30 protein-coding genes and 1 pseudogene are annotated in these 40,741 nt (G+C 43.6%); 27 read left to right on the top strand and 4 right to left on the bottom strand.

From position 1 onward, the window contains the following. From V7M78_RS19995 to V7M78_RS20020, 6 genes are all read left to right on the top strand, one after another. Positions 1-1,042: AI-2E family transporter (locus tag V7M78_RS19995; protein WP_333652354.1), on the top strand; the 1,042-nt coding region annotated here is incomplete at its 5' end. A gap of 204 nt (positions 1,043-1,246) precedes the next feature. After that, complete coding sequence (gene ygiD, locus V7M78_RS20000; RefSeq protein ID WP_333652424.1) at positions 1,247-2,008, top strand: 4,5-DOPA dioxygenase extradiol; 762 nt, start codon at positions 1,247-1,249, stop codon at positions 2,006-2,008. A gap of 58 nt (positions 2,009-2,066) precedes the next feature. Then, complete coding sequence (locus V7M78_RS20005; protein WP_333652357.1) at positions 2,067-2,984, top strand: GNAT family N-acetyltransferase; 918 nt, start codon at positions 2,067-2,069, stop codon at positions 2,982-2,984. A 118-nt stretch (positions 2,985-3,102) separates the two neighbouring features. After that, positions 3,103-4,779, top strand: coding sequence for a flavin monoamine oxidase family protein (locus tag V7M78_RS20010; RefSeq protein ID WP_333652360.1), 1,677 nt, complete (start codon positions 3,103-3,105; stop codon positions 4,777-4,779). Between the two features lie 339 nt (positions 4,780-5,118). Further along, a complete protein-coding gene (locus V7M78_RS20015) occupies positions 5,119-5,733 on the top strand; it encodes a helix-turn-helix domain-containing protein (RefSeq protein ID WP_333652362.1) in 615 nt (204 codons plus the stop codon). A 199-nt stretch (positions 5,734-5,932) separates the two neighbouring features. Beyond that, positions 5,933-6,769: an undecaprenyl-diphosphate phosphatase gene (locus V7M78_RS20020; protein ID WP_333652364.1), complete on the top strand. Its 837-nt coding sequence runs from the start codon at positions 5,933-5,935 to the stop codon at positions 6,767-6,769. A 145-nt stretch (positions 6,770-6,914) separates the two neighbouring features. On the opposite strand, the gene V7M78_RS20025 is transcribed toward V7M78_RS20020, so the two are convergent. Both V7M78_RS20025 and V7M78_RS20030 read right to left on the bottom strand, forming a co-directional pair. Beyond that, positions 6,915-8,426, bottom strand: coding sequence for a catalase (locus V7M78_RS20025; RefSeq protein WP_333652366.1), 1,512 nt, complete (start codon positions 8,424-8,426; stop codon positions 6,915-6,917). A gap of 404 nt (positions 8,427-8,830) precedes the next feature. Next, positions 8,831-9,685 carry an arginase family protein gene (locus V7M78_RS20030; RefSeq protein ID WP_333652369.1) on the bottom strand — a complete coding sequence of 285 codons (855 nt, stop codon included), beginning with the start codon at positions 9,683-9,685 and terminating at the stop codon, positions 8,831-8,833. 103 nt (positions 9,686-9,788) lie between these two features. Here V7M78_RS20030 and V7M78_RS20035 point away from each other — a divergent pair, with 103 nt between their 5' ends. Then, on the top strand, positions 9,789-10,154 hold the full coding sequence (locus V7M78_RS20035; RefSeq protein WP_333652371.1) for a winged helix-turn-helix transcriptional regulator: 366 nt from the start codon (positions 9,789-9,791) through the stop codon (positions 10,152-10,154). Here the strand turns inward: V7M78_RS20035 and V7M78_RS20040 are convergent. Together V7M78_RS20040 and V7M78_RS20045 are read right to left on the bottom strand one after the other, a co-directional pair. Next, positions 10,135-12,036, bottom strand: a complete 1,902-nt coding sequence (locus tag V7M78_RS20040; protein ID WP_333652373.1) for an AAA family ATPase — start codon at positions 12,034-12,036, stop codon at positions 10,135-10,137. The two genes, V7M78_RS20035 and V7M78_RS20040, sit on opposite strands and share 20 nt — an antisense overlap. A gap of 148 nt (positions 12,037-12,184) precedes the next feature. After that, positions 12,185-12,649, bottom strand: coding sequence for a DUF6530 family protein (locus V7M78_RS20045; protein ID WP_333652375.1), 465 nt, complete (start codon positions 12,647-12,649; stop codon positions 12,185-12,187). 524 nt (positions 12,650-13,173) lie between these two features. Here V7M78_RS20045 and V7M78_RS20050 point away from each other — a divergent pair. The 20 genes and pseudogenes from V7M78_RS20050 to V7M78_RS20145 all read left to right on the top strand — a co-directional run. Then, complete coding sequence (locus V7M78_RS20050) at positions 13,174-13,431, top strand: HPr family phosphocarrier protein (RefSeq protein WP_333652377.1); 258 nt, start codon at positions 13,174-13,176, stop codon at positions 13,429-13,431. Positions 13,432-13,473: 42 nt separating this feature from the next. Further along, positions 13,474-15,381 (top strand): BglG family transcription antiterminator, encoded by a 1,908-nt coding sequence (locus tag V7M78_RS20055; protein WP_333652379.1) that lies wholly within the window; start codon positions 13,474-13,476, stop codon positions 15,379-15,381. Between the two features lie 241 nt (positions 15,382-15,622). After that, positions 15,623-15,946: a PTS sugar transporter subunit IIB gene (locus V7M78_RS20060; RefSeq protein WP_333652381.1), complete on the top strand. Its 324-nt coding sequence runs from the start codon at positions 15,623-15,625 to the stop codon at positions 15,944-15,946. A 31-nt stretch (positions 15,947-15,977) separates the two neighbouring features. Continuing rightward, positions 15,978-17,243: a PTS sugar transporter subunit IIC gene (locus V7M78_RS20065; RefSeq protein ID WP_333652383.1), complete on the top strand. Its 1,266-nt coding sequence runs from the start codon at positions 15,978-15,980 to the stop codon at positions 17,241-17,243. 32 nt (positions 17,244-17,275) lie between these two features. Further along, entirely contained in the window at positions 17,276-17,659 is a 384-nt protein-coding gene (locus V7M78_RS20070; protein WP_333652385.1) for a PTS lactose/cellobiose transporter subunit IIA, read from the top strand. 18 nt (positions 17,660-17,677) lie between these two features. After that, complete coding sequence (locus V7M78_RS20075) at positions 17,678-19,174, top strand: glycoside hydrolase family 1 protein (protein ID WP_333652387.1); 1,497 nt, start codon at positions 17,678-17,680, stop codon at positions 19,172-19,174. A gap of 380 nt (positions 19,175-19,554) precedes the next feature. Further along, the gene (locus tag V7M78_RS20080) at positions 19,555-19,923 is read left to right on the top strand and encodes a DUF488 domain-containing protein (RefSeq protein WP_333652389.1); all 369 of its coding nucleotides are present in this window, start codon (positions 19,555-19,557) and stop codon (positions 19,921-19,923) included. Positions 19,924-20,031: 108 nt separating this feature from the next. Beyond that, positions 20,032-20,514, top strand: a complete 483-nt coding sequence (locus V7M78_RS20085; RefSeq protein WP_333652391.1) for an N-acetyltransferase — start codon at positions 20,032-20,034, stop codon at positions 20,512-20,514. 272 nt (positions 20,515-20,786) lie between these two features. Continuing rightward, positions 20,787-22,019 (top strand): annotated as a pseudogene (locus tag V7M78_RS20090) (endonuclease Q family protein); the annotation flags it as partial. Between the two features lie 29 nt (positions 22,020-22,048). Beyond that, the gene (gene nth, locus V7M78_RS20095) at positions 22,049-22,678 is read left to right on the top strand and encodes an endonuclease III (protein WP_333652394.1); all 630 of its coding nucleotides are present in this window, start codon (positions 22,049-22,051) and stop codon (positions 22,676-22,678) included. A 196-nt stretch (positions 22,679-22,874) separates the two neighbouring features. Continuing rightward, positions 22,875-24,947: a putative bifunctional diguanylate cyclase/phosphodiesterase gene (locus V7M78_RS20100; RefSeq protein ID WP_333652398.1), complete on the top strand. Its 2,073-nt coding sequence runs from the start codon at positions 22,875-22,877 to the stop codon at positions 24,945-24,947. 50 nt (positions 24,948-24,997) lie between these two features. Beyond that, positions 24,998-26,512, top strand: a complete 1,515-nt coding sequence (locus V7M78_RS20105; RefSeq protein ID WP_333652401.1) for a histidine kinase N-terminal 7TM domain-containing diguanylate cyclase — start codon at positions 24,998-25,000, stop codon at positions 26,510-26,512. Positions 26,513-26,775: 263 nt separating this feature from the next. Then, the gene (locus V7M78_RS20110; RefSeq protein WP_333652404.1) at positions 26,776-29,316 is read left to right on the top strand and encodes a bifunctional diguanylate cyclase/phosphodiesterase; all 2,541 of its coding nucleotides are present in this window, start codon (positions 26,776-26,778) and stop codon (positions 29,314-29,316) included. 29 nt (positions 29,317-29,345) lie between these two features. Further along, positions 29,346-31,319: a methyl-accepting chemotaxis protein gene (locus V7M78_RS20115; RefSeq protein WP_333652406.1), complete on the top strand. Its 1,974-nt coding sequence runs from the start codon at positions 29,346-29,348 to the stop codon at positions 31,317-31,319. A gap of 17 nt (positions 31,320-31,336) precedes the next feature. After that, positions 31,337-32,227 (top strand): GGDEF domain-containing protein, encoded by an 891-nt coding sequence (locus V7M78_RS20120; RefSeq protein ID WP_333652408.1) that lies wholly within the window; start codon positions 31,337-31,339, stop codon positions 32,225-32,227. 118 nt (positions 32,228-32,345) lie between these two features. Next, positions 32,346-34,079 carry a methyl-accepting chemotaxis protein gene (locus tag V7M78_RS20125; RefSeq protein WP_333652410.1) on the top strand — a complete coding sequence of 578 codons (1,734 nt, stop codon included), beginning with the start codon at positions 32,346-32,348 and terminating at the stop codon, positions 34,077-34,079. 208 nt (positions 34,080-34,287) lie between these two features. Further along, positions 34,288-36,123: a DNA helicase RecQ gene (recQ, locus tag V7M78_RS20130; RefSeq protein ID WP_333652413.1), complete on the top strand. Its 1,836-nt coding sequence runs from the start codon at positions 34,288-34,290 to the stop codon at positions 36,121-36,123. A 212-nt stretch (positions 36,124-36,335) separates the two neighbouring features. Next, on the top strand, positions 36,336-37,439 hold the full coding sequence (locus tag V7M78_RS20135; RefSeq protein WP_333652416.1) for a TRAP transporter substrate-binding protein: 1,104 nt from the start codon (positions 36,336-36,338) through the stop codon (positions 37,437-37,439). A gap of 107 nt (positions 37,440-37,546) precedes the next feature. Next, positions 37,547-38,716, top strand: coding sequence for an exonuclease SbcCD subunit D (locus V7M78_RS20140; RefSeq protein ID WP_333652418.1), 1,170 nt, complete (start codon positions 37,547-37,549; stop codon positions 38,714-38,716). Next, positions 38,713-40,741, top strand: a 2,029-nt coding sequence (locus tag V7M78_RS20145; protein WP_333652421.1) for an SMC family ATPase, incomplete at its 3' end; no start/stop codon positions are given. The genes V7M78_RS20140 and V7M78_RS20145, both read left to right, overlap by 4 nt.

Raw genomic sequence — 40,741 nt, forward strand, 5'->3', positions numbered from 1 at the left:
ATTCGCGAAGATATTCTCTCCTTTTTTCTATGGATTTCTATTGGCCTATATACTAAACATTCCCTGCAACGGAATACAGAGTCTGCTGACCCGTACCAAAATCAACTTCTTGCAAAAAAATAAGAAAGGGATTTCCATCGGTATCGTATATATCCTGTTGTTCTTTTTGGTTTACGTTGTGCTTCGCATGATTATTCCTGCGGCGTATGAGAGTATCCTTTTATTTATTAAAAACTTTGACAGGTATTATCAAACAGCGGAGGAATTGTTGGACAGGCTTAACGATATTTCGCCCGTCAATCTTGAACTAAGTATGAAAAGCCTGCTGCCTGACATGCACAATTTCAGTCTTAATAAGCTCCTTACCTCCTTTAATGCCATTGTAGGTGTGTCTGCCGGTATATTCAAAATAGTTCTTATCCTGATATCATCCATATATACGCTGATGGAAAAGGACAGATTCAAAGCATTTCTGCACCGTGTTTTAAAGGCATTTACTCCTAATTCCGTATATGAAAGGACTATTTGCTATACCAGCAAACTGAATTTAAGCTGTAAGCAATATATTTACGCACAAACAATCGACGGCTGTATTCTCGGAACTCTTGTGGGGATTGAGCTTGCTCTATTAGGCTCCCAATACGCATTGATTTTGGGCATCATGCTGGGACTTGTAAACTACATTCCTTACTTTGGTTCTATTTTCGGGACAGTGGTGGCATTTTTTGTTGTGATGATTTCTCAAAGCGTTCCGGTTAGCCTTCTGGCCTTATTGATTCTGCTCATTACCCAGCAGATTGACGGAAATATCATACAGCCTAAGCTTATGAGCAACTCCTTTTCCATCAGTCCGCTGCTTGTCATCATCAGTGTAAGCATTGGTGGTGCGGCTGCCGGTGTACTTGGTATGCTCGCTGCGATTCCAATAATGGCCACGCTGCTTAGCATCCTGGAGGATATTATTACTCACTTTGAAGAGCAAAAAGAAAAGCAATCAAGCCAAGCTGAAAGTACTGAAGGAAAACAAGAGCAGAGCCAATAGCCCTTGCAGCAAACGGATATCTATGTGGTATGCTTCCATATATATTTGTCAGATAAAGCTTCTCTGTTAGAACTAAACTATACCCTCCCAGAATCTCAATTGCAGCCTCTATACATGCGGAGATTATTGCATCGATACCAAAGTCCAACGTATAATTAAGTGTATAAAAATCCCAATAGATAAGGAGTTGATAATATGTCTAAAATGCCGATGATGTTTGTAGGCCACGGTTCGCCTATGAACGCAATAGAAGATAACCCCTATACGAGAAGCTGGAAGGAAATGGTGAAAAAAGTACCTAAACCTACATCAATCGTATCAATCTCAGCGCATTGGTATACAAAAGGTACAAAGATTATGAATGAGGAAAATCCAAAAACTATTTACGATATGTACGGATTTCCCAATGAGCTATATGAAGTTCTATATCATGCCCCCGGCAATCCCAAACTTGCGGAGAATGCAAAAAATTTAATCAGTAAACAAAGTGTATTCGATAATTCCTGGGGCATTGACCACGGCACCTGGTCTGTTCTGGTCCATATGTATCCCGAAAGGGATATCCCTGTCTTTCAGATCAGTATAGATGCCTCCGCACCGCCGGAGGTTCATTATCAGATCGGTAAGGATTTAAAATCTTTAAGGCAGCAAGGTGTTCTTTTGTTTGGCACCGGAAATATTGTGCACAACCTGCGAATGATTGATTGGGGAATGAAGGATAGAGGTTTTGATTGGGCGTATCAGTTTGATGATTTTGTGAAAGAAAATATTGAAAATAGAAACCATGAAAATGTCATTAATTATCTGAGCTTGGGAGAGGCAGCAAAATTAGCCGTGCCTATGCCGGATCATTTTAACCCAATTTTATACATCCTTGGTGCCTCCGATGAAGAGGATCAAGTAGCTACATATAATAACAGTTGCATGATGGGCTCCTTATCTATGACAAGTTATTTATTTACGTAGTTGTATCATTATGATATGCCGAAGAAAAGTATCAGTATGATTAAAACAAGGAGTTCCTATGAATAAAACAATAAATGACCCATGGATCAAATTGAGCGGATGCCTTTGCCAGGAAGAGTATGATTTGATTCATTTGCTTCAATTGCACTGTTCCAAGGAAGACCAAATCATCTTAAAGCTGGAGCTGGACTATAAGCTTAGTGATGCTGCAAATGGGGCTGACAAGGCCCACATTCATAACATCAATGAATTCATGTACTTTTCCGGAGCTCAGCTGGCAGGGTATCTCGGGATATCCGCTTTCGGAGGCACATCGGCACCTCTGGAGATTACCGGGATGGTACATCCGGATTATCGGCGGCAGGGGATTTTTTCAAAACTGTTTGAATTAGCGCTTGCAGAGGGCAGAAGGAGAAATACAGACAGTATGCTCCTATTGTGTGACAGAAACTCTGCTTCGGGTCAGACGTTTTTAGAAAAATCCGGCGCTTCATACAGTGTCTCAGAATTTGAGATGTATCTGCAAGATGACACCGCTGAGGTAAACAAGAGGCGGATGTGTGACATCAGCTTTAGCAAGGCCACTAATGCAGATGCCTTTGAAATAGCCCGTCAAAATGTGATTTATTTTGGTAGTAGTTTTGATGAAGAGAATGAGAATATTCCACTCCCCGAAGATGAGGAAAAACGTGGCATGACCATTTATCTTGCAAAAAAGGATGACCAGATCGTTGGAAAAGTCCATCTGCAGTTGACGAATGGGCTTGGAGGAATCTACGGGCTGGGCGTATTGCAGGAGCACCGCGGAAAGGGCTTTGGGCGGGCAATTTTACTGGGGGCCGTAGAAAAATTGAAGGCCGCCAATGCGACTGAGATCATGCTTCAAGTTGCCGCTGAGAATGCGACGGCACTCAACTTATATAAGTCCTGCGGATTCCGTGAAACGTCCATAATGGACTATTTTGAGTTGGAATGATTACAATTATTTTTGACTCTAAATAGCTTAATTACCGCCGAATTGATTTTCCTTAAGTATATTTTCAAAATTCAGATAATACATTTACAACAAGAGAGTTGATGAAAGGCATCCTTATATGTCTGATCAAACCGTTAATTATCTGACAAACCCAAGCGATTCGACAAGATATGAAATATTAAGAAATGCTTTTACAAACGCCGGCCGGCCAGAAGATTTTGAAAATGTAGTTGAACTATTAAATCCCCCGCCTGATATTACCTCCTATGCTGCTCCCGGAGCACATAAAAATCTTAAAGTAGGCATAATAGGTGCAGGTCTGGCAGGTTTATCCGCCGCCTTTGAATTAAGAAAAATTGGAGCAGAAGTTACGCTGTATGATGCCATGGAAGACCGCATAGGTGGAAGGGTGTATACATATTATTTTGATCAGGACAGGCGGTATTATGGAGAATTTGGTGCTATGAGAATTCCTTTATCCCATGGTACAACCTGGCATTATATAAATTTGTTACATCTGAATACCATTCCGCTTACTTCACCTTTTCCTAACAACTTTATATACGTTCATAATACCAGAATACGGAGAGAGCGGGACGGAAGTAATATAACGAAATATTTATATCCCTTATTTAATCTTGCTGACTATGAAGAATCTTTGCCATGGCCAGCGTTAAGTGATTATGCCTTTGATTCTGTCTTACTAAGCCTGTCTCCAGATATCCGGAGAGAACTGCTGCAAATTCTGCCGGCGTATTCGCCAGAGTATTCCTTCTATATAAACTCCAGCATCAGGCAGATACTGGAGATGCGCGGTTTAAGCCAGGATGCTATAAATTTAATAGCCAGTGTGGACCCTCTGACCGGAGGACTGCTTAACACTAGTTACGGTGAATCCCTGCAGGAATTATATTCCATGGATTATCTGAATACTTACCGAATAGCCGGAGGTATGATTAATCTTCCTTTTGCTTTTTATAATTCGCTTATGTCCCCCAATCCCAGCGAGTATGATATTGCACCGGATTTGCTTGGAAATGTTGATATCAAATTTGGTCATAATATAACCGGCATTTATCAGAATTCCTCTGAAAGTAAAGTTATTCTAAGGTATAATAGCACTTACATGACAAATGCATATGAAGAATTTGATTACGTTATCTGCACCATCCCATTCTCCACATTACGGGAAGTAGATATAAAACCATTTTTCAGTAATCAAAAAATGCAGGCTATCCGGGAATTATTTTACTCCGATTCCCTTAAGGCTGCCTTTTTCTGTAACCGGCGTTTTTGGGAAGAAAATACCGCCTATGGAAACATGAACGGAGGTATCTCTTTTACTGATTTGCCGATTCAGTCCATTATATATCCCCCTGACCATATCCAATGTACGGAGCCCTTATCCTGCTCACCATTAGAACCGGGTGTATTAATTGCATCTTATAATGTAAATCAGGATTCTATACGGGTCGCGAATCAAAACGAAAGCAGGCGGTTTTCGCTGATTGAGAGAAATGTGGAAGAGGTACATGGACTGCCGGAGAATTTCTTAGATTCTATTGTGGAATATTATAAAGTTGTAGATTGGAACCAGCAGCAGTGGTTTCGAGGAGCATTTGCTGTAAATCTTCCCGGTCAAAAGATAAATTTTGCCAATGCTATTCTTGAACCGGAATATAATAACCGTGTATTTTTTGCTGGAGAACATACTTCTGTAAAGCATGGCTGGATGCAGGGGTCCTTATACAGCGGTATGCTGGCGGCTAATACACTGGCGATGAATCTGAGATAATATTAGTATAGGATAATATAGAAATGGAATATCAAAATTTTAAACCAACTATAGATTATTTGATCGGTAATGATCAATAATAATAAAACCAGAGAAGGTATTTTTAACTAAAAAATATGAATAATAAAGCCCTCATCAGTACGCTGAGGGTTTTATTGCTGGCAGCTTTTATCTTTATTAATATATATCCATAAATAAGATTTGTCGTGTTATAATCAGTATAATTAACGATAACGCATAATTAAAGACCTGCTGATACTTTCGTTATTTATATCTCTTCCACTAAGGACATAACATGGAAACAGCGATTAAAGCTGGTAAGCAGAACAGGAGGCTTCCGTGGATTTCAACGAAAAATTACAACAGCTTAGAAAACAAAACAATCTCACACAGGAGCAGCTTGCGGAGCAATTATATGTATCAAGAACGGCTATATCGAAATGGGAAAGCGGCAAGGGCTATCCCAATATTGAGTCCCTAAAGTGTATTTCTAAATTTTTCTCGGTATCCATTGATGAATTGCTGTCAGGAGGGGAACTAATAAACCTTGCAGAAATAGAGAATCGCTCCAACCTTAATAAGATCTACAATTTTATCAGTGGGCTGCTGGACGTGATGACGATTGCGTTTGTGTTTCTGCCCTTATATGGAGAAATAAAAGGGGATTATATTTACTCTGTCAATTTACTGTCATTCACTCAAATAGAAACCATAAATCTCATCATCTATTGGTGTATTTTCATCACTATAATTGGGCTTGGTATTGCCAGACTTACATTCACTCATTTGGATAAAGAGTCATGGAACAACCTGGCGGCGAAATACTCCATTGCCTTGAGTGTTGCAGCGGTCTGCTCTTTTGCCGCAGCCAGGGAACCCTATGTAACAGTGCTTCTGTTTTTGCTTTTTGTAATAAAGATATTTTTATTGATGAAGCAAAATAGAACCAGATAAAAGCTACCATAAACCCTTGAAAATAAGGCTCTGACACGGAACGTGTCGGAGATTTTTTCTGCTGTGAAGATAAGTTTCTTGTTTCTTTTTATGTCCGGGCCGATAATAAACCTGCTGGTTAGAGCAACCGGCAAACTAATTAGAAAGGACTGATATGTATGGAGTATATGATTGAAACTAAAAAGGAGGATTTGAAATAATGGTATTAGATTTTGTGGAATTTCTGAAAGTGATTTTTCTTGGGATTGTAGAGGGTGTTACAGAATGGCTGCCAATTAGCAGCACAGGACATATGCTTCTCGTTGACGAATTTATTACACTTGATATGAGCGGAGCATTTAAAGAAATGTTTTTTGTTGTCATTCAGCTGGGAGCAATTCTTGCAGTTGTCCTCTTGTTCTGGAATAAAATGCTCCCATTTCAATTTAGCGATAAAACCCAGCCTATTATTAAAAAGGACACTTTTTCGCTTTGGTTTAAGGTAGTGGTTGCCTGTATTCCGGGAGCTGTCATAACAATTTTATTTGACGATTATATTGAAGCTCATTTGCAAACCCCAATGGTAATTGCAGCGGCCCTTATTTTCTATGGAATCGCTTTTATTGTCATCGAAATATGGAATAAAAGGCGGCTGCCAACTACTTCAAAAGTAGAAGACATTACTTATTACACTGCTTTTCTGATTGGACTATTTCAAGTGCTTTCCATTATCCCCGGAACTTCACGTTCAGGAGCTACCATTATAGGTGCATTGCTTATAGGTGTGTCAAGAGTTGCGGCAGCGGAATTTACATTTTTTCTTGCGGTCCCTGTTATGTTTGGCTTAAGTGCAATTAAAGTATTGAAATTTGGTTTTGCTTTTACAAGCGCAGAACTGTTTGTTTTGGTACTGGGTATGACGACAGCTTTTGCAGTGTCTATTCTGGTGATACAGTTCCTCATGGGATACATTAAAAAGCATGATTTCAAAGTGTTTGGATATTATAGAATTATTTTAGGAGTTATTGTTTGCTTGTATTTTACGCTTGGCCGGTAGATTTAAATTGGCAGAATGGTATGATTATTAGTGCAATAAAGATAAAAAAACTGCTAAGACTAAACCCCTCAGTACTCGGTTTAGTCTTAGCAGTTTTTAGCTTTATTAAATCAGGCAGGTATACATCATTCCTATCCCCAGCCGTCTATCTTCCCATTGTACTTTCATATGAACACATTTGATTTCTGACCATCTCTGCAAGTGCAGGAGAAACTTGTTCTAAATGCCATAATACGATACACTGCGTATTAGGCTGGGCTTCTACAAGTCCTGATGCAATATTATTCACAAGGTTCCTTTTCTCTGTTGCAGAAAAAGATTCATATCTCTGAGTTGCTTGTGAGTAATCATCTGGATTGGGGATTTCAGAACGCATAATTTCACCGGCGACATATCTGCCGTTTCCGCTGGATACCATAGATGCAGGAGTCCAGTTCGGCTGTTTGTTGACGGGGATATTACGGAAATCAGGACCCAATCTGTGACGCTGTGCATCCGAGTAAATAAAGGTACGTCCCTGCAGTACCTTATCATCTGAAAATTCCAGACCAGGAACTAAATTCGCCGGGTTAAAAGCTAATTTATCTACCTGCTCATTAAAATTATCCGGATTGCAGTTTAAAACCATACGCCCGACCGGTAAAAGGGGATACTGATCTTCATCCCATAACTTGGTATCATCTAAAGGATCAAATGGAAGTATTCTTTCATCTTCAGGGTTCATCAACTGTACCCGCAGTTCGTATTCGACAGTCTCTCCTCTTGCTATGGTGTCATACAGGTCACGTCCGGCAATGTCAGGGTCTTGGCATGCCAACCACTGAGCTTCCTGTTGGTCAATATACTGCGCTCCTGCTACCGGGAGCCAGTGGTATTTCACATAGCGGCGAACGCCCTGTGCATTTTTCCAGACATAGGTACTTACGCTGTATCCTGGAATATGGCGAAGGCTTTTGACCGTTCCATAATCTGAAAAAAGCCATATCAGCATATTCGTTGCTTCTGGATACTCAGCGAACAGACTCCAAAGCCGTTCCGGGTCAGTAAGGTTATTCACGGGTGAAGGTGACATGTGGCCGATTACCTCTGGTATACGAATTGCGTCACGTACAAAAAAGACAGGGAGATGATTGCAGAGCAGGTCAAAGAATCCCTCATCGGTATAAAATCTGGTGCTGAATCCCCGCACATTTCTGGAAGTGTCCGGTGTTCCTTGATTGCTTGAAGCGAGAGAGAAACGCACTGCTACCGGAACCTGTTGATTAGGTGCTTGCAGGAATCCGGCTTTGGTATATTCCCTCATTGAGTGAGTGGTGTAAAAATACCCAAAAGCGCCGTATCCTTTTGCATGGATACGTCTTGGCGGTTTCGTGGAGGATACAAAGGTTTCCAGGGTTTCATGCAGAACAGTGTCTTGCACGAGCACAGGGCCCCGCACACCTACCGTCTGGGAATGGGAAACATCTGAGTTCTCTGCTTTGGCAGCCATTACGTTTGAACGGGGTGCTGGGGCAGCCATTGGATTATTGTTCTTACAGGCACCTGAGAAAGAGGATTGAGATTTATTACGATTCATCTGCTCGTTTTGGTTTTGTCTTCCTGGCGCACAGTGTGGATTTCCTTCATTTGATTGAAACCATCCGTTATTATTATACATATATTGGCCTCCAAAGCTTTTAAAATTCAAAATAGCATAATACACTGTATTCTTTATTTTTATAAATAATACCATTGCATCTGCATGAGTTGATTTCCTATAAACCGGTATGTCAGATGGTTAATGTTTACCGCATGAAAGCAAGGCTTGATCGGGATGTCCTCGCTATCCTGAGGTTTGTGTAAACGCCCTAAATTGGGATTTACAGGCCTTTTCTCTTTGCGTCTTGATGCAGAGAGGGAGAAAAAATGACTATGTAAATGATATGTGACTTTATTTGCTGCAAAAAAGTATTTATCCCAAAAGAATCAAAAAACCAGATTTTTTCGCCTGCCACATTATTTGTATGCATCGAATCCATCTGGTTTTTTGATTTTTTATTTTCACATCAATCCTGTTGAGCTTTACTTGAATATAGGCAAAGAGGCAATAAAATTATGAAGGTTCAGAGCATCCCAAGGCAAGTACTCGGCAATAGATAATCCTACAACCTCGGTCTGCTGGGAAACATCGCCAATCAGTTTTAATATTTGTGATAGGGTCATTTTACCGCTGGGAGCATCAATCTGGGTGCCGTCGGGGTTGGAGAAAAGCAGGGAACGGAAGAGTGTCGGGTCAAGCACATCCATATCAAAATGGATTGCCAGGTGTTCAATTTCTTTCTCCTGAATCCATTGCAAAACAGGTCCGCTGTCATCAGCCAGGTCCTCGGGCCCGGCTTTTCTCAGCTTCAACCGGCTGACAATCTCTGTTTCTTCCGGTGATGTCTCCCGTAAACCTCCGTACATGATCAATTCAGGATTGAGCGGCATTTTCACTTCTTTGGAAAAAACAGGATCTCCCTCGCCTAACAAGTTACCCAAAACCATGGCATGTTCATTTATATACATTTCAGGTGTGGACACATCAGGATGTGAATCCAGCCATAATACGCCCAGCTTACCATGGTATTTTTCATTCAGATAAGCAAATGGCGCCTGTGAAACCAGACAATCTCCGCCAAACACAATGATTCGTTCCGGCTGATGGGCTTCTATGATCTTTCGGGCTGAACGCTGCTGCTGCAATAGGAATGTTTGGGCAAATACACCATTTTCCGTTGGTAGTTCTGAGCCGTCATATGGTATGACAGGAACTTCTACTTGTGGGATATTTCCAGCTTCCGGCGCAAGCCATGCAAGCAGCTTAGCTCCGAAGCTGTAAGGGGGATTGTTTCCACCCTGCCATTGAGGCATTATTAAACGTAATGTATCTGACATAGAAAATCTCCTTTACCTGATAGTGTATTTATTGTACAATAAACGTATTACTTAAAACAAGTACTGTCTTTTTAAACATATACTATCCTGGAGGATATCACTAATGAGCATGAAGCAATATGAAGGAAAAATCAAATTACTGACAGATACGCCGTTTGGCTATACGCTTACCATGATTGGCGGAAAGTGGAGATTGGTGATTCTATACTGGCTGGTAGAATATGAGGCAGTGAGGTATAATGAGCTGCAGCGTTTGATTGGAACAATCACCCCCCGGACTTTGAGCACACAGCTTAAGGAGATGGAAGAGGATGGTCTGATCATCCGGACAGAGTATCCTCAAATTCCTCCCAAGGTAGAATATAGTCTTTCGGAAAAAGGACGTTCGTTATATCCGATTATGGAGGCCATGTGTGAGTGGGGAGAGCAATATATTGCTGCAATACATACTACAGATACCTTGCAATAATTTGAACCAGCCGTGCAGGAAGCTGTTTCAGGTCGGTAATATCCAGTGTATTCTCATTTCCATAAATATCACTGATGATTTCTTTATCCTGCCCAATAGCAGCGGCAAGAAAGAGAACACCTTTGCGCCTGTATTCCTGCAAAGTCTTTTTCATATCTGCAACGGCCAAATCACCCGTATAATCCGGCATTGCTTTAGGCTGTCCGTCACTGATGCTGATGAACAACTTTGTTTTCTGGGGAGCCGCCAATAAACGGTCTGCAATAATTCTGACGGCCATGCCGTCGCGGTTGTTGCTTCTGCCCTGAATGTTGATTAAAGAATATTTTTCATCAGGGTCTTTGCTGTCGAAATCTACATAGGAGTAAAGTGACATTTGTTCCATAGGGGAACGGTCGGCAGTATCGCCGTAAATCATAACAGGAATATTGCAGCCATGGCAAAATTCATATAAGGCAATGGCTGCCTGCTTTGCGGCATCCAACCGGCCAAAGGCCGACATGGATGCCGATTCGTCTATGCGCAGTGCCACGGCAAGGGAAGGATCTTCCTCAGGAGGGCGTTTTCTTGCAAAGTACCGGAAGTCCTGTGCGGCAATACGATTTGCACAAAAGTTTGTGCCGTATAATTGTACTGCGGCAAATTCGCTTGCTGTTTCGTGCTCCAAAAGAGGCATTGTTTTTTGAATCAGTTCCCTGATCACAGGCATCAGACCAGAGACCTGCTTCCTGTATTCAATCTCGTTTTCCTCAGCAGCTTCAGGCCGGTGGACAATCAGTTTTACATGCTGGTGAATACTTCCTTTTACACTTTCGCGGGCTTGCTGATTAAGTCTTTTTCGGAAGTCCGTTTTTTGCTGTTTTGTAGGGCGCTCCGGCTCCATTTCGTGATAAATGGCAGCACCGTCTTCGCCGTTATCACTGCTTTGTGTTTTCTCCGCTGTGTTACGGGAAGTTTGATCGGAATGCCCCTCGCTGTCCCTGGATTTGCGCAGACGCATTGCATTGGGATCGGCAGGCGTTTCCTCTTTACTTTCGAAATGTTGTCCGTCTTCGGATAAAAGCAATTCCATTACCTCAGAATTTTGAATATCCTGGCTAAGTGTCTGCACCTGTTCCATTTGCTCCAACTGTTCCAATAGTCCTTTTACAGATAAAGCCTGTTCCAAAATAGAAATCTCTCCCGGATCAGTTGTAATTTTATAAATCACTTTGTGGTACATGGATGCACGAAGCGCAGCTCCGCCTGCAACAGCATCAATCCAAAACAGGTAGGAACGCATACCCGCTACGCCTTTGATGGCATTGGCTTTGGCTGTTTCGTCCAGCGTGATAATTGTATCGGCTAAAAGAGATAATATTGTTTCATTGGAATATCCTGTTTTAGCGGCGGCTCTCTCCATCATAACTGCTTTTGGCGGTAAATCCATTTTTTCCGTATGCTGAATCCTGTCCCGCAGGGCCTCATTCAATGGGCGGCACCCATTATATCCTCTGTTGGTTGTAATCACAGCAATGAAATCCGGATGCCGGTGGACGATGCGGGTAGGAAGGTTGATACTGCCATCCGGCTCCAACGCAGAGTTCAGCGCCATCAGTACTGCTGCATCCCGTATTACAGTAGGCTCCTGTATTTCCAGCAGCCATCCGTTTTCATAAGCACGGACAATTTCAGAGGGATAGAATTGATAGCTTACTTCTCCTGCGCTATGGCCATCCTCCGGCAAAACCGGCAGGATGGAACCAAGGATATCGGACTTATCCATATCTGCAAAGCAGGTTACTTTTGTATAGGGCAGCCCGAAGTCAGCGGAGAGTGCCTTTGCAAGCTGGGTCTTTCCCGAACCTGCATCTCCCTCCAACAGAATATTTGTGATTTTCATTTCTTCCCTGTGCCAATTTCGTTTTATTTCAGCACAGATTCGGCGTTCCGCCTCACTTTCAATATATGATTGCGGCTTTTTCCAAACAAGTTTTTTTTCGTCCTCCGTCAGTTGTCTGAGGGGAGACAGAAGCATTTGATTCTCCATTTTAATAATACTCCATTTCTTCTAAAATCTGTGTGAGCACACGCAGGCGCTCTCCATTTATTTCTCCCAAATCATTAAGCGCCTGTGAAAATGCCTGAATGTCTTCATTAATATTTAGATTTTCCGTGCAAACGGCAATGGGCATTACGCCGCCTTGTATGCCCACACGTTCCACAGTAGGTTTTTCAGGGTCATATAGCAGAGGAAGCCGGTAAGCTTCTTTAAAGTATAAAAGTGTGCGGCTTAAAAAAATCATCAAGTCAAGTATCTGATGGATTGGCAGCTCTGTATCCATTTTCAACTGACCATCACTGTTTTCCTTCCAGATTTGGGCCGCAATCTGCATCTTCTTATTTTCTTCTAATACAGGAGCCCCCAAAGTCAGCCTTTTTATTTCTGATTGATAAGCATTTCTGCCATCTATGCGGTCGTATCCGTCCGCAGTCATTACAATGTTTTTGTTCATTTTCGTATTCTCCTTGCATCATTATTTAAATCTAAATACTGTTTCAGCAATTTTTTGATTTTTTGTATCCCCTTGTTTACATCGATTATATTCTAACGGTTATATGCCCGATAAACAATCTACGCTTCGTAGACATTCCTGTTATCCGATCTATCTATGAATCTCTTTCACGGCTTTTATTTTTAATTTTTCTAAACCAGACATGGAAAAATGTAAGCTGCCGTGTTATAACCCGAGTTTGCCACCCGTCAAATGAAAATAATCCCCCTTTAGGAATAAATACCTCCTTTAGAGGATTTACCTATTTCCCGAAAATCTCCTCGCCATTGGCTGCTAAGAAATGATTTTACTGATATACTTAAAGGAAGGGTGCAATATTTATAAAATTTGCACGTGGTGAGTGCAAATATATATTTGTAATGAATTTTAAGTACCATTATAATAATTACAGGTCTGATAACGGAAAAGAATTTTGAAATTTACAAAAAAGACTTTACTATTTATAAGAAAGAAGGAAAAATTATATGAGGGAATTTGAATATGTCATAAAAGATGCCGTAGGCATTCATGCAAGGCCTGCAAGCCTGCTGGCCAAGGAAGCCTCCGGCTGTAAAAGCAGCATCATGCTTTGCAGAAATGGGGATAAGGCAGATGCAAAAAAGTTATTGTCCATTATGGCATTAGGAGTAAAGTGTTCGGAAACGGTGAGATTCGTCATTGAGGGGGAAGATGAGGAAGCGGCAGCCCATAAGCTGGAGGCATTTTGCCGGCAGAACCTATAGTAAGGAAAAATAGGTTATAATGTTCTTAAACGGGGTGATTATATGCAGAGCAAGCAGATAGAACTGATTAACTATATGATGGAAAACAAGGCCAGGGTACTTACATCCCAGCAGCTGGCTGATGTTTTAAACATCTCCATCCGTTCCGTAAAAACATATATTTCCCAGATCAATGAAATCGGAAAAGGGAAAGCCATCCTATCCAATAAAAACGGATACACCTTAAATGTTCCGGTTGCCAAAAAACTGTTGGCCCAGGAGAATATCGTCATCCCTCAGACCTACGAAGAAAGGTCCACCTATCTGATCAAAGCTTTTTTCCTGCAGCACACCAACAGCCTGGACCTTTATGTCATGGCGGATGAATTATACGTCAGTGATTCCACGCTGAAGGCTGATATTAAAAAAATGAATGTGAGATTCAAAAGCTTTAATATCCAGTTTGCAATAGAGAGGGACCAGATCAAGCTGCAGGGGCCGGAAAAAAACATCAGAAAGCTGTTCAGCTACATCTTATATGAAGAAGTGGATAACCATTACGTGGATTTACAGATTTTAAAGAGCAATTTTAAGAACATTGATATTGATTCCATGCTTCCCATTGTAAAGCACATATTTTCAAAAAACGATTATTACATCAATGATCTGGCTCTCAGAAATATGCTGCTTCACCTGGTCATCATCATTGAACGGATACAGGAAGGAAAGACCATTCCTTCTGTGGCAAGGGGAGTCCAGGATAAGGACGGAGAAAACAGCTGCGTTTTGGAGCTGTGCAGAAGGCTGGAGCAGCAGTTTTCTATTGTCATTAATGAGGAAGAAAGACGGGAAATCTACATTTTATTTAAGTCCAGCACAAATTTTGTTGTCACCGGAGGCATGCAGGAGGTGCAGGCCCTGGTGGGAAATGAGATTATGGAGGAGACAAAGGAGCTGATCTATCTGATCCAGCAGGCGTATGACGTTAATCTGGACACGGAAAATTTTATCATTCCCTTTGCGCTGCACTTAAAAAACCTTATGCTGAGGGCAAACAACAGTACCAATATAAAAAATCCCATGCTGGAATCCATCCAATCCCAGCATTTGATACTATTTGATATGGCCTTATACGTATCCCTGCAGCTGAAAAAAAAGCATAAGATATATATCAGCCAGGATGAAGTGGCATTTATAGCCCTGCACATAGGCGGTGAAATAGAAAGGCAGAAAAATAATAACCCAAAGGTGCGGGTGGTCCTGCTGTGCCCCAGCTACATGAACATAGAATCCAGACTGTATAATGAGCTTTTGATCAATTTCAGCAGCGATATCAACATTGTCGCATCGGTGCGGGATTCCCACCAGCTGGAGGAATTGAGTTTTGACCTGCTCATTTCCACAGTGCGGGTAAAAATGTCTGCGGCCTGGGAGACCGCCGTCATATCCCCGTTCATGACCTCAGGCGATAAGCTGGAAATACAGAAAAAAATAGAAAATTCCCTGAACAACAAGAAAAACAAAATGCTGACAAGGCATTTTAATGATTACTTTGAAAAGGAATTGTTTTTTTTATCCGATAGTCCATTGGATAAAATGGAAGCAATCGATGTGCTGACAAATAATTTATATAAGAAGGAATACGTTCGCAGGGATTACAGGGAAAGCGTGCTGATGAGGGAAAAGGCCGCCTGCACTGCATTTGGTAAGATTGCCATCCCCCATTCCGTTGAAATGAACGCATATAAGACCTGCGCTTCCGTAATGATCTGCAGCAGAGGCATACGGTGGGAAAACCAGCTGGTATACGTGGTTTTAATGATCGCCATTAATAAATTGGACAATCATGTTTTTAAGGAATTGTATGAGTCATTGGTAATCATATTTTCCGAGGAAACAAATATTGAGCTGTTTCGGGAATGCAGATCCTATGAAGAGTTTGAAAGCACGTTAAAATCAATCATTGGATGAAAACGGTTCCTTCGTACTAAGGCAGCTGGTGGAAAAGAGAAAAATCAGTGACGGATTGCATGGAGGGGTGCAAATCGCAATTTGATTTTTCTCTTCTTTTTTATGATAATTGATATTGTAAATAAGAGGTATCTTACCATAAACCAGTGAGGAGTTGTTTTATTTTTGCAAAGAAAAAACACCGCAATGATGCGGGTTTTGGCGTTTCGCAGACGCCTATAATGAGAAAGGAGCTACCAGGATGGAGAACTTAAAAGTATTATTATGTTGTGGAAATGGGCTGTCAAGCGGTTTTTTAGCACAGCAGGGAAGAAAGGCAGCAAAGAAGAAGGGAGTGGATATAAAGATAGAAGCGAAAAGTGAAGCCGAGGCAGTTGCACATATGCCTAAGATCCATGTTTTGTTACTGGCACCTCACTATGAAACATTCAAAGAAAAATTTGCAGAACTGGCAAAGCCTTATAATGTGGCAGTCGGTGTTATTCCTCAAAAAGTATATGGAGCATTGGATGGAGAAAAATTAGTAGAATATGCTATTGAGCTCCATCAGAGCAACAAGCTGTAAAAGGATAGAATGAAATGGAGAAGAGAAAACTATGAAAAATATTATGAATGGTTTTATGGATTGGTTGAGTAATTCATTCGCTCCAACGATGAATAGATTTGCGCAAAAGCCTTGGATCGCTACATTGTCCAGTGCCATGCAGAAGATCATCCCGTTTATTTTAACAGGATCGATCATCCACTTATATAATGTAGTTCGTTCATATGTACCAGCCTTACCAGATTTATCATGGATCATCAAATTCTCTTTTGGAATGTTAGGATTATTAACGGCGTTCATGGTAGCCAATCAGGCAATGGAAAAATTAGGACATACAAAATATACGATCAATGCCGGTCTGACTGCAGTATCCGTATTCATCATGTACATTAAACCAGTGATTGATCAAGATGGCATATTCAGTGTTGGTTTTAACCGTTTTGGTCCGACAGGGATCATCGTGGGAATCGTTGCCGGGTACATAGTTTCGGTGATCTTTAATTTTGTTGGGAAGCGGGAATTGTTGAGTGAGTCAAATCTTCCTGACTTTGTCATTGGATGGGTTCAGAATATCGTTCCTATTTTTACTTGTATCGGATTATCAGTGTTCATGGTGTTCAAACTGGATATAGACTTATTTGCATTGATTCTACAGTTATTCTCACCCATCCAAGGATTTGGACAGACCCTGCCGGGATTTGTACTGCTTATCTTCTTAATGACATTTTTCTATACATTGGGAATTTCTCACTGGCTGTGGAATGGTGTAAAAACACCGATCTTCATGGCTGGTATTGCGGCAAATATTGCGGCTGTGGAAGCCGGTCTGCCAGCTGTAAACATCGCTACCAATGAAGCTGTATTTACGGCTGGACTCATTACAATGGGTGGTATGGGTGCAACGCTGACATTGAACATTCTGATGTGCTTCTCAAAATCAAAGGATTTAAAGACATTGGGCAGAATGACGCTGGTACCATCTATTTTCAATATCAATGAACCAATCATGTACAGTGCGCCAGTCGTTATGAATCCGCTGCTGATGGTTCCCACATGGATCAATTCGATTGTTGGGCCGGTTGTTATCTGGATCTCTATGCGCGGAGGTTTCTTAAATATTCCGTCAAAAATGATCCAAGTCGGTCAGATCCCTGCGCCTATATCCAGTATTATGATTACAGAGGACTTTAGAGCAGTATTTGTCTACATCTTCTTATTCCTGTTGTATCTTGCGATCTGGTATCCATTTTTCAAAATATATGAAAAACAGAAGATTCAGGAAGAAGTGCTGGAAATGAAGGAAGCGATAAATGAGTAGATTATAAAAATATTAAGTGAAAGAGGAGGTTCATGATGAAAGCTATAGATGAAGAAGTATTGGATCAAGAACAAGATGATCAGGAACAAGATGATGAATTGAGTGCTGTGGCGATGCAGATCATTCTGCATGCTGGAAATGCAAAAACAGCGGCAGATGAAGCTTTTCGATTGGCCAAGGAGGAAAAGTTCAAAGAGGCTTATGAAAAAATAGAAGAAGCCGAGTCCAATGGCATTTTAAACGCACATCAAGCACAATTTGAAATCATTCAGAATGAAGCCAGAGGAATCCCGCATAAACCATCTTTTTTATTCATACATGCACAAGATCATCTGATGACTATTAAGTCTGAGGTAAGTACGACTAAAAAAATGATTGAATTGTATGAGCTGATCGTGAATAAAAGAAATGATTAAGAAGTAGAGGTAGAAGAAATGGAAAATAAACAGTTTTCTTTCCCTGAAAATTTTCTGTGGGGTGGAGCTACTGCGGCTTGCCAGATAGAAGGTGCCTATGATGTAGATGGAAGAGGGCTTTCGACTTCGGACATCCATAGATATAATTCAAAATTAGATAGAAAAAAGTATAGAAGTAAATTAGTAGAGAATGAACATACAAGTGCGACTTTAGCAGCCTGCGTAGCCGATCAGGATGGGTATTATCCTAAACGATATGGAAATGAATTTTATTATCGGTATAAAGAAGACATCGCATTGATGAAAGAAATGGGATTCAACAGTTTCCGATTCTCTATTTCATGGCCGAGGATATTCCCAAAGGGGGATGAAACAAAACCCAATGAAAAAGGATTGGAATTCTATGATAAAGTGATCGAAGAAGTCGTGAAGGCAGGTATGGAACCTATCGTAACAATGTTCCACTATGATATCCCACTTCATTTGCTGACAGAATATGGTGGCTTTAAAAACCCCAAATTGATTGGCTTTATGACACGGTATGCGAAAGTATTATTGGACAGATATGCTGACAAGGTAAAATGTTGGATCCCATTTAATCAGACGAATCTGATCCAATATTGTTCCTTCAAATCTTTGGGGATTTTGAGAGATAAGACAGATAATCTTGTGGAAGATCAATACCAGGCAATCCATAATCAGTTTGTCATCAATGCCGAAATCAAAAAATATGCGAAGGCACTGAATCCGGAGATCAAGATTGGGATCATGTTGGCAGATTGTACATATTATCCCAATACTTGCAGACCGGAAGATATCGTATTTACTATGCGTAGGATCCGTCGTCAATACTTCTATGCAGATGTTCCTTTGCGTGGAGAATATCCGGGACATATGCTGCGCTATTTTAAGGAAAATGATATTCATGTCAATATTACAGAAGAGGATAGAGAACTCCTCAAAAATAATACATTGGATTTCTTAGCGTTCTCCTACTACTACTCCAGAACCTTAGATTCCCAAAATAATACGATGGATCCAAGAACTATTAGTGAAAATCCTTATCTAAAAGGAAATGCCTGGGGCTGGACGATTGATCCATTAGGAATGTATAATGCCATCAGCCAATATTGGGATCGATATCAGAAACCGATCATGATTGCCGAAAATGGTTTTGGTTATGAAGATGTATTCGAAGATGGTACGGTCCATGATGATTATAGGATTAATTATTTAAAACAGCATATTCAGGCTGTTGGGGAAGCGATCAAAGATGGTGTCGATGTATTTGCATACTTACCATGGGGACCTATCGACTTAGTAAGTTCGGGAACCGCTGAAATGAGCAAGCGATATGGCTTTGTCTATGTGGACCTGGATGACTTTGGAAAAGGCAGCGGAGATCGGTTTAAGAAAGATTCGTTCTACTGGTATCAAAAAGTTATTGCGACTCATGGTGAAGGACTGTGTTTTGATAATCCTGAAAACCCAATCATGATTGCCAAAGAAAAATAAAAGTGATCGATATAAAAACTTATGTTGACCAGGAGGACGAAGGAAGGATTCGTTTTACTGGTATAAAAAAGTAATTGCTTCCAATGGGGAGGATTTGGAATAGGAATCACTGCATCATACAAATACCGGTGGAATGCTCTTATAAGAGGGCATTCCACCGGTATTTGTATGATGGGCACATTTTTGCTTTTATTTTTATTAAACTCCATATCGAAAAAAATAAGCTGTCATGTTATAATTAATACATCTTAGCGGAAGTATTGAAAAATCAATTCTGATAACGTAATCAGTACGGCAAAAAGAGATTAAGGTATACTTGAAAGCTCTGAAAAGGATACACTGGAATATAGAAATAAAGGATAGAGAGGTGACCGCCTGACATGCCATTGCAAATAAAACGAATCTATGACCCCTTTCAAGAAACTGACGGAATCCGCCTGTTGGTGGATCGTTTATGGCCCCGGGGTGTTTCCAAAGAAAATGCACACTTAGACGGTTGGATGAAACAACTTGCTCCCAGCAGCCAGCTTCGGACATGGTTTGGGCATAAAGCAGAAAACTTTGAAAGATTCGCCATGGTTTACCGCACCGAACTGGACACAAATGCTGAAGCACAAGCTGCCGCCCGCCAGATTATTCTTCAAAGCAAAGAAAATATGGTTACCTTGCTCTATGGGGCAAAAGACCCACAGGTTAACCATGCGATTATCCTAAAGGAATATCTGGAATCCCAATCCTTCTTTTTATAACTCAAAACGGACCGTAATCATGAAAAACCACAGTAAATAAAGCCCCCAATTAACACCCAGGATTTTTTACCATAAACCCCATTGCCCCACAAAAGAAAGGACACAAACATGATAAGACACGCCTCCCCCCAAGATTTGCCCTCAATTTTAAGAGTATACGAAATTGCCAGAAAGTTTATGGCTGAAAACGGAAACCCATCCCAATGGGGGAATACCTTCCCTCCTGAAGAAATGCTCAAAGAAGATATTGAAAAGCAACAGCTCTACGTCTATACAAATGAAAACTTAATCCATGGAGTATTTGCCTTTATGCCAGGAAATGACCCTACTTATGATTACATAGAAAACGGTTCCTGGAGGTCTGCTGCACCCTATAGCACAATCCACAGAATCGCCAGTGATGGGACGGAACGGGGCGTATTTACAACATGCATCAATTACTGCAAGGAACAAAGCCCCCACCTTAGAATCGATACTCACGAAAATAATGAAGTGATGAAATACCTGATTCAAAAAAACGGGTTTATAAAGTGCGGAACCATATATGTAGAAGACGGAAGCTCAAGAATCGCCTTTGACTATCTGAAATAGGCAAACACACAGATCCTAAGTGGAAAAATTACCATTTGGGAGTCCAAACAGCAAGCAAGGATATGGATATCATTGATTAATTTGCCGAGCAGTAATAAAAATAAAATTTGAAAGGCACAGGAGCTGTATGGCTTATGTGCTTTTTTCATGTGCTCCATATCAATGTAATTTCATCAGGCACAGTTTATAAAATAAAGGAAATGTTTGCGCCTTGCACGCCATTCCTGAAAACGCTATAATAAAACATAAAATGACAAAAGCAGGTGGTATTTATGTATATAGCAGATTTACACATCCATTCCCACTATTCCAGGGCGACCAGCAAGGACTGCACCCCGGAGTATTTAGATTTGTGGGCAAGGCGAAAAGGAATTGACATTCTAGGAACCGGTGATTTTACCCACCGGGGCTGGCGGGAGGAATTAAAGGAAAAGATGGTTCCCGCAGAAGAGGGGCTTTATAGATTAAAAGAAGAATTTCTCAGAGACAGTGACTACGGGACGGAATTTCCTGCTCCCAGGTTTGTGGTTTCCGGAGAAATAAGTTCTATTTACAAGAAAAATGGGAAGGTGAGAAAGGTTCACAGCATCATCCTTCTTCCAGGTCTGGAAGAGGCTGAATTACTGGCAAAGAAACTGGAAGCCATAGGAAACCTTCATTCAGACGGCAGGCCCATTCTGGGACTGGACTGCCGTGACCTTTTGGAAATTGTCCTGGAAACGTGTTCCCAGGCCATTTATATTCCGGCTCATATCTGGACGCCGCATTTTTCCCTGTTCGGAGCATTTTCCGGCTTTGATTCCATTGAGGAGTGCTTTGAGGATTTAACGCCTTACGTTCATGCTCTGGAAACAGGCCTTTCTTCGGACCCGTCCATGATAAGTAAATGGTCTGCTCTGGACCGTTTTCAGCTTATATCCAATTCCGATGCCCATTCTCCGGCCAAATTGGGGAGAGAGGGGAATCTTATGGATATCGATTTGTCTTATACCGGCCTTTGGAACGCAGTTCAAAAGGGGGAAGGGTTAAAAGGAACCATTGAATTCTTCCCGGAAGAGGGAAAATACCACTATGACGGCCATAGAAAATGCAATCTTTGTCTTTCTCCTGAGGAGGCAGAACAATATGAGGGCAAGTGCCCCGTATGCGGGCGGAAGCTGACTACCGGGGTATTTCACCGGATTGAGCAGTTGGCTGACCGAAAGGAAGGAGAAGGGCCCGGGGAGGGAAAATACTTTGAAAAACTGATTCCTCTGCCTGAGGTTATTGCGGCCTGTATGGGATATTCTACTGCAAGCAAAAAGGTTCAGAGCCAGTATGAATCCATGGTGAAGAAATTAGGGTCAGAATTTCATATATTAAGAAATCTTCCCCTTGAGGAAATCAGTTGGGCTGCAGGCGGTTTAATTTCTGAGGGAATCAGCCGGCTGAGAGAGGGAAAAGTGGAGTGGAGTCCCGGATATGACGGAGAATACGGAACCTTCCGCCTGTTTGAACCGGGTGAGACAGGAAGATAAAACAGGAGATGATACCAATGAAAAAAGAACAGGTTAAAAACATACTGGAAACCTTAGACCGTATTTACGGCGTAACAAAGGATGGATTTTACCATCAGCAGCCCTGGCAGCTTCTGGCGGCAATTATGCTCAGCGCCCAAAGTACGGATAAGCAGGTAGAAGAGGCTCTTCCTTCGCTGTACCAGCGTTTTCAGACAGTGGAGCAGATGGCGGAAGCGCCTTTGGAGGAAATTGAAGACGCCATACGTTCCATTGGACTTTATAAGAACAAGGCCAGGAATTTGAAGAAATGCTGCACCCAGATTGCAGAGGAATACGGCGGTGAAGTGCCTCAGGATCTTGACAAGCTTCTGACACTGGCCGGCGTGGGGAGGAAGACCGCCACTTTATTTTTAGCAGATGCTTATGGAATTCCCGGAGTCACGGTGGATACCCATGTATTCCGGATTTCCCGGCGCCTGGGCTGGGCATCAGGGAAAAATCCGGTGGAAGTGGAATTGGAGCTGCAGAAGGTTTTGCCGGAAGAATACTGGAACCGGATTAATTTTCAGCTGATTTATCATGGCAGGTCGGTATGCACGGCCAGAAAGGCTATGTGCGGAGAATGTGTGCTGACGGAATGGTGTGAAAAGAAACTGGAAAAATAGCTGACAACTTTTTACATATTTTGTAAAGCAGGAATATCTTTCTTGCCGAATTATTGGTATAATTAGGATGACCTTGCGTACTATTACAATTTAACCGAAAAGAGCCGATATAATAATAAGTGTAAGTGCAGGGGGAAGGATCGGCGCAGGCTTTGTCAGAAAGTCTCATGCCCGTGGTATGGAAAGGCGGTATGGTATGGACAAAAGAGAAAAAAATAAAAAAAGTATAGTAAGATTTTACTTCCCCGGTGCCTTTGTGCGCACCGCAGATTGTCCCGACGAGATACAGCCTGAGAAAATAGCTTTAAAAATCACTTCTTTATACTTAATTATAGGGATTTTGTGGATACTGTTTTCCGACAGGCTTCTTCTTAATTTTGTTGCCAATAAGGATCTGGTATCCGTTTTCAGCATGGCAAAGGGGTGGTTTTATGTGATGATCACCGCCGTTATGCTGTATTTTTTGATTAAAGCATCGTTTTTGAAGATACAATCCATTAACCTTGAGTTATTGAATTACTACAAAGAGATGAGGGATTTCCACGAAAAGCTGACATCATCGGAGCGGAATCTGCAGAAGCAAATTGAGATGCTGAAGGAAAGCGAAGAGAGATACAGGCTGATTTCAGAGACTGCAAATGATGGAATATGGAATGAAAAACAAGGAGAAAGAAATTTTTCTGAACGGTGGTTTGAGATCACCGGCTACAGCAAGCAGGATTTGCTGCAATATGAAAGCTGGACGTCTCTGATCCATCCGGAGGATGCTCCAAAAGTTTTTCAGAAACTGGAGGAAAACCGGATCAACAGGGATCCCAATTATCTCTGTGAATACCGGCTGCGTTACAAGGATGGCGGTTACCGTTGGATTTTGTCAAAAGCCAGACTGATTTTTAATGATACCGGTGAAGTTATACGAAGTGCCGGTTCCCATACGGATATATCCGAGCTGAAAAAGTACGAAGATGAGCTGATGCGCCTTGCCTACGAGGACTATTTGACACACCTTCCCAACAGAACTGCATTTTATGAGAAGGTGAAGCGGGAACTGGCCGGATGTCCGGAAGAGAAAAAGGCTTTGATGTTTATTGATATAGATAATTTTAAATACATAAATGATACCTTAGGGCATGTATGCGGAGATAAGCTGATATCGGAAATCGGCAAACGGATGATGGAATTGTCAAGCAGCAGCCGGTCTGTTTACCGAATCGGCGGGGATGAATTTATTGTATTCGTTCACCAGTATGAATTCATTGATGAAATCACTTCCATTGCAGAATCGGTGATTCAATCCTTCAGCGATTCTTTTAAGCTGCCTGAATGTACGTTAAATATCACTGTATCTTTAGGCATTGCATTGTACCCGATTCATGGAAATGATGTGGATACTCTCTTAAAATGTGCGGATATGGCTATGTATAAAGCAAAATCAATTGCCCATGGACGATATATTTTCTATACCCGGGATATGGATATGAAGTTTCAGGAGCGGATGATCCTGGAAAACGAACTGAGAAGGGCATTGGAGCGCAATGAATTCAGCCTCTCCTATCAGCCCCAGGTAGACCTGGAGACAGGCAGGATTCACGCTATGGAAGCGCTGCTGAGGTGGAACAATGAAAATCTGGGTTCTGTTTCTCCCTTAAAATTTATCAGCATAGCAGAGGAGACGAATTTAATCAATCCCATTGGCGACTGGGTTTTATTAAATGCATGCAAATTTTTAAAAGAGCTTCATGACCAGGGATACTCTGAACTGTCCGTTTCCGTAAACGTTTCTATTATTCAGTTAATGCAGCAGGATTTTACGGAAAAGGTTATAAAAATAGTTTCGCAGACAGGTGTGGAACCGGAACATGTGGAACTGGAAATTACAGAATCGGTGCTCATTGAGTCCTATGAGGGGATTAAGGACAAGCTGATGGAACTGAGGGAAAAGGGAATCAAGATCGCCCTTGATGATTTTGGAACAGGGTATTCCTCTCTCAGCTATTTAACCCACATTCCCATTAATACACTGAAAATTGATAAAATTTTTGTAGACACCATTTTAAATGACAGTGACGGAACCTCCCTCACCAGCATGATTATTATGATCGGACGCAAGCTGGGCCTCTCCATTGTGGCAGAAGGTGTGGAGACAGAAAACCAGTTGATGTATTTAAAAAAGCATAATTGCCATATGATTCAGGGATATTATTTCAGCAAACCTCTGCCTCGGGAGGAAATGGTGAATCTGCTGAATAAGGGCAGGGAACTTACATAAGTCTTTGCTCCCATGATTTATGTGACTGCCAAAAAGGAGGTTTAAAATTTATGGATATGTATTTTTGGTTCATGCTTATTGCAGTCATAGCTTCCGTCGTTTTGATGGTATATGCTGTTGCGAATTATAATTCTGAACGGGCCTTTTTTTTGATCTTTTCATCTTTTTGTACGTTTTTGTATACGGCGGGATATCTTCTGGAAATCATTTCGCCCACACTGGAGGCGGCTTTCATGGGTGTCCGGGTGCAGAAGATGGGGACTCCCTTTATTGTAATACTGAATTATCTCTTTTTACGGGATGTCTATGGAGAAAAGCGGTTCAGCCACCGTGTGCACATCCTTCTCTTTGCCCTCCCGGTGTTTAACGTGTTTACGATTCAGGCATTTCCTTTGGTAAAGCTGCACTACACTCATATTGAATACTTCCGTGACGGCTTCATTGCAAACTGTCACGGATATGCCGGCCCCATGAGTTATATCGCCACTGGATATAATTTTGTGCTGGTTTCTTTGACATTGCACCGTATTTTTAAAAATTTAAAAGGGGGAGGCAAACTGCAAAGGCATCAGAACCTTTGCCTTCTGGTATCGATTCTGATTCCGCTTGTGGTCAATATTTACCACACTTTTTCCTACAATTATCTCAGGCTTGACTTAAATCCCTTTGCGGTTTCCGTTTCCACGGCCCTGCTTCTTTATTCCGTCCGGATTCAGAATCTGCTGAATGTGGTGCCTTTAGCCCGGGCCCAGGTAATTGAATCCATGACCGATGCCTTTATCGTCTGCGGCAGGGACTTCACCTTTCTGGATGCAAACCAGGCGGCCAAGCAGCTCTTTCCTGAACTGAACACACTCCATCCCGGTGAAACCATGGAGCAGGTGAAGCGGTTTGAACGGGAGAGCGAATTATCCCTTCAGATAGACGGGGAAATGCGGTTTTATAAAATAACCCAGACCCAGATCCTGCAGAACAGCAAAAACAGCGGTATCTGCATTGTGTTCCACGATATTACGGATAAGGAAAACCAGTTGAAGCAGCTGTACGGCAAGGCCACCTTTGATCCTTTGATGCATATTTACAACAGGGCCACCTTTTTTGATCATGCCAATTTCAGGCTGGGTGAGGACAACTCAGAAAACAATTCTTACGGACTGCTGATGATTGACCTGGATCACTTTAAGCTGGTAAATGACACTTACGGACATTCCTGCGGTGACATTGTGCTGGAAACCATCGCCGTTATTGTGAAGGGCCATTTCCGCAAGAATGACCTTGCAGGCCGTTATGGAGGTGAGGAAATCGTTGTTCTCCTGGAAAATATTTCATCGGGGAAAATGGTTCTTCTGGTGGAAAAACTCCGCAAGATCATTGAAAGTACCTCAATTCCCTGTCAGGATCATAATTTAAAGGTCACTGTCAGCATTGGAATGGCACATTCGCCAGCCGGAAGCGCTCACAGTCTGGAGGATATGCTGATCCAGGCGGACTCCGCTCTGTACAAAGCGAAGAACAGCGGGCGCAACCGCACCTGCCTGTATAAAGAAACAGAACGGCCCTCATGATATATTAAGGATAAGGTTCCGGTGTTATAATGTGTTGAAATATATCGCAATTTATGGTAAATTATAGGTGACAGATGGGTTGTGATAATATTTTAACAGGGAAAATCGGAACCAATACAATAAAACATTTATGCAGCAAAAGTATACTGCATTATTGAGTATAAGAAAAAGGCAATCTGCTGTATTTTTGTATAGTGGATTGCCTTTTGTGCATATCCGGAGAGGTGCGGTGCTGTTTAAGCACTGGGGGGGGGAGAGATGTGATGAAAAGTAAATATTTCAGGTATATTGCTTTACAGGCAGTGACAATGTCCGTGATTTTTGTGACCATTGTGTTCCTCCTTTTGCGTTATCAGCAGACAAAGAATAATTATCTTATTTCAAGCATCGGCCAATCCGTTTCCTATTCTGTGCAGCAGCACGTCTCCATAACAGAGGGCATTCTGGCCTCATTATCTTATAACTACGAAATTGATCACAATATTGACAAGGAGAAGTTCAATCTTCTGGCGTCTCAATATATAAAAGAGAATCCTGATATCCTCTATATTCAGCATAAAGATAAGAATACCATTACAGACATGGTATTTCCCGATGCTTATGCTTATACCCTGGGGGCCTCCTTAAAAGGGCGTCCGGAGGTGGAGGAGGCCATTGACAAGGCCATTAAGCAAAGGATCACAACAGTCAATGACCCGTTTATCCTTCAGGGTACGGAGGATATTCTTGGGCTGGTTATCCGGTATCCTCTTTATAAGGAAGAGCAGTTTGACGGCTTTTTCGTAGTTGTCTTTGATTTGAAATCCTACATAAACACCATGATTGACGGAGTGATTCCTTCTTCCTATCATATCAACATTTACGACAGAAAGGGCGGGGTGATCCGGCAGGACTCCAGTGCAAAAGGCAGACCGGTACACACCATACGGGTTCCGGTCATGGATAATTACTGGCTGGTGAGCCTGTGGAAGGAACCAATACCGGAGGGGGGAGAAGCAGTCATCTGGTTCGTACCCTTGGTGGTCCTTCTTCTGGTGGGAGTCCTCGTCTTTTTGCAGGCGGACCTTTTCAAAAAGGATGAGGATATTCAGCATCTGGCCAGTCTTCATAAGGAACTGGAAAAGCTGAAAGAAAGCTATACCCTGGCTCTTGCCAGCGCCAATGATGCGCTTTGGGAGTGGAATCTCTTTACAAATGAAGTCATTACCTCAGACAAATGGCTTGACATTACGGGAAATGAGCTGAAAGGGCAGGGCTTTGGTGCCATTATCCAGGAGGAGAACATTCACCGGGAAGATTACCAGGAACTGATGGAAACCTTTGAAATGTGTTTAAAAGGCCAGGTTCGGGACTTTCAGAAGGAATACCGCATAAAAAACAAGGACGGCAGCTATACCTGGGTTTTAAACCGGGGAAAGGTTTATTTTGACGAATCCGGTATTCCCAATAAAATTGCCGGGGCAGTGTCCAATATTGAGGAGCGCAAGCAAAGGGAATCAAAGATAGAATACATGGCATTTTACGATATGCTGACGGGACTGCCCAACAAGGTCCGGTTTATGAGGATTCTTGAGGATACGCTGAAAGGCATGGAGGAGCAGGGCGGATATTCTATTCTAATGATTGACCTGGATAACTTCAAGAACCACAATGATCTTCTGGGCCTGGAAGTCTGTGACCAGCTTCTGAATCTGGCAGCCAGCAGACTGACACAGATCGCAGGGCCGGAAAATCTGGTAGCCAGGTTCGGCGGAGATGAGTTCCTGATCCTGATCCGAAACTACGATGATTTAAAAGAGGTGAAAGCCCTCTGCCAGAGTATTCTCCGCATCTTTAATAATCCCTTTTCCCTGATGAAAAAAATGGTTTATTTATCTGTCAGCATAGGCGTGGTTCACTGCTTTGAATCGGGACAAACAGCAAGTGATGTGCTGCGCAATGCTGATACAGCCCTTAATAAGGCTAAGGAAAGCGGAAAAAACCAATACTGTATTTACGATGACCAGATGCACGATGACATCATCAGAAAGTCCAATGTGGAGGCATGCATCAGAGAGGCCCTGGACAGGGACAGCCTGATTATTTATTACCAGCTCCAGCAGGATCTGCGGCAAAACCAGATCAGAGGCGTGGAGGCCCTGGCAAGACTTCATTCTGAGGAGTTGGGCATGATTTCTCCCCTTGAATTTATTGCAGTGGCAGAATACACGGGACTGATCATCCCCCTGGGGAACTGGATACTGAAAAATGCCTGTATTCAGGGAAAATCCTGGCTTGACAAGGACTATCAGTTTGGAAAAATGTCTGTCAATATTTCTGCATACCAGCTTCATAATGAAAGCTTTTATGACTTTGTAAAGGATGTTTTAAATGAAACCGGTTTTCCGGTGGACAGGCTGGAGCTTGAGATCACAGAAAGCGTTCTTTTGGAATTTTCAAAGGACAACATTGAAACCCTTAAAAAATTCAGGGCCCTTGGAATCAGCATTGCCCTGGATGATTTCGGAACAGGGTATTCGTCTCTTAACTACCTGACGGCTCTGCCCATTGATGTTTTGAAAATTGACAAGTCATTTTTAGGAAAGGCCATGGAAAGGGAAACAGAGAATCAGGTAATACGCAGCATCACAGAGCTGGCTCACGGGCTGAATCTGAAGGTGGTGTCTGAGGGAGTGGAGACAGCGGAGCAGAAACAGCTTCTTGAGGAAATGGGGTGTGACTATATTCAGGGCTATTATTTTGCCCGGCCAAATGATGCGGATAAGGTTGAAGAATGGTTTACAAGAGAAAAATTGAAGCGGTAACCGCTTTAGGAAAGCGTTGAGGGTTTACGATGGAAAGAAAAGGGAAAGAGAAAAAGAGGATTTCTATTAAATTGAAGCTGATCCTTTTTACAGGACTTTTGGTGTTAGCGTTAACGGCTGTTAATATGGTCACAGGCCTGCTCACCAGCTATCAGGGGATTTTGAAAAATGTGGAGGCTGACCTGGCGTCTCTGGGCGCTGTCGCAGATCTGGCTATTTCGGGGAAAATAGAGGATGTGACAGGTGATTTGGAACGTGAGGCGGAATCTGATCTTTCATCAGCTTCTGTAGCGGAGTTACAGGGCATTGCAGAGAAGAACGGCTGGCTGTATCTGGCTGTTGCCGGCCAGAACGGCACGATTGCAAAGGGGCCTGACGGATATACAGGAACCGGTGTGGTTTCCCAGGAGCTTTTTAACAAGGCTTTGGAAGGAGAAACTGTAATCACTTCCCCTTCCGCTGACAGCAACGGAGTTTTTGTCAGCCAGATCTATACTCCCATGGGCGGAAATGTTCTGGTTGCGGGAATTGACGGAATGTATTTAAGCAGCCTGATTGCAGATTTGCGGGTTGGAAAGTCAGGAAATGTTTTCATGATAGACAGTACCGGAACCATGATCGCCAATATGAGGCCGGAACTTGTCCAGAACCAGCAGAATTTTATCCAGATGTCAAAAACAGATAATAATTATGTGTCGGCAGCAAAGGTGTATTCTAAGATGATCACAGGGGCTGTCGGTGTGGATACTTATACCTATGCAGGTGTTGAACGGATCTGTTACCACTCTCCGGTGGCCGGAAGCAATGGCTGGTATCTGGGGGCAGTGGCTCCTATTAAAGAGATGACCTCCTCCATCCGCACAGTCGGCTTTTCTCTGACGGCGGTTTCCATTGTTATGCTGATTTGCGGCATTGGGATTGCGGTTTTATTCGCAGGAAGGATTGCAGATCCTCTTATCCGGATTACAAACCGGATGAAGCTGCTTGCAGAAGGCAATCTGACCGAGGAAACGCCCCTTATTAATAGCAGGGATGAGATCGGAGAGCTTTCCGGCAGCATTGACAGCTCCATCAGAACTCTTTCTCTCTACGTGGAGGATATTACCAGAAATATGGAGCGGATTGCTGCAGGCGATCTCACTACCGGTCCTGCCCAGCCTTATATCGGTGATTTTAAGCGGATTGAAACAGCTATCGGTGATTCCGTCAGCAATCTTTCAGCCACTCTTTCTCTCATCCATACGGCTGCACAGCAGGTGAGTACCGGTTCCGATCAGGTTTCATGCGGAGCCCAGGACCTTGCGGCAGGAGCCACAGAGCAGGCTGCTTCGGCCCAGGAACTGAGTGCTTCGGTAGAAAAAATAGCCGGGCAGGCTCTGGAGAATTCCTCTAATGTCAAATTATCAGCAAAATACGTGGAAGAGGCGGGAGCAGGAGTCAGCGAAAGCGACAGCCTCATGAAAAAGCTTACAGAGGCCATGGCAGTGATCAGTGATTCCTCCGGGCAGATTACAAGCATCACCAAGGTAATTGAAGATATTGCATTTCAGACCAATATTCTGGCCTTAAATGCGGCTATTGAGGCTGCCCGGGCCGGCGAGGCGGGGAAGGGCTTTGCAGTTGTGGCCGATGAGGTCCGGAATCTGGCATCAAAATCTTCAGAAGCGGCAAAACAGACGGCAGGTCTGATCCGGCATTCGGCTGAAGCAGTGGAGGAAGGAGCCGGAATCGCTCTCCATGCCGCACAGGTTCTGCACAATGTCAGAGAAAGTGCTCAAAAGGTGGAACAGAGCATTGCAAAGATCGAACAGTCCTCTGTGGAACAGGCAGAGGCCATTGAACAGATCAAGCTGGGCCTTTCCCAGGTATCTGCCGTAGTCCAGACCAACGCAGCTACAGCCGAGGAAAATTCTGCAACCAGCGAGGAGATGTCCGCTCAGGCTTTGGCGCTGCAGGCTGAAGTTGAGAAATTTAAGCTGAGCAGAGGGGACAGAAGAGGCTGATGAGCAAGGGGATGAATATGAGTTTGAAAGAGTATAAACCGCTGATTGATAAAATGCAGATTTTTGAAAAGACCTATGATATTATGCGGATTGTCGACCCGGTAGAAAAAGCAGTGATAGAATCGGAAGAAAACAGATTTGTTAAGGCAGAGTCTGCATGCTTTGATTTCTGGGAAAGAGGCCAGATGTGTCAAAATTGTATTTCCATGAGGGCATACAATGAGAACGATATTTTTTATAAAGTGGAATACAAAAACAATCAGGTTTTTATGATCACAGCAGTTCCTATTATGATGAATGGAAGGCGGCTGATCATAGAGCTTATTAAAGATGCTTCAAAAAACATGATTTTCGGGAAAAAGAGCAGTGAAGGGGAAGTAAATACCTTATCCATGATTGAATTTATGAGCCAGGCAGCAGTAAGGGATTCCCTGACAGGGTTATATAACCGCAGATATATTGACGAAAGGCTTCCGGCAGACCTGCGGAATGCTTCCTTGAAGAATGAACCGTTGTCCGTTGTTTTTGCTGACATTGACTTCTTTAAGGAGGTAAACGACACATACGGCCATCCGGCCGGAGATACTGTGCTTAAAGAATTTTCCAGGGAGGTGGAACGGTACGTCCGCAGGGACAGAGACTGGGTAGCCAGATTCGGCGGAGAGGAATTTTTCATCTGTCTGCCTAAAGCAGACCTTGAAACTGCCAGAAAGGTGGCGGAACGGATGCGGGCGGAGATAGAAAAGAAGGAATTTCTGATCGATGGAAATGCCATTAAGGTGACCTGCAGCTTCGGAGTGTATGGGGTCTGCGGAGACGACGGATGCCTTACGGCCGAGGGCGTGATCAGGCTGGTGGACAGGAATTTATACCAGGCAAAAACCCTTGGCAGAAACCGGGTGGAATAGAACCCCTTTTTTCTTGCGGGGATAAGGGATATGTTGAAAAATGTCGTTTTTTGTGGTAAATTATAGGAAAGGATAAAAGGCATTGAGAATACTATAATTCTATTTTGGAGGTACCTTTATGAAGAGTGCGCTTGGAACCGGGACCCGAAAAGACAGCTTTATGAAAAACCTGACAGTGGGCAGGAAATTGACTGCAGGATTTGGAATTGTACTGGTATTGATGGTGCTGTCTGCTGCCATCTCCCTGTACAGCATCAGCAGCATTGGACGGCAGATCGGCCTGTACAGAACGTATACAGTGCCTAATGCAGAGCATGTAAGGAGTATGCAGGTGAGTATGCAGGCAATTCTTTACAATCTGCTGGAAGGAATTGATACAGACAATGCCCAGGTGTCCAAGGAGCATTTTGACCTGGCCGCCGATTATGGAAAGACTGTTGCATCAGAACTGGATGCCTACCAAAATAATCAGAGAAACCGTGACCGTGACAAAGATATTGAAAACCTGCGCACCGTAATAAAGGAAGCCGCCGCCAAGAGGGGGGAGATCAGCGCGCTGGTTTCAAACCCTTCAGGAACCAATAAGACGAAGGCTATGGAGTTGTTCCGTGAGGAATACAAACCGAAAATTGATCAGGCAATGGACATCCTGCTGGGTTTTTCCGCAACGGCAGCAGTCAGGGCCGTACAGCAGAATGCCGATTCCCAGGCCTCCATCGGAGCAGCATGGATCCTGGTCATTTCCTGCATGGCAGTATCCCTTGCGCTGGCAGCAATCATCATCGCAGCCATCCGAAAATCCATTCTGACTCCGGTCAGGGAGATCGTGGAAGTCTATAAGGAGATTTCCAAAGGCAACAAACAAGTCAACATCTCCTATGAAAGCCGGGATGAAATGGGGCAGATGGCAGAGCTTATCCGAAGATCTAATAATCAGGAGGGCATTATCATTGAAGATGTCATAAAGAAGTTCACCCAGATATCCCAGGGAGATTTACAGTTTCATGTAGATATCGATTATCCAGGTGATTTCGCCCTTATTAAACGAACCATTGAACATACGGTTGCAGTCTTAAACCGGACCATGCATACCATCAATAATGCCACCGAACAAGTCAGTATCGGATCCTCCCAGGTTTCAAGCGGCGCTCAGGCTCTGGCAGCAGGTTCCACAGAGCAGGCGGCTTCCGTGGAAGAGCTGGCAGCCTCCATAGGCAGAATTGCAGAACAGGCTGCGGAAAATTCGTCCAACGTCAAAATGGCTGCCCAGTATTCTGAGAAAGCAGGCGAGGGAGTCAGCGCAGGCAACCGGCACATGGAACAGCTTACCGCCGCCATGGAGGACATAGGCTCTTCTTCCAGCCAGATCACCAACATCACAAAAGTAATTGAAGATATCGCATTCCAGACCAATATCCTGGCTTTAAACGCTGCCATTGAGGCTGCCCGTGCAGGAGAAGCTGGAAAAGGCTTTTCTGTTGTGGCAGATGAGGTCCGCAGCCTTGCGGCCAAATCAGCAGAGGCGGCCAGACAGACGACAGAGCTGATTCAGGGATCTGTTGAAACCGTATCCAGGGGAGCACAGCTTACAGGAGAAACTGCCCGGATTTTACAGGAACTGGGGATCAATGCCAGACAGGTCACCGATCTTATGGCTAAAATCGAGGATGCATCTGCGGAGCAGGCCACTGCCATCGTAGAGATCAACCAGGGACTCAGTCAGGTTTCCGCCGTGGTTCAGACCAATGCAGCCACTGCTGAGGAAAACTCCGCTACCAGCGAGGAAATGTCCGCACAGGCGGAAGCTTTGCGTGAAGAAGTGAGAAAATTCAGACTTAGATCCCGGGGCTGACAGGACCTTTTGGCAATTATGCAATAACAGGATGAGCGGATGGCTCCATCTCTTTGCAGGTGGAGCCGGACAGCTTTTTCTGATCAATTGTTTTTTATGTAATTCAAGAATCATTTCCAACCCTTTTCTGGGGATTACGAAAACCATTTCTATTTTTTAAGCCTTTTCGGGCAAACATTTATCACAAATTTAAGGAGAAAACAGCTTCATGAACAAAAATCAAATACTAAAACAATATTTTGGCTACGACAGTTTCCGGGAAGGCCAGGAAACTTTAATTGACAGCATTTTGTCGGGACGGGATGCTTTTGGAATCATGCCCACTGGTTCGGGTAAATCCTTATGCTTCCAGATACCGGCATTGATGATGGAAGGGATCACTCTGGTCATATCCCCTCTCATTGCATTGATGAAGGACCAGGTGGCAGCCTTGAACCAGGTGGGGGTCTTTGCGGCCTTTTTAAATAGCTCTCTGACAGCCAGCCAGTATCATAAGGCTCTTTCATTTGCAAAAGAAGGAAAATATCCCATCATTTACGTGGCTCCGGAGCGTCTGGTGACAGAAGAATTCCTGGATTTTGCCCGGAATGCCAGGATTGCCATGGTGGCGGTGGATGAAGCCCACTGCGTATCCCAATGGGGCCAGGATTTTCGTCCAAGCTATTTAAAAATCGTGGACTTTATCAATCAGCTTCCCGTGCGCCCGGTGGTAAGTGCATTTACAGCCACTGCTACCAGGGAGGTCCGGGAGGATATCATTGATATTCTTATGCTCCGGGAGCCTGAGGTAGTGACTACCGGCTATGACCGGCCCAATCTATATCTGGGTGTGCAGGCCCCAAAGGATAAGTATGGTGCGGTGAAGAATTTCATTGACACTCATCCAAACCAGTCGGGGATCATTTACTGTCAGACCAGAAAGCTGGTGGAAGAGGTATGTGACCGGCTGGGGAGAGATGGAATTTCCGTAACACGGTATCACGCAGGCTTAAGTGATAAAGAGCGGCATCAGAACCAGGATGACTTTATCTTTGACCGGTACCAGGTCATGGTTGCAACCAATGCATTTGGTATGGGAATTGATAAGTCCAACGTCAGATTTGTCCTTCATTATAATATGCCTAAGAGCATTGAAGAGCTGTACCAGGAAATCGGACGGACCAGCCGGGATCAGGAGCCGGGAGAATGCATCCTGTTTTACAGCGGGCAGGATGTGGTGATGAATCAGTTTTTTATTGACAATAACCAGGACAATCAGGAGCTGGATGATCTCACCAGAAGGATTGTGACGGAACGTGACCGGGAGAGGCTTAAGAAGATGACCTATTACTGCTTTACCAATGAGTGTCTGCGGGATTATATTCTGCGGTATTTTGGGGAGTATGGGTCTAATTACTGCGGAAATTGTGTAAATTGCCTGACTCAATTTGAAACTGTTGATGTGACGGAGATTGCAAAGGCTTTGATTGGATGTGTATCTTCCAGCAGGCAAAGGTATGGGGTAAATGTGATCATTGATACGGTTCATGGAGCCAATACGGCTAAAATCCGGCAGTACCGGATGGACACCAATCCTTATTACGCTGCCCTGGCTAAGACACCTTCTTATAAATTGCGGCAGGTTGTGAATCATCTGATGCTGAAGGAGTATTTAACAGTGACCAATGATGAATACTCCATTGTAAAGCTGACGGCTGATTCGGAGAAGCTTATGGAAAGCCATGAGCCCGTTATGATGAAAATGGCAAAGGAACAGGAGCCTGCATTAAGGGAGAAAACAGTTAAAAAAGCGAAGAAACCAAAGCTGGCCGGGGTGGAGCTGACAGAGCAGGATGAGGCATTGTTTGAAAAGCTGAGAAGGCTGCGGGCAGAGATTGCAAAAGAGGAAAAGGTTCCGCCTTATATCGTATTTTCTGACAAGACTCTGGTACATATGTGTGCTGTAAAGCCGAAGACAAAGACGGAGATGCTGACAGTATCAGGAGTCGGAGAGTTTAAGTATGACAAGTATGGGGAACGGTTTATGCAGTGCATGGAACAGTGACCTTTCTATATAAAACATTTCTAATTACAATAAAAGACTCCATTCTGGTTATAATATGGCTTATGAGAAGTTGATTTTTAACTTCTTATAAAAGGTGCCGCTATTAGCACCGTCCATCCGATTATGAAAACTTGTTTTCATAATATCAGTTGTGAGAGACTGCTTTTGGCAGCATCCAACGATTAATCAGACTGGGAGGAATGAATATCATTATGAAAAAATCAATGATTTTACCTGTTATTATTGCTGTAGCATTGAGTTTGACCGGCTGCGGCCCGGATTCTGCCGGAAAGAAGAGGGCAGAAACCACCCTTGCAGAAAGCAGTGAGGACGCGGCCCAGGCAGCGGCAGACGCTACGCAATCCGGTTCCAGGGAGCCGGAACTGGTTTTTAAATATGGAGAAGTTAACCCGGAAGAAAATATCATTGCCAGAGTGGGTCTTAAATTTGCCGAATACGTGGATCAACTGTCTGACGGCCGCATTAAGATTGAAGTATATCCCAATGATGCCCTGGGCGATGAAAAATATTCCCTTCATGTACTTCAGCGGGGAGGGGGACAGGTTGATATGTACAGGGGAAATACCAGTCAGTTGACCGGATATGGTTTTAGAAATCTAAACCTGTTTGGTCTTCCTTACATTTTTGAAAGCCGTGAAGGAATGTGGAGGGTTTTGGAGGATGAAGAACTGGGCAGGGCTTTTTTATCAGAGGGAAGTGAGATCGGCGCAGGGATGGTAGGGCTGTTCTATACTGATGAAGGTCCCCGTAATCTGTTTACATCAAGGGAGATCAAGGGACTGGAGGATATTAGAAATAAGAAAATCCGTGTTCAGGAATCTGTTTTGATGATGGATACCATATCTGCCCTGGGAGCACAGCCTGTTCCCATGCCCTACAGCGAGGTTTATGAGGCGATTGAGACAGGGGTCGTAGATGGTGCGGAAAACCCTTTGCCTGCTTATATTTCCAGCAGATTTTATGAGGTGGCCCCTTACTATCTGCTGAGCCAGCATGTTTTCAGCCCTGGAATCGTTTTGATGGCAGAAGAAAAATGGAATGCCTTAAGTGAGGAAGATAAGAACATTTTGCTGGAAGCCGGGCGGATGGCTTCCCAGTGGAATAAAGAGCAGATTGAAGCCGAGGAAGAGGCACTGCGCAGGCAGTTGGATGAATTGGGAGTCGTTGTCATTGAAATGTCACCGGAAGAAATGGAGAAGGCGAAAGAGGAAGAAGAAATCGTCAGAACCAGCTTCACTCCGGGGCTTGAAGATGTGCTGGACAGAATCATTGAGGTTCAAAATGCTCAGGAATAAACCGGCAAAGCCCTGACTTGCCAGGAAAATTATGCCTGTTCACAGGGCCTGTATTATGGTATGATTGGAATACTTTATGATACAGTCCTAAAAGGAGTGAGCAGTGCATGAAACTATTTCATTTATCTGATTTACACATTGGAAAACAATTAAACGGCTACAGCTTAAGAGCCAATCAGGAGGCAGTTCTTGGACAGATCGTGGATTATGCGTCTGAAGAACAGCCGGATGCAATCTTAATCTGCGGCGATATTTATGATAAAACAGCGCCTTCCGGAGAGGCATATACCATATTCAGCAATTTTCTGGAATCTATTTCTCAAATAAAGCCGCGGATTCCGGTTCTGATCATTGCAGGAAATCACGATTCTCCGGAACGGCTTTCTTATGCAAGTCCTTTTTTGGAGAAACATTCTATCCATTTATCCGCATTTCTGCCTGAAAGTCCTGAGGAATATTTGAAAAAGATAGTTCTGGAGGATGAATACGGCCCGGTGAATTTCTATTTTCTTCCTTTTTTAAAGCCCGGATATGTAAGGCCCCTTTTTGAAGAAAACCAGCCTTCCGGGTATGAAAGTGCTGTGAAGGCTGTTTTGGAACGGGAGCATATCGATTTAAAACAGCGGAATGTCCTGCTGTCCCATCAGTTTTATGGATCAGGGGGCAGGGACCCGGAAACCTGTGAATCCGAGCAGGCAGTTATCATGGCTGGAGGGCTGGACCGGGTGGATGTGTCGGTTCTGCCTGAATTTGATTACGTTGCCCTGGGCCATATTCATGGAAGCCAGAAGGTGGGCAGCAGCCGGGTGCGGTACTGCGGAACACCTTATAAATATTCAGTCAGCGAAGAATTTCATAAAAAATCTGTGACAGTGGTAACGCTGGGAAGAAAGGGAGAGGAGCCGGAACTGGAATTTCTCCCTTTAAAAGGGCTTCAGGATGTGAGAAAAGAACGGGGAAGTCTGGCGGAGCTGTTAGAGAGGGCGGTGGAAGAGACACGCCGCGATTTTGTCAGCATTACTCTTACGGATGAAGAAGAGCCTTATCGTGTCAGGGAACGGCTGGAGGAAGTGTACAGCCATATTCTGGAAATCCGGGTGGACAACCGGCGGACAAGACAAAAACTGATGGAACAGGCTGAGGAGGTTCCGGTCTTAAAGCCTTTGGAGGCGTTCCGCCAGTTTTATAAGGCAGTGAGGGGCGGAGAAATGACAAAGGAAGAGGAAGAAGCCATGGAACGGATCGTGCAGGAAGCAAAGGAGGATGAGGGCATATGAAACCGCTTTACCTTACTATGTCTGCCTTTGGTTCCTACGGTGGAACGGAAACGGTGGATTTTGAAAAAATAGGTCATGGAATATTTCTGATTACAGGGGATACAGGAGCAGGAAAGACTACGATCTTTGATGCCATATCCTTTGCATTGTTCGGCGAGTCCAGCGGACAAAGGCGGGAGCCTTCTATGATGCGCAGCCAGTATGGGGAAGATGAGGAGACTTATGTCACCTTAAGGTTTTCTCAGAGGGGGCAGGTCTATGAGGTCACAAGAAGCCCTGCCTATACCCGGATCAGCAAGAGAAGGAATAAGAACGGAGAATATTCTGCCGTTCCGGTTCCTGCAAAGGTAAGCCTCCTCCTTCCTGACGGAAGTGAATATCCGGGCAGCATCCGGGACATCAACCAGAAGATACAGGAAATCCTTGGTGTGGATCAGAATCAGTTTTTCCAGATCGCCATGATTGCCCAGGGAGATTATTTAAAGCTTCTTCACGCATCTTCCAGAGAGCGGAAGGAGATATTTTCCAGAATTTTCAACACGGGAATATACAGCCGGATTCAGGCGAAGCTGAAGGAGAAGAACAGCCAGATATATGGAAGGCTGGAGGAAAAACGGCTTCTTTGTTTCCATGAGCTTAAAAACATACAGCTTTTAGAGGGAAGTACTTATGAAGACAGATGGCAGGAGCTTTTGGGATTTAAGGAAACAAAGGCTGAGGAAATCAGGGACTTTTTAAAAGAAATTATAAACGAGATAAAGGAGAGAGAGGACCGGATTGGGGAAGAAAAAGAGGCGGGCGGAAAGCTTCTTTCCCAGGCAGAAAGCCAGCTGAGCCGGGCAGAAGAGATTAACCGGCTTTTTACCGGTCTGGAGCAGGCCGCCGCCGCTTTAAAGACTTTGGAGGCTCAAAAAAGCCAGTGGCAGGAACTGGAAAAGCGGTTAAATGCCGCCAGACAGGCAGACCGGGCAGGAGTGCCGGAACATGCTTATGTTGAAAAAAAGAAAGAATATCAAATCTCTCTGGAAAAGCTGGCTGGTCTGGAAAAAGAGCTGGAACGGTTAAGCCAGACTTTTATAAACGCCAGAAAAGAGGCGGAGGAAAGCAAAGAGCGTTCAGCCAGAGAAATTCCGGAGCTTTCTGCTCTCATTGCCAGGCTGGAGGAATCCATGCCCCTGTATGAACAGTGGAGGGCTGGCTGGGAAGCTTACGAGAGAAAGCGGCTGGAGGGAGAGAAAGCCGGAATTCATCTGAAGCAACTGGAGGAGGAACTGGTAAAAGTAAAGGATCGCCTTTTATCTGCTGAGATGACTCAGGAGATGCTGGAAGAAAAGTCCCGCCATCTGCCGGAAATCAGACAGAAGAAGATTCGTGCAGCGGAGGGGCAGCAGGCTTTAGAGGGGCTTGCCCTGGCTTTGGAACACTTAAAAAAGGATACTGTAAGAAAAGAAGAAATTCAAAAACTGATTGTCATTGAATTGGAAAAATATGAACGGGCGGAAGCTGCATACAATGAGAAGTACCGGGACTTTTTGGCCCAGCAGGCCGGAATTATGGCGGAGAAGCTGGGAGAAGGACAGGCCTGTCCGGTTTGCGGCTCTATTCACCATCCTCATAAGGCAGAATTGACCAAGGGGGCGGTCACCCAGGATGAGGTGGAACAGGCAAAGGAAGAGAGAAACCAGGCAGAGGAACGGCGGGCTAAAGCAGCAGAGACGGGCGTCCTGGCGGTGGAGAGCTGCCGTCACCAGGAAGAACAGATTAAAAAAGAGGCTCTGAAATGGTTTGGAAATGCTCTTTCTCAGGAACAGTTAAATACGAAACTTGGGTCGGAACTGGAGACATTCCGAAAGCTGTTAAACTCCGTGGAGCAGGAAGAACGGGAAGCCTTAGAAGCGGAAGTTCAGCTAAAGAAAATCATGGAAGCCCGCATTGTGGATCGGAAAAGGCTGGAGGAGCTGGAGCCTGCCAGAGAGCATGCCATGAATCTTTGGCAGGAGAAAAAGGTGGAAGCTGCATCTCTTT

This window comes from Lacrimispora sp. (genome assembly GCF_036758025.1).
Taxonomy (GTDB): domain Bacteria; phylum Bacillota; class Clostridia; order Lachnospirales; family Lachnospiraceae; genus Lacrimispora.

Bases quoted from the DNA above. Each gene is read 5' to 3' on its own strand.
- ygiD (WP_333652424.1), top strand. From the start codon at position 1,247: ATGCCGATGATGTTTGTAGGCCACGGTTCGCCTATGAACGCAATAGAA.
- V7M78_RS20005 (WP_333652357.1), top strand. From the start codon at position 2,067: ATGAATAAAACAATAAATGACCCATGGATCAAATTGAGCGGATGCCTT.
- V7M78_RS20010 (WP_333652360.1), top strand. From the start codon at position 3,103: ATGTCTGATCAAACCGTTAATTATCTGACAAACCCAAGCGATTCGACA.
- V7M78_RS20020 (WP_333652364.1), top strand. From the start codon at position 5,933: ATGGTATTAGATTTTGTGGAATTTCTGAAAGTGATTTTTCTTGGGATT.
- V7M78_RS20025 (WP_333652366.1), bottom strand. From the start codon at position 8,426: ATGTATAATAATAACGGATGGTTTCAATCAAATGAAGGAAATCCACAC.
- V7M78_RS20030 (WP_333652369.1), bottom strand. From the start codon at position 9,685: ATGTCAGATACATTACGTTTAATAATGCCTCAATGGCAGGGTGGAAAC.
- V7M78_RS20035 (WP_333652371.1), top strand. From the start codon at position 9,789: ATGAGCATGAAGCAATATGAAGGAAAAATCAAATTACTGACAGATACG.
- V7M78_RS20040 (WP_333652373.1), bottom strand. From the start codon at position 12,036: ATGAAAATCACAAATATTCTGTTGGAGGGAGATGCAGGTTCGGGAAAG.
- V7M78_RS20045 (WP_333652375.1), bottom strand. From the start codon at position 12,649: ATGAACAAAAACATTGTAATGACTGCGGACGGATACGACCGCATAGAT.
- V7M78_RS20050 (WP_333652377.1), top strand. From the start codon at position 13,174: ATGAGGGAATTTGAATATGTCATAAAAGATGCCGTAGGCATTCATGCA.
- V7M78_RS20055 (WP_333652379.1), top strand. From the start codon at position 13,474: ATGCAGAGCAAGCAGATAGAACTGATTAACTATATGATGGAAAACAAG.
- V7M78_RS20060 (WP_333652381.1), top strand. From the start codon at position 15,623: ATGGAGAACTTAAAAGTATTATTATGTTGTGGAAATGGGCTGTCAAGC.
- V7M78_RS20065 (WP_333652383.1), top strand. From the start codon at position 15,978: ATGAAAAATATTATGAATGGTTTTATGGATTGGTTGAGTAATTCATTC.
- V7M78_RS20070 (WP_333652385.1), top strand. From the start codon at position 17,276: ATGATGAAAGCTATAGATGAAGAAGTATTGGATCAAGAACAAGATGAT.
- V7M78_RS20075 (WP_333652387.1), top strand. From the start codon at position 17,678: ATGGAAAATAAACAGTTTTCTTTCCCTGAAAATTTTCTGTGGGGTGGA.
- V7M78_RS20080 (WP_333652389.1), top strand. From the start codon at position 19,555: ATGCCATTGCAAATAAAACGAATCTATGACCCCTTTCAAGAAACTGAC.
- V7M78_RS20085 (WP_333652391.1), top strand. From the start codon at position 20,032: ATGATAAGACACGCCTCCCCCCAAGATTTGCCCTCAATTTTAAGAGTA.
- nth (WP_333652394.1), top strand. From the start codon at position 22,049: ATGAAAAAAGAACAGGTTAAAAACATACTGGAAACCTTAGACCGTATT.
- V7M78_RS20100 (WP_333652398.1), top strand. From the start codon at position 22,875: ATGGACAAAAGAGAAAAAAATAAAAAAAGTATAGTAAGATTTTACTTC.
- V7M78_RS20105 (WP_333652401.1), top strand. From the start codon at position 24,998: ATGGATATGTATTTTTGGTTCATGCTTATTGCAGTCATAGCTTCCGTC.
- V7M78_RS20110 (WP_333652404.1), top strand. From the start codon at position 26,776: ATGAAAAGTAAATATTTCAGGTATATTGCTTTACAGGCAGTGACAATG.
- V7M78_RS20115 (WP_333652406.1), top strand. From the start codon at position 29,346: ATGGAAAGAAAAGGGAAAGAGAAAAAGAGGATTTCTATTAAATTGAAG.
- V7M78_RS20120 (WP_333652408.1), top strand. From the start codon at position 31,337: ATGAGTTTGAAAGAGTATAAACCGCTGATTGATAAAATGCAGATTTTT.
- V7M78_RS20125 (WP_333652410.1), top strand. From the start codon at position 32,346: ATGAAGAGTGCGCTTGGAACCGGGACCCGAAAAGACAGCTTTATGAAA.
- recQ (WP_333652413.1), top strand. From the start codon at position 34,288: ATGAACAAAAATCAAATACTAAAACAATATTTTGGCTACGACAGTTTC.
- V7M78_RS20135 (WP_333652416.1), top strand. From the start codon at position 36,336: ATGAAAAAATCAATGATTTTACCTGTTATTATTGCTGTAGCATTGAGT.
- V7M78_RS20140 (WP_333652418.1), top strand. From the start codon at position 37,547: ATGAAACTATTTCATTTATCTGATTTACACATTGGAAAACAATTAAAC.